At 65.5% G+C, this 55,525-nt stretch carries 51 protein-coding genes and 4 pseudogenes (1 of these 55 cut by a window edge); 19 read left to right on the top strand and 36 right to left on the bottom strand.

Annotated features, from left to right (window positions below; translation table 11 throughout):
* Both ACFQ2S_RS15495 and ACFQ2S_RS15490 read left to right on the top strand, forming a co-directional pair.
* Positions 1-509, top strand: the end of a protein-coding gene (locus ACFQ2S_RS15495; protein ID WP_386075805.1) for an O-antigen ligase family protein. The gene continues 931 nt to the left of window position 1, outside the view; 509 of the gene's 1,440 nt are visible here — the last part of the coding sequence; its start codon lies beyond the left edge, outside the window; its stop codon occupies positions 507-509.
* A gap of 334 nt (positions 510-843) precedes the next feature.
* Complete coding sequence (locus ACFQ2S_RS15490) at positions 844-1,551, top strand: VPLPA-CTERM sorting domain-containing protein (protein ID WP_386075804.1); 708 nt, start codon at positions 844-846, stop codon at positions 1,549-1,551.
* A 63-nt stretch (positions 1,552-1,614) separates the two neighbouring features.
* Here the strand turns inward: ACFQ2S_RS15490 and ACFQ2S_RS15485 are convergent, their stop codons facing one another.
* The 6 genes from ACFQ2S_RS15485 to ACFQ2S_RS15460 all read right to left on the bottom strand — a co-directional run bounded on the left by ACFQ2S_RS15485 (position 1,615) and on the right by ACFQ2S_RS15460 (position 7,755).
* Complete coding sequence (locus tag ACFQ2S_RS15485; protein ID WP_386075802.1) at positions 1,615-2,037, bottom strand: hypothetical protein; 423 nt, start codon at positions 2,035-2,037, stop codon at positions 1,615-1,617.
* Positions 2,030-2,797 (bottom strand): metallophosphoesterase family protein, encoded by a 768-nt coding sequence (locus tag ACFQ2S_RS15480; RefSeq protein WP_386075800.1) that lies wholly within the window; start codon positions 2,795-2,797, stop codon positions 2,030-2,032. The genes ACFQ2S_RS15485 and ACFQ2S_RS15480 overlap by 8 nt, the downstream gene beginning before the upstream one ends.
* Positions 2,798-2,826: 29 nt before the next feature.
* Positions 2,827-5,097 carry a GumC family protein gene (locus ACFQ2S_RS15475; RefSeq protein WP_386075798.1) on the bottom strand — a complete coding sequence of 757 codons (2,271 nt, stop codon included), beginning with the start codon at positions 5,095-5,097 and terminating at the stop codon, positions 2,827-2,829.
* Between the two features lie 162 nt (positions 5,098-5,259).
* Positions 5,260-6,423, bottom strand: a complete 1,164-nt coding sequence (locus tag ACFQ2S_RS15470; protein ID WP_386075797.1) for a PqqD family peptide modification chaperone — start codon at positions 6,421-6,423, stop codon at positions 5,260-5,262.
* 2 nt (positions 6,424-6,425) lie between these two features.
* Positions 6,426-7,499, bottom strand: a complete 1,074-nt coding sequence (locus ACFQ2S_RS15465) for a nucleotidyltransferase family protein (RefSeq protein WP_386075795.1) — start codon at positions 7,497-7,499, stop codon at positions 6,426-6,428.
* A gap of 16 nt (positions 7,500-7,515) precedes the next feature.
* On the bottom strand, positions 7,516-7,755 hold the full coding sequence (locus ACFQ2S_RS15460) for a hypothetical protein (protein ID WP_386075793.1): 240 nt from the start codon (positions 7,753-7,755) through the stop codon (positions 7,516-7,518).
* A 425-nt stretch (positions 7,756-8,180) separates the two neighbouring features.
* Between ACFQ2S_RS15460 and ACFQ2S_RS15455 the strand changes: the two genes are divergently transcribed.
* Positions 8,181-9,095: a YegS/Rv2252/BmrU family lipid kinase gene (locus ACFQ2S_RS15455; protein ID WP_386075791.1), complete on the top strand. Its 915-nt coding sequence runs from the start codon at positions 8,181-8,183 to the stop codon at positions 9,093-9,095.
* 9 nt (positions 9,096-9,104) lie between these two features.
* Here ACFQ2S_RS15455 and ACFQ2S_RS15450 read toward each other — a convergent pair whose 3' ends face one another.
* The 6 genes from ACFQ2S_RS15450 to ACFQ2S_RS15425 all read right to left on the bottom strand — a co-directional run bounded on the left by ACFQ2S_RS15450 (position 9,105) and on the right by ACFQ2S_RS15425 (position 15,048).
* A complete protein-coding gene (locus tag ACFQ2S_RS15450; RefSeq protein WP_386075789.1) occupies positions 9,105-9,668 on the bottom strand; it encodes a L,D-transpeptidase in 564 nt (187 codons plus the stop codon).
* 283 nt (positions 9,669-9,951) lie between these two features.
* Positions 9,952-10,158, bottom strand: coding sequence for a cold-shock protein (locus ACFQ2S_RS15445; protein ID WP_089233175.1), 207 nt, complete (start codon positions 10,156-10,158; stop codon positions 9,952-9,954).
* A gap of 454 nt (positions 10,159-10,612) precedes the next feature.
* Positions 10,613-10,939: a divalent-cation tolerance protein CutA gene (gene cutA / locus ACFQ2S_RS15440; RefSeq protein WP_386075787.1), complete on the bottom strand. Its 327-nt coding sequence runs from the start codon at positions 10,937-10,939 to the stop codon at positions 10,613-10,615.
* Between the two features lie 315 nt (positions 10,940-11,254).
* Positions 11,255-12,064 carry a hypothetical protein gene (locus ACFQ2S_RS15435; RefSeq protein WP_386075785.1) on the bottom strand — a complete coding sequence of 270 codons (810 nt, stop codon included), beginning with the start codon at positions 12,062-12,064 and terminating at the stop codon, positions 11,255-11,257.
* A gap of 326 nt (positions 12,065-12,390) precedes the next feature.
* Complete coding sequence (gene ettA / locus ACFQ2S_RS15430; protein ID WP_386075784.1) at positions 12,391-14,046, bottom strand: energy-dependent translational throttle protein EttA; 1,656 nt, start codon at positions 14,044-14,046, stop codon at positions 12,391-12,393.
* 84 nt (positions 14,047-14,130) lie between these two features.
* On the bottom strand, positions 14,131-15,048 hold the full coding sequence (locus ACFQ2S_RS15425; RefSeq protein WP_386075782.1) for a trypsin-like serine protease: 918 nt from the start codon (positions 15,046-15,048) through the stop codon (positions 14,131-14,133).
* Between the two features lie 121 nt (positions 15,049-15,169).
* Between ACFQ2S_RS15425 and ACFQ2S_RS15420 the strand changes: the two genes are divergently transcribed.
* Both ACFQ2S_RS15420 and dacB read left to right on the top strand, forming a co-directional pair.
* Positions 15,170-15,766, top strand: coding sequence for a nicotinate-nucleotide adenylyltransferase (locus tag ACFQ2S_RS15420; RefSeq protein WP_386075781.1), 597 nt, complete (start codon positions 15,170-15,172; stop codon positions 15,764-15,766).
* Between the two features lie 96 nt (positions 15,767-15,862).
* Positions 15,863-17,371: a D-alanyl-D-alanine carboxypeptidase/D-alanyl-D-alanine endopeptidase gene (dacB, locus tag ACFQ2S_RS15415; protein ID WP_386075779.1), complete on the top strand. Its 1,509-nt coding sequence runs from the start codon at positions 15,863-15,865 to the stop codon at positions 17,369-17,371.
* Positions 17,372-17,381: 10 nt separating this feature from the next.
* Here the strand turns inward: dacB and ACFQ2S_RS15410 are convergent, their stop codons facing one another.
* Complete coding sequence (locus tag ACFQ2S_RS15410; RefSeq protein ID WP_089233571.1) at positions 17,382-17,804, bottom strand: tellurite resistance TerB family protein; 423 nt, start codon at positions 17,802-17,804, stop codon at positions 17,382-17,384.
* 141 nt (positions 17,805-17,945) lie between these two features.
* On the opposite strand from ACFQ2S_RS15410, the gene ACFQ2S_RS15405 reads away from it, so the two are divergent.
* Positions 17,946-19,529, top strand: coding sequence for a lysine--tRNA ligase (locus ACFQ2S_RS15405; protein ID WP_386075777.1), 1,584 nt, complete (start codon positions 17,946-17,948; stop codon positions 19,527-19,529).
* 45 nt (positions 19,530-19,574) lie between these two features.
* Here the strand turns inward: ACFQ2S_RS15405 and ACFQ2S_RS15400 are convergent, their stop codons facing one another.
* Positions 19,575-20,249: a hypothetical protein gene (locus ACFQ2S_RS15400; protein WP_386075775.1), complete on the bottom strand. Its 675-nt coding sequence runs from the start codon at positions 20,247-20,249 to the stop codon at positions 19,575-19,577.
* Between the two features lie 159 nt (positions 20,250-20,408).
* Between ACFQ2S_RS15400 and ACFQ2S_RS15395 the strand changes: the two genes are divergently transcribed.
* Complete coding sequence (locus tag ACFQ2S_RS15395) at positions 20,409-20,825, top strand: DUF4864 domain-containing protein (protein ID WP_386075773.1); 417 nt, start codon at positions 20,409-20,411, stop codon at positions 20,823-20,825.
* 6 nt (positions 20,826-20,831) lie between these two features.
* Here the strand turns inward: ACFQ2S_RS15395 and ACFQ2S_RS15390 are convergent, their stop codons facing one another.
* Complete coding sequence (locus ACFQ2S_RS15390) at positions 20,832-21,026, bottom strand: SlyX family protein (protein WP_386075950.1); 195 nt, start codon at positions 21,024-21,026, stop codon at positions 20,832-20,834.
* Positions 21,027-21,132: 106 nt separating this feature from the next.
* Here ACFQ2S_RS15390 and hisS point away from each other — a divergent pair, with 106 nt between their 5' ends.
* From hisS to hisG, 3 genes are read left to right on the top strand one after another with little or no spacing between them, the layout of a single operon-like run.
* Complete coding sequence (gene hisS, locus ACFQ2S_RS15385) at positions 21,133-22,611, top strand: histidine--tRNA ligase (RefSeq protein ID WP_386075771.1); 1,479 nt, start codon at positions 21,133-21,135, stop codon at positions 22,609-22,611.
* Positions 22,612-22,614: 3 nt separating this feature from the next.
* Positions 22,615-23,730 (top strand): ATP phosphoribosyltransferase regulatory subunit, encoded by a 1,116-nt coding sequence (locus ACFQ2S_RS15380; RefSeq protein ID WP_386075769.1) that lies wholly within the window; start codon positions 22,615-22,617, stop codon positions 23,728-23,730.
* Positions 23,727-24,425: an ATP phosphoribosyltransferase gene (gene hisG, locus ACFQ2S_RS15375; protein WP_386075767.1), complete on the top strand. Its 699-nt coding sequence runs from the start codon at positions 23,727-23,729 to the stop codon at positions 24,423-24,425. The genes ACFQ2S_RS15380 and hisG overlap by 4 nt, the downstream gene beginning before the upstream one ends.
* 7 nt (positions 24,426-24,432) lie before the next feature.
* Here the strand turns inward: hisG and ACFQ2S_RS15370 are convergent, their stop codons facing one another.
* Positions 24,433-24,864 carry a DUF1489 family protein gene (locus ACFQ2S_RS15370; protein WP_386075765.1) on the bottom strand — a complete coding sequence of 144 codons (432 nt, stop codon included), beginning with the start codon at positions 24,862-24,864 and terminating at the stop codon, positions 24,433-24,435.
* Positions 24,865-25,069: 205 nt separating this feature from the next.
* Between ACFQ2S_RS15370 and ACFQ2S_RS15365 the strand changes: the two genes are divergently transcribed.
* The 4 genes from ACFQ2S_RS15365 (at position 25,070) to ACFQ2S_RS15350 (ending at position 28,581) form a co-directional block, all read left to right on the top strand.
* Positions 25,070-26,038, top strand: coding sequence for an NAD(P)-dependent oxidoreductase (locus ACFQ2S_RS15365; RefSeq protein WP_386075763.1), 969 nt, complete (start codon positions 25,070-25,072; stop codon positions 26,036-26,038).
* Positions 26,039-26,058: 20 nt separating this feature from the next.
* The gene (locus ACFQ2S_RS15360) at positions 26,059-26,814 is read left to right on the top strand and encodes a class II aldolase and adducin N-terminal domain-containing protein (RefSeq protein ID WP_386075762.1); all 756 of its coding nucleotides are present in this window, start codon (positions 26,059-26,061) and stop codon (positions 26,812-26,814) included.
* A gap of 25 nt (positions 26,815-26,839) precedes the next feature.
* Positions 26,840-27,991 carry a TauD/TfdA family dioxygenase gene (locus ACFQ2S_RS15355; protein ID WP_386075760.1) on the top strand — a complete coding sequence of 384 codons (1,152 nt, stop codon included), beginning with the start codon at positions 26,840-26,842 and terminating at the stop codon, positions 27,989-27,991.
* A 95-nt stretch (positions 27,992-28,086) separates the two neighbouring features.
* Complete coding sequence (locus ACFQ2S_RS15350) at positions 28,087-28,581, top strand: SixA phosphatase family protein (RefSeq protein WP_386075758.1); 495 nt, start codon at positions 28,087-28,089, stop codon at positions 28,579-28,581.
* Positions 28,582-28,591: 10 nt separating this feature from the next.
* Here the strand turns inward: ACFQ2S_RS15350 and ACFQ2S_RS15345 are convergent, their stop codons facing one another.
* Genes ACFQ2S_RS15345 through ACFQ2S_RS15335 form a run of 3 tightly spaced genes read right to left on the bottom strand, consistent with a single transcriptional unit; the run spans position 28,592 to position 32,896 of the window.
* Entirely contained in the window at positions 28,592-30,022 is a 1,431-nt protein-coding gene (locus ACFQ2S_RS15345) for an aldehyde dehydrogenase family protein (protein WP_386075756.1), read from the bottom strand.
* Positions 30,023-30,039: 17 nt separating this feature from the next.
* Positions 30,040-31,248: a mandelate racemase/muconate lactonizing enzyme family protein gene (locus tag ACFQ2S_RS15340; RefSeq protein WP_386075755.1), complete on the bottom strand. Its 1,209-nt coding sequence runs from the start codon at positions 31,246-31,248 to the stop codon at positions 30,040-30,042.
* Entirely contained in the window at positions 31,238-32,896 is a 1,659-nt protein-coding gene (locus ACFQ2S_RS15335; RefSeq protein ID WP_386075753.1) for a GMC family oxidoreductase, read from the bottom strand. The genes ACFQ2S_RS15340 and ACFQ2S_RS15335 overlap by 11 nt, the downstream gene beginning before the upstream one ends.
* A 211-nt stretch (positions 32,897-33,107) precedes the next feature.
* Here ACFQ2S_RS15335 and ACFQ2S_RS15330 point away from each other — a divergent pair, with 211 nt between their 5' ends.
* Positions 33,108-33,995: a LysR substrate-binding domain-containing protein gene (locus ACFQ2S_RS15330; RefSeq protein WP_386075752.1), complete on the top strand. Its 888-nt coding sequence runs from the start codon at positions 33,108-33,110 to the stop codon at positions 33,993-33,995.
* Between the two features lie 13 nt (positions 33,996-34,008).
* On the opposite strand, the gene ACFQ2S_RS15325 is transcribed toward ACFQ2S_RS15330, so the two are convergent.
* The 5 genes from ACFQ2S_RS15325 to ACFQ2S_RS15305 all read right to left on the bottom strand — a co-directional run bounded on the left by ACFQ2S_RS15325 (position 34,009) and on the right by ACFQ2S_RS15305 (position 39,600).
* Positions 34,009-34,896, bottom strand: coding sequence for an SMP-30/gluconolactonase/LRE family protein (locus tag ACFQ2S_RS15325; protein ID WP_386075750.1), 888 nt, complete (start codon positions 34,894-34,896; stop codon positions 34,009-34,011).
* 6 nt (positions 34,897-34,902) lie between these two features.
* Positions 34,903-36,402, bottom strand: a complete 1,500-nt coding sequence (locus ACFQ2S_RS15320; RefSeq protein WP_386075748.1) for a tripartite tricarboxylate transporter permease — start codon at positions 36,400-36,402, stop codon at positions 34,903-34,905.
* A gap of 1 nt (position 36,403) precedes the next feature.
* Positions 36,404-36,940: a tripartite tricarboxylate transporter TctB family protein gene (locus ACFQ2S_RS15315; RefSeq protein WP_386075746.1), complete on the bottom strand. Its 537-nt coding sequence runs from the start codon at positions 36,938-36,940 to the stop codon at positions 36,404-36,406.
* A gap of 29 nt (positions 36,941-36,969) precedes the next feature.
* A complete protein-coding gene (locus ACFQ2S_RS15310; RefSeq protein ID WP_386075745.1) occupies positions 36,970-37,938 on the bottom strand; it encodes a Bug family tripartite tricarboxylate transporter substrate binding protein in 969 nt (322 codons plus the stop codon).
* An 81-nt stretch (positions 37,939-38,019) separates the two neighbouring features.
* On the bottom strand, positions 38,020-39,600 hold the full coding sequence (locus tag ACFQ2S_RS15305) for a sulfatase (protein WP_386075744.1): 1,581 nt from the start codon (positions 39,598-39,600) through the stop codon (positions 38,020-38,022).
* 137 nt (positions 39,601-39,737) lie between these two features.
* Between ACFQ2S_RS15305 and ACFQ2S_RS15300 the strand changes: the two genes are divergently transcribed.
* Entirely contained in the window at positions 39,738-40,661 is a 924-nt protein-coding gene (locus tag ACFQ2S_RS15300) for a LysR family transcriptional regulator (RefSeq protein WP_386075743.1), read from the top strand.
* A gap of 25 nt (positions 40,662-40,686) precedes the next feature.
* Here ACFQ2S_RS15300 and proC read toward each other — a convergent pair whose 3' ends face one another.
* The 6 genes from proC to ACFQ2S_RS15270 form a co-directional block, all read right to left on the bottom strand.
* A complete protein-coding gene (gene proC / locus ACFQ2S_RS15295; protein ID WP_386075742.1) occupies positions 40,687-41,499 on the bottom strand; it encodes a pyrroline-5-carboxylate reductase in 813 nt (270 codons plus the stop codon).
* Positions 41,500-41,501: 2 nt separating this feature from the next.
* Entirely contained in the window at positions 41,502-42,431 is a 930-nt protein-coding gene (locus ACFQ2S_RS15290) for an aminotransferase class IV (protein WP_386075740.1), read from the bottom strand.
* Positions 42,432-42,433: 2 nt separating this feature from the next.
* Positions 42,434-43,180 (bottom strand): amino acid ABC transporter ATP-binding protein, encoded by a 747-nt coding sequence (locus tag ACFQ2S_RS15285; protein ID WP_089233147.1) that lies wholly within the window; start codon positions 43,178-43,180, stop codon positions 42,434-42,436.
* Between the two features lie 10 nt (positions 43,181-43,190).
* A complete protein-coding gene (locus ACFQ2S_RS15280; RefSeq protein ID WP_386075739.1) occupies positions 43,191-44,261 on the bottom strand; it encodes an amino acid ABC transporter permease in 1,071 nt (356 codons plus the stop codon).
* A gap of 9 nt (positions 44,262-44,270) precedes the next feature.
* Positions 44,271-45,440 (bottom strand): amino acid ABC transporter permease, encoded by a 1,170-nt coding sequence (locus ACFQ2S_RS15275; protein ID WP_386075738.1) that lies wholly within the window; start codon positions 45,438-45,440, stop codon positions 44,271-44,273.
* A gap of 76 nt (positions 45,441-45,516) precedes the next feature.
* The gene (locus ACFQ2S_RS15270) at positions 45,517-46,530 is read right to left on the bottom strand and encodes a transporter substrate-binding domain-containing protein (RefSeq protein ID WP_386075736.1); all 1,014 of its coding nucleotides are present in this window, start codon (positions 46,528-46,530) and stop codon (positions 45,517-45,519) included.
* Between the two features lie 158 nt (positions 46,531-46,688).
* Here ACFQ2S_RS15270 and ACFQ2S_RS15265 point away from each other — a divergent pair, with 158 nt between their 5' ends.
* Positions 46,689-47,423 carry a GntR family transcriptional regulator gene (locus tag ACFQ2S_RS15265; RefSeq protein WP_386075734.1) on the top strand — a complete coding sequence of 245 codons (735 nt, stop codon included), beginning with the start codon at positions 46,689-46,691 and terminating at the stop codon, positions 47,421-47,423.
* A 22-nt stretch (positions 47,424-47,445) separates the two neighbouring features.
* Here the strand turns inward: ACFQ2S_RS15265 and ACFQ2S_RS15260 are convergent, their stop codons facing one another.
* Complete coding sequence (locus ACFQ2S_RS15260; protein ID WP_386075733.1) at positions 47,446-48,483, bottom strand: Ldh family oxidoreductase; 1,038 nt, start codon at positions 48,481-48,483, stop codon at positions 47,446-47,448.
* Between the two features lie 7 nt (positions 48,484-48,490).
* Positions 48,491-49,126 carry a helix-turn-helix domain-containing protein gene (locus ACFQ2S_RS15255; protein ID WP_386075731.1) on the bottom strand — a complete coding sequence of 212 codons (636 nt, stop codon included), beginning with the start codon at positions 49,124-49,126 and terminating at the stop codon, positions 48,491-48,493.
* A gap of 123 nt (positions 49,127-49,249) precedes the next feature.
* Here ACFQ2S_RS15255 and lhpI point away from each other — a divergent pair, with 123 nt between their 5' ends.
* Complete coding sequence (lhpI, locus tag ACFQ2S_RS15250; RefSeq protein ID WP_386075729.1) at positions 49,250-50,944, top strand: cis-3-hydroxy-L-proline dehydratase; 1,695 nt, start codon at positions 49,250-49,252, stop codon at positions 50,942-50,944.
* A 178-nt stretch (positions 50,945-51,122) separates the two neighbouring features.
* Here lhpI and ACFQ2S_RS15245 read toward each other — a convergent pair.
* The 3 pseudogenes from ACFQ2S_RS15245 to ACFQ2S_RS15235 all read right to left on the bottom strand — a co-directional run.
* Positions 51,123-52,034 (bottom strand): annotated as a pseudogene (locus ACFQ2S_RS15245) (IS5 family transposase).
* Between the two features lie 410 nt (positions 52,035-52,444).
* Positions 52,445-52,896: pseudogene (locus ACFQ2S_RS15240) on the bottom strand (IS110 family transposase); the annotation flags it as partial.
* Positions 52,897-53,424: 528 nt separating this feature from the next.
* Positions 53,425-53,565, bottom strand: a pseudogene (locus ACFQ2S_RS15235) (IS110 family transposase); the annotation flags it as partial.
* A 1-nt stretch (position 53,566) separates the two neighbouring features.
* Between ACFQ2S_RS15235 and ACFQ2S_RS15230 the strand changes: the two are divergent.
* Positions 53,567-54,850: pseudogene (locus ACFQ2S_RS15230) on the top strand (IS110 family transposase).
* A gap of 180 nt (positions 54,851-55,030) precedes the next feature.
* On the opposite strand, the gene ACFQ2S_RS15225 reads toward ACFQ2S_RS15230, so the two are convergent.
* The coding region (locus tag ACFQ2S_RS15225; protein ID WP_386075728.1) for an IS3 family transposase at positions 55,031-55,525 on the bottom strand (495 nt) is incomplete at its 5' end.

Genomic DNA, 55,525 nt, shown 5'->3' with positions numbered 1-55,525 from the left:
TGACGAGTTCCGGGTTCCTTCTGGAGCGACTGGAAACCACGGGTCCGGATCTGCGCTTCGAGGTTTATCCCTATGTCGTCGAAGGCGCGCTCGATCGGCCTTTGCTCGGGCATGGCGCCGGGGCATTCCACGACACCTTCCGAGCCTACGTGCCGCTCGTCGCGGCGGGCGCCGGCGAATGGGCGATGGCGCACAGCAGCTATCTCGAGAACGCCTACGAGTTCGGCCTGCCGGCTGTGGCGGCCTTCTATCTCGCGCTCGGGATGATCGGCTGGCGGCTGCTGCTCGGTGTGTTCCGTCGGCGGCGGAACCGTGTCGTGCCCGCCTTTGCGCTGGCCTGTTTCGTCGTCGCGGCGCTCCATTCGCTGGTCGATTTCAGCCTGCAGATCCCGGCGGTCCCCGCTGCTTTCGCGGCCATCCTCGGCCTGGGCTGGGCGCAGAGCATCTCCTCCACCGAACTCGCCCGCGGCTCCGGCGGACGCAAGCGTGCCGGATCCCGGAGATCGTAGGACCCGGCAAGAATCGCTCGCCGTCGATTCGCTGTTGCGAGCGGACCGGCCTAAAAATGCCGGGCTTTCATGTGCTCATCCAGACGGCGTTTGCGTGCTGACTGTGCTGAATTTGCGCCAATTCGTGGAAACCACAGGAGTCCGGTGAAACTGGGGCGGAATCGTTAATCAAGATTTGACCTCACCGGGATGTCCCAATATGAATTGGGCAGTGTGCGAGCGCCGCGCTTTGGTATTTTGGGGCAATATGATGTTTGCAAGATTTCTGACGACTTTGACGGTCTCCGGTGGATTGGCTTTGGCTGCGTCGGCCGTTTCTGCGAGCAGCTTCAACATGTCGTGGACCCCGGGTCCGCTCGGATATCCGGGCGACTACAAGTGGGATACATTCAAGACACGTTCCAACCTCAGCGGTGGCCAGGCCACGGCGGGTGCCTTCGAGCTGACCGCCACGCTTCCGGACACGTCGAGCTTCGATTTCACGGCTTTCTCGCTGGATCTCGAAAGGCCGCTGATCCAGAACCAGCAGTATACCGTCACGAACTGGCCGTTCAGCAACGGTGGCGTGGACCTGACCGATCAGCAGGAAACTGCGATCCAGGCGCTGTTCGACATCGCCGATCCGATGTCGCTCGATTTCACGACCAACGAGATCTATTCCTCGGGTTTCCAGCTGGCGCTTTACGAAGTTGTCTACGAGACTTCGGGCAACCCCTACACGCTGGCTTTCGAGAGCAGCGCCACCAAGACCTTCTACGCCGAGCCGACGGATTATGCCGATACCGGTGAGGTCGGGGCGGTTGCCTTTGCCAACTCGATCCTGTCGACGCTGAACTCCGGCACTGGCTGGGTTAGCGGTGCCTACGAGCTGTTCTGGCTTCAGAACACCAACAACGTGGGCGAGAACCTCGTGAGCGGATATACCGTGGGCTCGAACCCGGGCTTCCCGGCCGCGCCCATCCCGCTCCCGGCCTCCGGCCTGCTGCTGATAGGCGGCCTCGGCGCCCTTGCCGTGGCTCGGCGCCGGCGCAAGGTCGCCTGATCCGGACCGTTATCATATCGTAATGCGGATTAACGGGGCCTCCAGCGGGGCCCCTTTTGGGTTCTAGCGGCCGGGGCGGCTGCCGTGACCCTGCAGCACGAAGCCGCGCATGGCGAAGATGAGACCGCAGCCGAGGACGGCGCCCGACAGGTTGGCCGTCAGATCCCCGGCCGTGACCTGACGCGTCACCGTGGTTGTCTGCGCCAGCTCGACTGCAACGGCAAATACCAGAATTCCGAAGACGACGCGAAGCCGGTGTTGCGGAAACGCAAGGGCGGCAAGCGCGGAGAGGAAGGTGTGCATTCCGAAATGCGCCAGCTCCTGCCGTCCTTGAATGGTCCGAACCACCAGGTCCGGCAGGTGATCCGACAGGCTCAGCCAGAGCGATGCCGCCAGCGCCAGCATGAACATCGTGAGGCAGATCAGCCGCGTCAGCACGCCCACATCCGCCGCCGATGCGGCTACGGCGATCGGCCGTTCAGTCATCCAGGACGTCCACGGTGATGATCTTGACGTCCTCGTCGATGCGCGCGGCAGTGAGACGCCCGGAATAATAGGCGCCGGTGTCGAGGCAGATCCGCCGCGACGTCACAACGGGGTCGGGGGCGTCGTAATGCCCATGAACCACGAGCATGCCATTGACGCCGCCGGTCTCGACGAAGTTAGATCGCCCCCAGAGCACCGCTTCCTCGTCGGTCATGGACGGGGCCTGCGGGTCGAGCCCGGCATGAACGCAGACTACATCGCCGGATCTGTAGGAGAGGGGCATTTTCTCAAGGAACTCGACATGCGCCCCCATCTTTTGCCGTAGCTGGATCGCCGTATCGCGCAGTTCATGGCGCGGTCCGTCCATCGACGGGAAACGGATCTGGTAGCTCGCGAGGGTCTGGAGCCCGCCGAAGCGCAGCCATGACTTGTTGCGCTCCGGATCCTCGAGAAAGGCGAGCAGGGCGGCTTCGTGGTTTCCCTTGAGAAAGATCGGCTCGTTGCCGAACCGCATCATCGCCTCCAACACATCGCTGGAGCGGTCGCCTCGGTCGATGTAGTCCCCGAGGAACACCAGCTTCGGCTTCCGCCCGTCGCGCGGGGCTGCCGCGTGGTCGGCCGCCAGCCGCGCCATCATCGACCGCAGAAGGTCGAAACGTCCGTGGATGTCGCCGACAACATAGAGCCGATCTCCCGCCGCCGGATAGACAGGCGCGGTTTCGGTCTTTTTCTGTTTTCGGCTCAGCAGGCTCCGGATCATCGGTAGTTCCGTGTTCTCCCTTGTGCGGGTCAGGTCTCGTAGTAGTCGCGGTAGCGGCCCTTGTAATAGCCGTAGCCATCATAGGAATACCGCGCCGCCTTGGTTTCGTTGACCATCGTCATCACGACGCCGGTCAGCTTGATGTCGAGCGACGTCAGTTCCCGGACGCCTTCCATCACCGCCGCACGGGGCGTGCTGTCCCAACGGACGGCAAAGACGATCGCATCCGCCATCGAGGCGACGATCCGGGAGTCGGTGACGACCAGGGTCGGCGGCGTGTCGAGAACCACGAGGTCGTAGCTCTGCGACAGGTGTTTCACCAGATGCTCGAACCGGTGCGAGGACAACACGTCGGCGGCGTTGATGTTGGCGTTGCGCTCCGATGACTTCGTCATCAGAACGTGCAGCCCGGTGTTCGGCTCCTTGTAGACCGCCTCTTCGAGCGTGGCGGTGCCGTCGATCACCGAGAGCAGACCGTGCTCGTCGTCCTTTATGTTGAGCACCTTGCTGAGGGCGGGCATCCGCAGGTCGCAATCGACGATGATCGCGGACTTGCCCATCTGGCGGCTGGTCAGGGCCATCAGCATCGAGGTGGTCGACTTGCCTTCGCGCGGCACGGAGGAGGTGAACATGATCACCTTGGGCGGCTTGTCGACATTCGAGAACAGGATAGAGGTGCGCAGGTTGCGGATCGACTCGGCGAGCGAGGAGTTGGGCTTCTCCCGCAGCAGGCTGATCACGTCGTGGCGCTTCATCCGGTTGCCGGCGAGCGGAATCGTCGCCAGCACGTTCTGTCCGACCATCTGCTCGAGCTGCTGCGGTGAGCGGAAGGTGTTGTTGAGCCGGTCGAGCAGGAAAACGATGCCGACGCCGGCCATCAGGCCCACGATGAGCGAAAGCATCTGCGTGCGCTTGGCGGCGGTCGTCAGCGGCCCTAGCGGCACCTCGGCGGGAGACAGCACCCGGGCGTCGACCGTCTGCAGGCTCTCTTCGGCGGCGGTCTCCTGCAGGCGCGACAGCAGGTTCTCGTAGAGCACGCGGCTGGCCTCGGCTTCGCGTTCGAGCTGGCGGATCTGGACCTCGCTGCGGGCCTGTTCGGCGGCCTTGTCCTCGAGTTCCCGGACCTCCATCGACAGCGTCTGCGCGGTCGCCCGCATCGCCTCGATATCGACTTCGATGGACTGAATGATACGGTCCGCCTCGGCGCGGATGTTCCGCTGAACCTCTTCGATCTGGGCCTGGACCCGCGCGATTGCCGGGTGGCCTTCCGGCACGGTAGACCGCAGCGTCGTCAGGTTCGCCATCAGGTCGCTTTCCTCGGCACGGAAGCCGGCGACGATGGGAGAGGAGCGGAACTCTGTAAGCGCGCCGAGGTCGCGCCCTTCCGCGACGGCCTGGGACAGGCGTTGGAACTGGGCCTCCTTGGCGGAAAGCTCATTGCGGGTCACCGCCAGCGAAGCGTTCAAGGCCTGAAGCTGCTGCTGCGTGACCTCGACGCTCTGGCCCGTGTCCGTAGACAGTCGGGCACGCGCATCCTCGACCGCGCTTTCGGCTTCCTGAACGCGGTTCTTGAGCTGTTCCACGCGGTCAGTGAGCCAGGTCGCGGCGGAACGCGTGGTCTCCAGTTTCCCTTCCAGCTGGTCGACGAGGTATTGCTCTGTGATCTCGTTGGCCACCATCGCCGAAAGGCGCGGGTTGCCCGAAGTGAAGGAAACGGAGATCACCCGGCTTTCCGGCACCGGTGCGAGCGAGATGCCGGATTCGACGCGGCTGATGAGCGCCAGGTGCCGGCGGCGTTCGATCTCGTCCGCGGGCAGCGGCGGGCCCGGAGGCGCCTTCAGGCCCACGTCCATCATCCATTCGGTCACCGCCAGAGGCATTGAGGGGCGCCATTGCCACCAATGCGTCTCGATCTCTTCCTTCGCGCGCGGGCGGTATTCCGGATGGTTTGACAGGTCGAGGTTGTCGATCACCCGCTCGATCAGCTTGGTGGAGCGCAGGATCTCCGAATGGGTCGGCAGCGTGGTGTCGCCGAAATTCGCCTGCACCATGACCCCCTGGTTCTGGAGGACGTCGGCTGTCGGGATGCCGATCAGCAGCTTGGCCGTGGCGCGGTAGCGCGGCTCGATCTGCGAGGCAGACAGGTAGCCCATCACGGCGCCGATCAGCGCGCAGACGAAGATGATCCACTTTCCGCGCCAGAGCGTCCCGAAAATCGCGCGCAGATCGATGACGTCATCATCATCTTCCACGACCTGGGACGAATAATGCTGTTCCGGACGCGAATTGGATTTTGTCATGTCAAGCATATCGGCTCGCAAGGGCTTCGGTTGTCAGTAACATCGGTTCCCCGTGGTTGCGAGGGGGCACCGACACGACGCAGGGGCGGCGGCGCCTTGCGGTCGCGCGCAGGGGTAAGGAGAAAAGGAAGACGACCACGTAAGTAACTATTCCACATTAGACTATTCGGCCGGCAGATGCCGCAAGCAATCCGTCACAGCGGCGTGAGCGGCCCCGCTGCTGCCATAGTGCAACGCAAACGCCGGCGTCGTCGTTGCGAAGGACAGGAAGCTGTCGCCGGTATCCGCCGCGAAGTCGATATAGCTCTCGTCGTTGAAAAAGAGTTGCATCGTCTCGATCGGAGACAGGCGTCGCGTGGCGTGATCCTGAGGCGGCAGGTCGGGGCGAAACCGGATGTCGAGGATCACGTCCGGGCGCACCGGCGCCGTGGCGCGCGCCTGGGCGGGCAGGGAGTGATAGCGCACGTCCCGCAGGCCGATCCGGTGTGTCCTTGCGCTCGCGAGGCCGGGAAAGGCCGGCTGAAGCAGAGACCAGGCGCCGGATTTGAAGCTGAAGGCGAAAGGCATCGGGGTGGCCTTCATGTCGTTGTCGAAGGCGCCGCAATCCTCGGCCACGAGTTGCCAGCCGCGGGAGACCAGTTCCGCCGATAGGGTCGACTTGCCGGAACCGCTCCGGCCGGTCAGCAGCAATGTCAGTCCATTCCGGGTGAGGACGGAGGCGTGCAGCACGGCCGTCCATGCGGTATCGGACATCAACCGGATGATCTCGGCCACGATGATCCCGCGCGCCTCCACCATGTCCTGTGCCGGGCGGTGAAACGCGCCGTCGAGGCAGATCCGCCAGCCGCCCTCGGGGCCGACCGCCTGAAGGCGAACGTCTGGCGTGGCGTTCGTGACCGGGAAATCGACCGTCAGGTCCGCGATCGCCGCTGCGAGTTGGCGGTCCTCCACGCAGATCCCGACGGGTCGGCCCGCGAGGCGGACGGTCCGCGACAGGGCCCAGGTCTCGCGGCCGGTGACGCCGTTTGGGGCCGTGTCCGCGCGGTCGGAGCGGCTGGGCTGAGCGGTCAGCCCCTGACGCTGCCAAAGGTCGATGCAGAGCGCCACGTCATCCGCGGCCTGTTCCCGCCGCGCAGGCACGGCGTCGGCATAGGCCCGCGCGGCGCGCTCCCGGTCGGCGGTGTCGATCAGGGCGTCCCAGATCGCGGCGGCTGCGGGATTGAGGCCGACCACTGCATTCAACGCCGGGTAGAGCCCGATGATGCCGTCCGCGAGAGGCAGGCTCTTGCGCCAGTGCCGGCAGGCCGACAGATCCTCTCCCGGCATGGCTAGCGCGCCTCTCCGAGGATGTAGCGCCGATAGGCGCGCCGGTAGGTTTCCGGCTGGGCGAGGTAACGCAAGGCCCGACGGCGCGGTTCGCCGCCGGCGGCCAGGCTGCTCACCGCTTCGTGCGACAGGTTCGCGAAGGCGCCGAGCCGCTGCGTCCAGCGCCGGTCGAGCTGCCAGCGCCAGCGGGCGGCGTCGAGCCGGGCCAGCCGCCCCATGGGTGAGAAGGGCGTGGGCATCCCGGTGAATTCCTCGAGGCACGAACCGGTGATCTCGACCAGCTCCCCACGGCCATGTTTCACCAGATGCGCCTCGATCGAGTGCCAGTCGATGGACAGGCCATGACGCTTTGCGAGGAAGTTGATGTCGAGCAGGTCCCGCATCTGTACCAGCGGCGCGAGGTAGCCGCCGCCGCCAAGCGGCCCGTGCAGCATCGCGATCAACACCTGGTCTGTCGGGCAAGGCACCAGGGCACGGCCCTTTCCGACCGCCACCGGGGCGGCACGGGCAATGATCTCCTCCGCCGGCGCGAATTTGCGCAGCGCTTCGCGGAACAGGGAATGATGCAGTTCCACCGGCGCCGCGCCGCCCGCGCCCTGCACTGGCAGCGCATGTTTGTGCCGGTCGGTCAGCTCGCTGTCGCCACTGTCCTGCGGGCCGAGCCCGGCGAGGCCTTCGAGCGCCTTGAAGGCGGGCTCCAGCTTCTCCGTCTCAACAAGTATGTCGATATCGCCCAGCAGCCGCGCGCCCCGGTCCGGCCAGAGCTCGCCGATCAGTTGAGCCGCTCCCTTGAGCAGCACCGGCACCGCGCCTGCCGTGTTGAGCGCCCGCGTCACGGCTTCGATCTGAGAGAGAATGGCGGCGTTCCGCTCGCAGTTGAGCGCGTACGCGAGTTCCAGCCCTTCCGCGGTGTCGGATCGATGCGCACGCTCGGTCTCGGTCAGGCTAGGCCAGATCGACGGCAGCAAAACCCCCGCCAGTCCTATCAGGCGAGGATCGTCCATTTCGATCGGGGGGCCGGTGCGGCCTGCAAGACGGTGGCCGAGTGCAGCTTGGGTTCGAAGGTAATCCTTCATCAAGCTCCGGAAGATATCACAGCTGGGGGCCGCTCTGCTGGACCGAGTCCGGATCGCCGACATCGGGGCAAGTCCAATCCACGCAGGAACCGCCACGCCATTCGGCGCGGGATTCAGACGGCGTCAGAAGCATCATGACCGCGGGAGCCGCCCCAGCCAGCAAGCCGATCTTCGACAGCGCGGCTCGACGCCCGAGATCCGCCTTGTCTCCGGCTTCAACCGAAGCGTTTTTCCGTTCCTCGAAATCGCCAGACATGTCCTATCGACCTATTCACAAAATCCAAGAGTGTTGGCGTAAAGCTAACGTCCAAAGAGGTTCGAAACAAGGCCCTCTGCATTGCAGCGCCAATTCCGTGGGATCGGTTTTCCCATGAATGCAACACGCCGACAAGACTTGACCTGTTTGAGTGCGAGCGAAGACGAAACCTGCCGGGATTTCTCGCGAAGTCGCATCCAGATCGCTGAATTGTGCACTGTTCGTGCATGACAGCTGAAATCCCCCTGTGGCCCGGATGCACCAATGGATTCGCGATCCAGGCAGATCCGCAGGCCCACTTCCGAATATGACTGAAAGTGTTGCGAATCGCGTCTCTCCGGATGGCGGGCGGGGATTGGCCGCGACGTGTTGCGCCTTGAAAGGCCCCGCCAAAAGGTGACACTGCCGCCGAACGGTGGCGGGACATGCGGATCGCCGAAGCCAGCGCGGGGCCTGGGATGGCGGCGAAAAACCTTTTGATCCTGACGCGAAACGCCGCGGCGAACGAAGATCTGAGGGCGGCCATCAAGGCGCTCAAGACCGAGCACGATCTCGACGTCCGGATCCCCTGGTCCCGGAAGCAGTTGCGCAAGGATCTCGGCCGCGAGATCGACCGCGGCTGTCGGCGCGTTGTCGCCTTGGGAGGGGACGGCACGCTGAACTCCGTGGTCAACGCGCTACAGAAGCTCAATGCGGGCGAGGATGTGGACCTTGGGCTTGTCCCTCTGGGCACCGCGAACGACTTCGCCCGCGGCTGTGGCCTTCCGCAGCGCGACCGCGATGCCGCGTTGCTGCTAGCACTCACGGGCAAGGCGCGACCAACCGATCTTGGGTGCGTGAACGGGTGCCACTTCATCAACGTCGCATCGGGCGGGTTTGGCGCCATGGTCACGGCGACCACGCCGAGGGACATGAAGAGCGTGCTTGGCGGTCTGGCCTATACGCTGCACGGGCTGTCGCGGCTTGGAGACCTGCACTCGCAAACCTGCCGGATCGCGCTCGACGGGGGCGGCACGCGGGCGCTGTCGCTGACCTTCGCGGCCATCGGCAATGGCCGCTTTGCCGGTGGCGGGTTCGACGTCGCTCCAGAAGCCGAGATGGACGACGGCGTCCTCGACCTGTCGGTCGTCAGCCACGACTGGCAGGGGGCTCCGGGCTTTCTGGTCCGGGAGTTGATGGATCCGACCAACCCCGAGAACGAGGCGGTGGTCTATCGCACGTTCGAACACCTGCTTCTCGAGACGGACCAGGATTTCCACCTCAACCTCGACGGCGAACCTATGGTCGGGCGCCGTTTCGACATCTCCGTCGTCCCGGCCGCGCTCCGCGTGGTGCGCTGACCGCTCCGGTCAGAGGACGGTCACGATGGTGCCGATCGGGACCCGCTCGTAGAGGTCGATGACGTGCTCGTTGAGCATTCGGATGCAGCCGTTGGAAACCGAGTGGCCGATGGATTGTGGTTCGGTGGTGCCGTGGATCCTGAAGAACGTGTCCCGCCCGTTCTGGAACAGGTAGAGCGCGCGCGCGCCGAGCGGATTGCCCGGGCCGCCGGGCATCACGTAGTCGTTGTCGACGAACTTGGAATAGGACAACGGATCGCGCTCGATCATCTCCTGGGTCGGCCGCCAGGTGGGCCATTCCTTCTTGACGTCGATGGTCGCCGTGCCGGTGAACTCCAGCCCCGCGCGCCCGACGCCGACGCCATAGCGGATCGCCTTGCCGGGTTCGGTGACGAAGTACAGGAAGTGGCTGCGCGGCAGGATCAGCAGCTGGCCGGGCAGGAACTCCTTCTTGATGCTCACGTACTGCGGCTGGAACTGCGGCGGGATGAGGAAGGGTTGGGCTTCCTGCGCAATGGCCGGCGCGGCGAGGGCCGCGAGGCTGGTTGCGAGGAAGGAGCGACGATTGAACATGTGATCTGACCGGGATGTGACTGTTTTCCGAAACAGATTGCACTCCAAGCGGGCGGAGAATCAACAATCGGGCCGGAGGGCCGCGCGTAACGGTCGATCACGACACCGCCAGAACACAATCGCGCAAGGCATGTCGGCCGGATTTCCACGGTAATCGAAACGATCGGGGCTGTCTGGGGAGTTTGTTGGCCTGTGGTGAACGGGCAGGGCCGGTTCGGCGGGCTGCGCCCGGAAACGATTCGGCCCGCGAAGTCGCGGGCCGTCGTGGCGCTGAGGGCTGGCCTCAGAGAGCTTCGAGGTTGATCGCAGCTTCGCGGCCGTCGCGGCCGGCTTCGATGTCGAACGACACCTTCTGACCATCGGCCAGGCCGGTGAGGCCCGAACGCTCGACGGCGCTGATGTGCACGAACACGTCACGCTTGCCGCCTTCGGGCGCGATGAAGCCGTAGCCTTTGGTGGTGTTGAACCATTTCACGGTGCCAGTGGCCATCCGTCTATCTCCTTTGAGGTTCGCTGCCCGCGTCAGTGCGGCAACGTCGGCGTCAGTCGTAGCAGTCGAGACTGAAGCCTTAGAGGAGACAGTTGGTCGAAATGCGGTAACGGTCGCATTTCGGGATATGGAGACTCCCGGCCGATCTAGCAAGAAAAATCTTCGAGTCAGCTGCGTCGGCCGGGAGCTTTTCCGGGCGGTTAATTCCGTCTCAGATCGATGCCCAGTCCGTGAAGACCGGACGCGGCGCGGGTTTCTCCGGGCGCTTCGCCTCGGTCCGCCGGGGCGGTTGTTTCGCCGAAACCGGCGCGTTCTTCTCAAGCTTTGGGGATTTGGGTTTATCAGGCATTACAGAACCTCCTACACACTAACAACACCATCAGTATGGCACAAAATGAGGGCTTTGTCTCGCCTTTGACGCGGCGGCAATCGGGCGGGCTGCGGGGCGGCCTGCCTAGCCCGAGTTGTCGCCCGAAGTCTCGGCCGCGATCCAGGACAGGTAGGCCACGCTGGCCTCCATCGAGACCCGGGTGATCGGGGGGACCTCGTAGGGATGCAGGCGGTTGATCTCGGCCTCGACGAGGTCGCGCAATTCCTGCCGGGTCTTGAGCATCAGCGGATGCTGCTCGGCGGTCTTGATCTCGTCGCGCCAGTGGAAACGGGCGATGGTCGGCGGATGCCGGTTGGCCGAGGCGACGAGCCTCTGGGAGAGCAGGGCGTCGGCGATCTTGTCGGCGGTCGCGGCGTCGGGGCAGTTCACGATGAAGGCGAGGAAGGGCATGGTCGGCTCCTTTCGGTTCGAGCCTACGCCGCCCGCAGGAGAGCGCAATGCGACGCGGCGGCGCTGCGGGCCCGGGAAACTTTCGTGAAACATTCCCGGCGCCGCTCGCGTTGTCCCCGCAATGCCAATCCCAGGAGAGGGTCGATGACCGACAAGCGCAACCGCCAGCAATCCCCCGACCGCCGCGCCCACCCCCGCGACGACCGCACCCCGCCGAGCAAGTGGCAGTTCACGGATTGGGCTGCGATTTGAGGGGGAAAGGTTCTGTAGCTTCAATGATCGTTCTTGATTGCGATGCGCGAAGATAGTTTCTTGCTATGCCTTGTTGGGAATCTCACGCAGCATTATCGTCGTAGCTGCCCGAATTCCGCCCTGAAGATCAATGGCTTCTTCGGTGCTTTCTAGTGTTTGATCGGCGTGGATCGTGGGGTTCCTATGGAGGTTCTTGATGTCTCTAAGAGATGCAATTAATGCTTCATTTTTGTCAATCCTCTGTTCGAGGTGGTGAATATATGATCCAAGTGTCTGATTTTTTGGCCGATCCTTTCCGTCGGATACATGATCCCAATAGTTTCCGATAATTATTTCTAGTGCTCGATGAAGGTGGAAGGCAGCCGCTGTCGGTAAATCAAAAGCAATGCATTTCATCGCAAAGTCTAGGTCGGGGATCACTTCAGGTATCTTGGTGGAAATATCCGGCGAAAACGCTCTGTGCCCGGCTTCCGTGAGAGCGTATGTGTCAAAGGCAGCCTTTGGCAGAGCGAGGAAAATGTTGGCGTTGGACAGTTCTGCTTTGAGTACGGCCTCAAATTCTCTGTGGCTTTCTTGGAGTTTAAATATCAAGTCAGTGGTTGGAAGATCGCTCCCAGCTCCATCTCTACGGCAGTGCTCTATCGCAATCTGAAGGTCGTCTTGAAACGCGCGAGCCGGGTTAAACAGCGTCCGGATCTGGAAGACGCTAGCTGTCATAAAGTCGCGTAGTGCGAAGTGTGCTGGATAGAGGTAACCGAGTGCCTCAGAGCAAGTATGAAGATGCTCATTCGGCCCGGGAAAAATATTGATCTCGGTTACACCGTGAATGCGGTGCCCTAGTTCATACAAATAGTGTGCGTTGATTCGTAACATCGTTAACCTCGTGGTCCTTGTGCTGCCGCCTCGACTAAGATCTGTGCGAAAAACTCAGGGGAAATTTGAATGGCATTTGTCCTAACGGTGGCATCGCTCCTGCAAAGCAACGAACCTTTCTTGCGGAAATAGACGCCCCAACTAGGAAGGAATCAAGGATTAAGAGCATAGTGCGTCAATCGCCCACTCTCCTTGGTGAGGAGAGTTCGCGATGTTGAAAGTAGCGCGGAGCTTGTTCATCGATTTGGGGTAAGCGCGCTTACAAAAAAAGCCGCGCCCACCCGGGGGAGAACAACGCGGCCTTATGTATCGCTACGGAAGCCAGCTTAACGGGTGAACTTCTTGTACTTCACCCGTTTCGGTTCCACCGAGTCCGGTCCCAACCGGCGGATCTTGTCTTCCTCGTAGGCTTCGAAGTTGCCCTCGAACCATTCCACGTGGGCGTCGCCCTCGAAGGCGAGGATGTGGGTGCAGAGGCGGTCGAGGAAGAAGCGGTCGTGGGAGATGATCACGGCGCAGCCGGCGAAATCGTCGAGCGCGTCCTCGAGGGCGCGGAGGGTTTCCACGTCGAGGTCGTTGGTCGGTTCGTCGAGCAGCAGCACGTTGCCGCCTTCCTTGAGCAGCTTGGCCATGTGGACGCGGTTGCGTTCGCCGCCCGACAGCAGGCCGACCTTTTTCTGCTGGTCGCCGCCCTTGAAGTTGAAGGCGCCGCAATAGGCGCGGGAGTTGATCTGGGCGTCGCCCAGCTCGATCACCTCGCCGCCGCCGGAGATTTCCTCCCAGACGGTGTGGTTCGGGTCGAGCGAATCGCGGGACTGGTCGACATAGGCCAGCTGCACCGTGTCGCCCATCGTGATGGAGCCGGTGTCGGGCTGTTCCTGCCCGGTGAGCATGCGGAACAGCGTGGATTTGCCGGCGCCGTTGGGGCCGATCACGCCGACGATGCCGCCGGGGGGCAGGGAGAAGGACAGGTCCTCGATCAGCTGCTTGTCGCCGAAGTGCTTGGACAGGCCCTCGACCTCGATCACCTTGCCGCCGAGGCGCGGCCCGTGCGGAATGATGATCTGCGCCTTGCCGACCTTCTCGCGCTCGGACTGGTTCGCCATTTCCTCGTAGGAGGCGATCCGGGCCTTGGACTTGGCCTGGCGCGCCTTGGCGCCCTGCCGGATCCAGGCGAGTTCGCGCTCCAGCGTCTTCTGCTTGGCCTTGTCCTCGCGGGCCTCCTGCTCGAGCCGCTTGGCCTTTTGCTCCAGCCAGGCGGAGTAGTTGCCCTCGTAGGGGATGCCGCGGCCGCGGTCGAGCTCGAGGATCCAGCCGGTGATGCTGTCGAGGAAGTAGCGGTCGTGGGTGACGATCAGGATCGTGCCCTTGTAGTCGATCAGGTGCTGCTGCAGCCAGGCAATGGTCTCGGCGTCCAGGTGGTTGGTCGGTTCGTCGAGCAGCAGCATGTCGGGGGCTTCGAGCAGCAGCTTGCAGAGCGCCACGCGGCGGCGCTCACCGCCCGAGAGGTTCGCGGGCATCGCGTCGTCGGGCGGGCAGCGCAGCGCCTCCATCGAGACATCGACCTGGGCGTCGAGGTCCCACAGGTTCTGGCTGTCGATCAGGTCCTGCAGCTTCGCCATCTCGTCGGCGGTCTCGTCCGAGTAGTTCATCGCCAGCTCGTTGTAGCGGTCGAGGATGTCCTTCTTGGCCTGCACACCCTGCATGACGTTCTCGCGGACAGTCAGGCTCTCGTCGAGATGCGGCTCCTGCGGCAGGTAGCCCACCTTTGCACCCTCGGCGGCCCAGGCCTCGCCGGTGAAATCCTTGTCGATCCCTGCCATGATCTTCATCAGCGTGGACTTACCGGCGCCGTTGACGCCGACGACGCCGATCTTCACGCCCGGCAGGAAGCTCAGGCGGATGTTCTCGAAGCATTTCTTGCCGCCGGGATAGGTCTTGGAGACACCATCCATGTGGTAGACGTATTGATAGGAAGCCATTGGGGCCCTCGTGCATGCGCTGTTTCGCCCCTGATAGCCAAGGGGCGCAGGGGGAGCAATGGGGGCGGGCCGGGCTGCGGGCGGTCAGTCCGGTGGCGGCAGGTGCTCAGCTTCGGGGACCATCCGCCGGAGCCAGGCGCCGATGTCGGTAGCCTCGGTGCCGGGGATCGGGCCGCGGAAGGTCGGCGTGTAGCTGCCGTGGCGCTGTGGCAGTTGCGGCAGGAACGGGCCGCAGGCCTCCGGATCCGGAATGCCCGCGCCCCAGAGCACGCCGACGAGCACCTCGCGCCCGTCGAGCTCGATCAGCAGCGGCGCGCCGCTGTCGCCGGGGAGAATGCGGCGGCTGTCTTCGCGGGTCGGCGGCAGGGCGGCGAGGTGGCAGGTGTTGTGCCCCCAGTAGCCGGCCGGCCCGGACTGGCGGTGCGGGCTCGGAGCATCGGCGAAACGAGGCATGCCCCAGCCGACATGGCGCAGCCGCGGCAGGGCAAAGGTGCGCTCGATATCCTCAGGCGCGCCGGTCATGACGGGCACCGGGCGTGCGGCCTCGGCGGGCGGCGGGGCCTCGAGCCGGAGCAGGGCGAGGTCGGCGCAGCGCGGCAGGGCATAGGCCACCACCCGGCGGCTCGCCAGCGGGTCAGCGGCGGTGCTGCCGAAGGAGACCCGCTTCACCCGGAGCAGGCCGCCCGAAGGATACCAGGTGCCGGGATCCTCCCAGCTTCGGCGCTGCAGCTCCGCCTGTTCCTCCAGCCCCTGGCATTCCGCATCCGGGGCGCCGGCGGGCCGGGCGGCGCGGAACTCGTGGGTGAAGCAATGGCCCGCGGTGAGGACCTCGCGCGGACCGATCAGGGTGCCGGTGCACTTGTCCACCCGCACCACGGCATTGCGGGCGGGGCTGTCCGTGTCGTCGCTGGTCGACGCTTCGGCGCCCGTTGCCGCAAACGCGAGGCACAGGCCGGCTAGAAGGGTCTGAAGGATCCAGGAGCGGGAGGGGCGGGCGCACATGGGCGGGAGCCTAGGCAGCGCCCGGGCCGGTGTCGAGCCGGCGCGGAAGAGCTTGCGATTGACATGCCTTGCGTTCTTTCCGATCAGGGGCAGCAGTCAATGCGCTGTCGGAGGTCCGGGTGTGAGATACGAACTTCCCCATGCCGGGCCGGGGCAGGCAGTGGGTCTGCTGGGAGGCTCCTTCAACCCGCCCCACGCAGGCCATGCCCACATCACCCGAGAGGCGCTCAAACGGTTCGGGCTCGACCGGGTCTGGTGGCTGGTCAGCCCCGGCAACCCGCTCAAGGCCGACGGGCCCGCCCCGATGGAGCGCCGCCTCGAGGCCGCGCGCGCGGTGATGCAGCACCCGGCGGTCGAGGTCACCGACATCGAGGCCCGGATCGGAACCCGCTTCACCGCAGAGACGCTGGAGCGACTGCTGAGGCTCTATCCGCGCACCCGGTTCGTCTGGTTGATGGGGGCGGACAACCTGGCTCAGTTCCATCGCTGGGACCGCTGGCAGCAGATCATGGAGATGGTCCCTGTGGGAGTGCTCGCCCGCCCCGGAGACAGGCTGCCCGCACGGACCTCGCCCGCCGCGGCGCTTTACGAACGCTGGCGCATTCCCGCCGCGCAGAGCCAGAGACTGGCGCAGGCGCGGCCCCCGGCCTGGTGTTTCGTCAACGTGCCGATGCGCACCATCTCCTCCACCCAGCTCCGCGCCAGCGGCCATTGGTGACGCCGCGCCGCGGCGCGGATGTGGCTTCGTGACAATGCGGTGAGACAGTCTTTCGATGGCTTGCCCGGATGGGGTGACAGCGGTTACCAAAGTCGCATGTCGAAGCCAAAGACGCATATTTCACGCCGATGGGTGCTGGCCGGATTGCTCTCCAGCGGCGCCAGCGTCGCGCTTGCCGAGCCGCCGCTGCGTTCCCTGCGCCCCGCGCCCCGTCCCGGTGGCAAGGGCGGGCGGATGGTGCCTTCGGCGGAGTACCTCGTCGAGCGCGCCAATCTTGGAACGGCGAGTGTCGGCTTCGTCGTGGCCGATGCCGAAACCGGTGAGGTGCTCGAGACCCGCAAACCCCTTCTGCCGCTGCCCCCGGCCAGTGTCGCCAAGGCCCTGACCACGCTCTACGCGCTCGATGCGCTGGGACCGGAGCACCGCTTCGCGACCCGGCTCGTGGCGACCGGCCCGGTGGAGGGCGGAGTGCTCAAGGGCGATCTGGTGCTGATGGGATCGGGCGATCCGACACTCGACACCGACCGGCTCGCGGAACTCGCGATGAAGCTGAAGGCCGCTGGCGTCACCTCTGTCGAGGGCGCGTTCCTGACCTGGAGCCGGGCCTTGCCTACCCTGACGGAGATCGACCCGGAACAGCCCGTCCAGGTCGGCTACAACCCGGCGGTTTCCGGGCTGAACCTGAACTTCAACCGGGTGCATTTCGAATGGCGCCGCGCCGGGGCAGGATGGAACACGGCGATGGACGCCCGTTCCGCGACCCACCGGCCCGATGTGCGGGTGGCGCGGATGGCGATCGTCAAGCGCCGCTACCCGATCTACACCTACGAGGACGATGGCACGGCGGATCTCTGGACGGTTGCCAGTGGCGCGCTCGGGCAGAACGGTAGCCGCTGGCTGCCGGTGCGCAAGCCGGAGTCCTATACGGCCGAGGTCTTTCAGAGCTTTGCCAAGGGGCAGGGGATCAACCTCGGCGCGGCGAAACCGGTCGACGAGCCGCCCGAGGGAACAGAGCTTGCCCGTGTGGAGAGCGAGGATCTGCGGGCGCTGCTGCGGGACATGCTGAAGTACTCGACCAACGTCACGGCAGAGGCCGTCGGTCTGGCCGCTTCGGTTGCGCGCGGGCCGGTGCCGGCCACGCTGGTGGAGTCGGGGGCGCGGATGTCGGACTGGCTGGGTGGCGAGATCGGGAGCCCAAGGCCCGCGCTCGTCGACCATTCGGGCCTCGGCGGGGCGAGCCGGATCACCACGCGGGACATGGTCCGCGCGCTGGTGAACCTCGGCCCCGCTGTGGATCTGGAACCGCTCCTGAAGGAGATTCGGATGAAGGATGCCAAGGGCCGGCCGATGGAGAGCTACCCGGCCAGCATCATGGCCAAGACCGGCACGCTGAATTTCGTGAGCACGCTCGCGGGCTACGTCACCCTGCCCGGCGGCCGCAAGCTGGCCTTTGCCAGCTTCATGGCCGACCCCGAGCGGCGGGACGCGATCCCGGTGGAGCAGCGCGAGCGCCCCGAGGGCGTGGCAAGCTGGACGGCCCGGGCCCGGACCCTGCAGCTGCGCCTGATCGACCGCTGGGTGACCACCTACGACATGACGACCTGAGGTGCCGGCCTCAGACGGTCATGTGCCGCGCGCGGGCGCCACGCTCGATCGCCGCCGCGTTGAGCCGCGGGATCTGGAAGTAGTGACGCATCTCCTGGAGCATCCGCAATTCCTGGTCGGTGAGCCGGCCATCGGCGGCCGCCACGTCGCAGCACAGCGCATAGAGCGTCTCGTGCAGGCGTTCCGGAAGCGCGTCGTCGGCCAGCCCGAACAGCGCGTCGAGCCCATCCTCCTCCTCGAACAGGTCGAAGACGAGGTTGGCCATGGCCCGAATGTGGTCGGGGTCGTACTCGGCGAAGACCGGGAGATGGTTGACGATCCGTTCGATCGTCACGAGCTCCGAGGTGCGGATGTTCTCGTCGCTGACCGACGTGGCGATCATCAGCGCGACCAGGGCGTCCTGGGGCGAGATCGGGTTCGGGTCGTTCGACATCTTCGGTCCTCCGCAATATTGACTGATCGCAGATTTATTGACGCAAGCCCCGGCTCGCAATAGGGAGTGGCCCGGTCGGGCCTTCGGGGCCTTCACCAATGCGTGGCATGGGGCCGCGCCTCACCAGGAAAGACCGTTTCAATGTCCGAGATGCGCGAAGCTGCAATGACTTCCAAGGCCTGGCCCTTCGAAGAGGCGCGCCGGGTGCTGAAACGCTACGAGAAGGCGCCGCCCGAAAAGGGATACGTGCTGTTCGAGACCGGCTATGGCCCTTCCGGCCTGCCCCACATCGGCACCTTCGGCGAGGTGCTGCGGACCACGATGATCCGCCGCGCCTTCGAGGTGATCTCGGATATACCGACCCGCCTTATCTGCTTCTCCGACGACATGGACGGGATGCGAAAGGTACCGGGCAACGTGCCCAACCAGGAGATGCTGCGCGAGCACCTGCAGATGCCGCTGACCTCGGTGCCGGACCCGTTCGAGGAGTTCGAGAGCTTCGGGCATCACAACAACGCGATGCTGCGCCGGTTCCTCGATACCTTCGGGTTCGACTACGAATTCTATTCGGCGACCGAGTATTACAAGTCGGGCCGGTTCGACGAGGTGCTGCTGCGCGCCGCCGAACGCTATGACGACATCATGAAGGTCATGCTGAAGTCGCTGCGCGAGGAGCGTCAGCAGTCCTATTCGATTTTCCTGCCGATCCACCCTGAAACCGGGCGCGTGCTCTATGTTCCGCTGAAGAACGTGGACGCGAAGGAAGGCACCATAACCTTCGACGACGAGTCCGGGCGCGAGTGGACGCTGCCGGTGACAGGCGGCCAGGTGAAGCTGCAGTGGAAGCCGGACTTCGGCGCCCGCTGGGCGGCCCTCGGCGTCGACTTCGAGATGTATGGCAAGGACCATTCGACCAACACGCCAATCTACGATTCGATCTGCGAGATTCTGGGCCAGAAGGCGCCGGAGCATTTCACCTACGAGCTGTTCCTCGACGACAAGGGTCAGAAGATCTCCAAGTCGTCCGGCAATGGCATCTCGATCGACGAATGGCTGACCTATGCTTCGACCGAGTCGCTGAGCTACTTCATGTATCTCAAGCCCAAAACCGCCAAGCGGCTGTTCTTTGACGTGATCCCGAAAGCGGTGGACGAGTATCACCAGCAACTGCGCGCCTACCCGGATCAGGACGCCAAGGCGCAGCTCAACAACCCGGTCTACCACATCCACAACGGGGATGTGCCGGCCTCGGACATGGTGGTGAACTTCGCCATGCTGCTGAACCTCGCCTCGGTCGCGGGTGCGGAGGACAAGGAGGCGCTCTGGGGCTTCATCCGCCGCTACGCGCCCGATGCCAGCCCGGAGCACAACCCGCAGCTCGACGAGGCGGCCGGCTTCGCCGTGCGCTACTACAACGACTTCGTGAAGCCCGAGAAGGTCTTCCGTGCCGCCGACGAGAAGGAGCGCGCCGCGCTCGAGGATCTCGCCGCCCGCCTGCGGGCCTGGGATGGCGGGCTCGATGCGGAAGAGTTGCAGAGCGTCGTCTTTGCCGTCGGCAAGGAGCACGGGTTCGAGCCGCTTCGCGACTGGTTCAAAGCGATCTACGAAGTGCTGATGGGTGCGAGCCAGGGCCCGCGCTTCGGCGGCTTCATCGCGCTCTACGGTGTCGAGGAGACCATCGCCCTGATCGAGAAAGGCCTGGCCGGCGAACTCGCGGCCGCCTGACCTCTCCGGCAACCGCGTGCCGGCCCTCGGGCCGGCCGCTGCCCTTCAGTGCCGGTGCGCGGGCTGGCTTCCGCCGGATGCGACGGGGCTCAACCTGTGCGCCGTGAGCGCGAGCCAGAAACCGAACCAAGCCGCAAAGCTCGAAACCTTCAGCAGATCCTCGATGACGTAGGAGGCGCCCACCTGGTCGACGATCGCCGCAAGCGCCATGACCCCGATTGCCACGCCAAGCCCCTGGATCCATGGCCGCAGAGGCCCGCGCCACAAAGCGCGCAGGATCAGCAGCCCGATGACGCCGTAGACCGCCATGAGCATCTCCTCGCTGATGCCGAACTTCGGATAGAAGCGCTCGTGCATCATGAAATGGTCATCCAGCGCCAGCATCATCGAGTACACGCTCACCAGCAGAAAGAGCCTGCGGTGTGGTCGGTCCACCGCTGCTGCCAACGCGAGGCAACCGCTTGTCAGGATCAGCAGCGCGATTCCGATGAACGAGATGCCTCCGGCATAATGCGGCACATCGAATTCCGCCGATGGATCCCTGAGAATCGATGAGACATCGATGCCGAGGCTGTCGGCCCACCCCACCAGCGCCGCTGAAAGAACGAGGCACAGGGCCGCTGATAGCAGCGGGAACCTGTATGCGCCCGGCGCTTTTTCTGTCGTCAGGCGTTCAGGGATTTGCGCGGTCTTGGGTAAAACGGTCATCTCGGCTTTCAAGTGTTTGGTGAACGCACAGGCTACAGGAGCAGGGATATGGTCTCAAGTATCGCGACCCCGCTGATTCAGGGGCGGCGGCCTTGCGCCGTGCTGCCGAGGACCTGGCCGGTTGACCGGAGCCGACGCCGGTCTATCGTTTTTCTCAAGGAGGATCGGCGCATGACCCGATTGAAGGCCCTTGTCCTGTCCCTCGTATTCGCAGGAATGGTTGCGCAGCCGCAAGCGCAAGGCAGTGGCGCCTCGGATATCGAGGCGGTCATCCGCGATCAGATCGCGGCCTTCGAGACCGGAGATCTGTCGGCGGCGTTCGAGCACGCCTCTCCCATGATCCGGCAGATGTTCCGCACCCCCGACATCTTTGGCCAGATGGTGCGCGAGGGGTACCCGATGGTCTGGCGGCCCGAGGCGCTCAGCTTTGGCGCGCTGGAATCACAGGGGCCGCGGACGCTGCAGCGCGTGGTGATCCGTGACGCGCAGGGGCGGGTGCATCTCCTAGAATACGAGATGATCCGGCTCGGCGACGGCTGGAAAATCAACGGCGTGCGATTCCTGGAGCCGCCTCAGGTCGGGGCCTGAGCGCATTCAGTAATGCGGCGGCCGTTCGTCACCGATCACGACACCGCCGCTCCCCTCCGCCTCCTGCTCTGCCGCGCGTTGCAAAAGAAGCGTGACCTGTCGGGTCAGCTTGTCGATGTCGCCCGCCTGTCGGGCGACGACTTCGGACAGGTCCTCGGTCGTGCGGCGCAGGTGCGCCAGCTCTTCCTCGATACGATCCATGCTCACCGTGTCATCCTTCCGATTGCGACCTTTTCCCGGCGCTCCTTGCGGCACGGACCCCCTTGGGCTAGACGCTGCCGCGACGACAGACCCGAGGAACCCCGTCATGGCCAAGGACAAGAAGCCCCGCCGCCCCAGGGCCGAAACGCCCAAGGGCTTCCGCGACTATTTTGGTGCGGAAGTGGCCGAGCGCAACCATATGCTCGGTCAGATCGCCGAGGTCTATCATCTTTACGGTTTCGACCCTCTGGAAACCTCTGCCGTGGAAACGGTGGAGGCGCTCGGGAAGTACCTGCCGGACGTCGACCGCCCGAACGCCGGGGTTTTTGCCTGGGAAGAGGAGGGCGACTGGCTGGCGCTGCGCTATGACCTGACGGCGCCGCTCGCCCGTGTGGCCGCGCAGTTCCGCAACGACCTGCCGAGCCCCTACCGCCGCTATGCGATGGGTCCGGTCTGGCGCAACGAGAAGCCGGGGCCGGGACGCTTCCGGCAGTTCTATCAATGCGATGCCGACACCGTCGGCGCGCCCTCCGTCGCCGCCGATGCCGAGGTTTGCGCGATGCTCAGCGACGCGCTGGAGCGCGTGGGCATTCCGCGCGGCGACTACCTCGTGCGGATCAACAACCGCAAGGTCCTGAACGGCGTGCTTGAAGCGGTGGGCGTCAACCCCGCCGAAGACCGCGAGACCGCCGACGCCGTGCTGCGCACCATCGACAAGTTCGACAAGGTCGGCGCGGATGGCGTGCGCGAGCTGCTGACCACCGGCCGCAAGGACCAGAGCGGCGCCTTCATCGACGGCGTCGGGCTGAGCAACGACGTGGCCGACACAGTGCTGGCCTTCATGCAGGCCAAAGGCGCCGATGCCGGAGCCACCATCCGGTCGCTGCGAGAGGTCGTCACCGGCTCCAGCATTGGCACTGCCGGCGTGGACGAGCTTGAACAGATCGGCGAGCTGCTGGCGGCGCAGGGCTATGGCCCGGACCGCACCGAGATCGACCCGTCGGTCGTCCGTGGCCTCGGCTACTACACCGGCCCGGTCTTCGAGGCGGAGCTGACCTTCGAGATCACCGACGAGAAGGGCCGTCCGCGCCAGTTCGGCTCGGTCGCAGGCGGCGGACGCTACGACGACCTGGTTAAGCGCTTCACCGGGCAGGCGGTGCCGGCGACCGGTGTCTCCATCGGCGTCGACCGGCTGCTGGCCGCGCTCCGCGCCAAGGGGCGGCTCGACGGCTTGACCAGGGGGCCGGTCATAGTGACGGTGATGGATCGCGCCCGCATGGCCGACTATCAGGCGATGGTGGGTGAACTGCGGGCCGAGGGAATCCGGGCCGAGGTTTACCTCGGCAACCCCAAGAACTTCGGCAACCAGCTCAAGTATGCCGACAAGCGGCTCTCGCCGGTGGCGGTGATCCAGGGCGAGGACGAGGCGGCGCGCGGCGTGGTGCAGGTCAAGGACCTGGTGCTGGGCGCGAAGATCGCCGAGAATGCCAGCCTCGAGGAGTGGAAGAGCCAGCCCGCGCAGCGCGAGGTGCCGCGCAACGAGATGGTGGCCGAGATCCGGCGCATCCTCCAGGCGGGGGGCTGACCCATGCAGCCGACCAAGGACCAGGTCCGCGCCGAAGCCGGGCGGCTCCGCTCGGTGTTTCTCGAGGCCGGAGCACGGATCGTCGATCCCGACATCCTGCAACCGGCCGACACGCTACTCGACCTTTACGGCGAGGATATCCGCGCCCGTGCCTATGTGACGGGCGACCCGCTGAAGGGCGAGCAGATGCTGCGCCCCGACTTCACCGTGCCGGTGGTCGAGATGCACATGGCCTCGGGCGAGGGTGCTGCGCGCTATACCTATGCCGGCGAGGTGTTCCGGCGGCAGGAGGTGGCGGAGCCAGGCCGGGCCAACGAGTATTTCCAGGTCGGGCTCGAAATCTTCGACGCCGCAGACCCTGAAGAGGCCGAGGCCGAGGTCTTCGCGCGCTTTGCCAGTGTGCTGGCGCCACTGTCCCTGCGGGCGGCGATGGGCGATATCGGGCTGCTGACCTCGGCGGTCTCCGGGCTGAACGCGAGCGCCCCGCGCAAGTCGGCGCTGATGCGGCACATCTGGCGCCCGCGCCGGTTCCGCGCGCTGCTCGAACGGTATTCCGGCCGCTCCCGCGTGCCGGCGAGCCGGGCGGAGCTCCTGCGCCGATTGAAGGCAGAAAGCGCTGAAGCGCTGCTTGCCGCCAACGGACCGCAGATCGGCCTGCGTTCGCCGAAGGAGATCGAGGCGCGCCTTCGCACGCTGCAGGACGACGCTGCCGAGCCGCCGATTTCCGCGGCCGAGGTTGCGCTGATCGACGACCTTCTGGATATCCGCGAGACTCCCGGCAATGCGCTGGCGCGTCTGCGCGACATCGCGGTCGACATGCCCGCGCTCGACCCGGCGCTCGACAGGCTGGAGCGGCGCTTCGACGTGATGCAGTCGCATGGGGTGGATCTCGATGCGGTGGAGTTCGAGGCGAACTATGGCCGCACCACGATGGAATACTACGACGGCTTCGTCTTCGGCTTCTACGCCGGCCGCCAGCCGCACCTGCCGCCGGTGGCCTCCGGCGGGCGCTACGACGCGTTGACGCGGGTGCTGGGGCAGGGGCGCGAGATGCCGGCGGTGGGCGGGATGATCCGCCCCGGGCTGGTCCTGGAACTTGGGCGCGGAGGCGCGGCATGAGCCTGAAACTCGGAGTGCCCTCCAAGGGCCGGCTGATGGAAAAGACCTTTGACTGGTTCGGTGCGCGCGGTCTCGATATCCGGCGCACCGGCTCGGAGCGGGAATACGCGGGCGCCGTGGGCGGGATCGACGGTGTCGACCTGGTGCTGCTCTCCGCGGGCGAGATCCCGCGCGAGCTGAACGCCGGTCGGATCCACCTCGGCGTCACCGGCACCGACCTCGTGCGCGAGCGTATCCCCGCCTGGCAGGACCGGGTCGAGGAGCTGAGCGGGATGGGCTTCGGACAGGCCGATCTCATTATCGCGGTGCCGAAATGCTGGGTCGATGTCGACACGCTGGAGGATCTGGACGCGGTCGCCTCGGCCTTCCGGCAGCGGCACGGGCACCGGCTGCGGATCGCCACCAAGTATCACCGGATGGTGCGGGAGTTCCTGCGCGAGGCCGGGGTAGCCGATTACCAGCTGGTCGACAGCCAGGGCGCGACCGAGGGCACCGTCAAGAACCTGACCGCCGAGGCCGTGGCCGACATCACCTCCACCGGCGACACGCTGCGCGCCAATCACCTCAAGATCCTGTCCGACGGGCTGATCCACCGCAGCCAGGCGACGCTGTTCCGCTCGAAATCCGCCGCGTGGAACGATCGCACTCGGGCGGCGCTCGATATCCTGTCGGAACGGCTCGAGGAAAACGTCTGAGGGGCGCTCAGCGCACCCCGATCTCGGCCAGCGCCAGTTCGAGGTCCATCGGCAGCTCGTCGTCGGCCGCCCGGCTTTCGGGCAGGTCGCGGGGGCTGTCCTCTGCGGGCAGGTAGCGCCAGCCCTGGAACGGGCGGCGCGGCACCGCTTCGGTGCGGTGGACCTCCGGGTCCAGCACCAGCGCGCAGCGCGAAACCCCGTCCGCACCCGTTACCTCGTCCAGCCGCAAGATCTTCTGGCGGGCCAGGATCGTGCCCTTGAACACCCAGTAGATCGAGCCGCCCGCCAGCAACTCCGCCTCTCGGCGCGGCCACATGCGGGTGATGTGCCGGGGCAAGCCGTCCGGACCCTTGGCCCGGGCGCTCTGCTGCCAGGCGATGAGGTCGTCGACCGCTTCGGCCCCGACGCACAGCTTGATGAGGTTGACGTAGTTTTCCACAGATTCCCTTTCGCACGCGGCACATAATGTAGGGAGGATTGGCGGCATGGCCAATCCTTGTGGGCGCGGTTTCGCCTGTCGTCGCCCTGTCCCGCGCCGCTGCTTCAACCGCAGTTTGGCCTGAGCGCGCAATCAGATCGTTTCTCAGCGCTCGGTCTTTTTGCCACCATCGCCGAAATGGAAACGGCGAAGTGGATCTTGGGACATGAAAGTCGGGTTTATCGGCCTGGGGAACGTGGGCGGCAAGTTGAGCGGCAGCCTGCTGCGGAACGGCTTCGATCTGACGGTGCTCGACCGCAAGCCCGAGCTGGTCGCAGGTTTCGTGGGCCGCGGTGCGGCCGCGGCCGGCGATGCGGCGAACCTGATGCGTGACTGCGACGTGGTCATCACCTGCCTTCCTTCGCCCGCGGCCTCTGCGGCGGTGATGGAGGAGATGCTGCCCGAGGTCGTCCCCGGCAAGATCTGGCTCGAGATGTCCACCACCGACGATGCGGAGATCCGCCGCCTTGCCGCGCTGGTCGAGGCGAAGGGCGGCACCGCCGTCGACTGCCCCGTTTCGGGCGGATGCCACCGGGCCGACACCGGCAATATCTCGATCTTCGCAGGTTGCGAGCGCGAAACCTTCGAGCGCGTCCTCCCGTTGCTGATGACGCTTGGGCGCCGGGTCCTGCATACCGGTCCCGTGGGCTCGGCGTCGGTCCTCAAGGTCGTCACCAACTACCTCGCCACGGCCAACCTCGTCTCGGTCTGCGAGGCGCTGGTCACTGCCAAGGCCGCAGGGATGGACATGAACACCGCCTACGAGGCGATCAAGATCTCCTCCGGCACCTCCTTCGTGCACGAGACCGAGAGCCAGGTGATCCTCAACGGCTCGCGCGACATCTCCTTCACCATGGATCTCGTCGCCAAGGACATCGGCCTGTTCCAGGCGATCGCCGATCGCGCCGGCGTGCCGCTGGAGATCTCTCCGCTGCTCAACGAGATCTTCCGCGACGGGCAGGAACGGTATGGCCCGCGCGAGCTGTCGCCCAACATCATCCGCCGCCTGGAGGACGCCACCGGGCTCGACATCCGCGCGCCCGGCTTTCCGCCCGAGATGGTCGACGACGAGCCCGAGGAGCCGGGCTACGAGGTCGTCCCGACCGGCATCGCCCGCCCCGTCGCCGCCGAATGACCGCTGAAGGGAAGACAGCCGTGAGCCTCGACGACACCCGTCCCAACATCGCGTATTGGCAGGAACGCACCGACCTCGCCGCCGCCTTCCGCTGGACCGCGCGCCTGAACATGCACGAGGCGGTGGCGAACCACTTCAGCCTCGCCGTGAACGACGCGGGCACGCAGTTCCTGATCAACCCGAACCAGGCGCATTTCTCGCGTATCCGGGCTTCGGACCTGCTTCTGCTCGACGCCAACGACCCGTCCGCGCTGGACCGTCCGGATGCCCCCGATCCCACGGCCTGGGGGCTGCACGGCTCGATTCACCGGCGCTGTCCCCACGCCCGTTGCGTGATGCACGCCCATTCGATCTTTTCCACCGTGCTGGCCTCCCTGGCCGACAGCACCCTGCCACCGATCGACCAGAACACCGCGACCTTCTACGGCCGCACCGTGATCGACGAGCAGTTCGGCGGGCTGGCCTTCGAGGAAGAGGGCGAGCGCTGCGCGTCCATGCTCACGGACCCGAAGAAGAAGGTCATGATCATGGGCAACCACGGCGTGCTCGTTCTGGGTGACAGTGTCGCGGATGCCTTCAACCGGCTCTACTATTTCGAGCGCGCGGCCGAGACCTATATCCGCGCGCTGCAGACGGGGCAGCCGCTGCGCGTGCTCTCCCACGAGATCGCCGAGAAGACGGCCTGCGAGCTCGAGGATTACCCCGGACAGGCGGAGGCGCACCTCTCCGCGATCCGCGAGATCCTCGACACCGAGAATTCCGACTACGCAACCTGAACCAGCGACGGGAAGGCACCGAGACATGACTGACAGCCCGATCGAACTGACCGAGACCGGCATGATCGTTCCGCTGGCCACCGGGCCGGCCTATTTCAACTTCTGCTGGTTGCGCGATGCCTGCCCGTCCTGCATCGACCCGCAGACGCGCGAACGGATCTTCGACGTCTCTGCGCTGCACGACCTTCCCCGTGCCGCCGCGGCGCGGATCGACGCCGGCGAGCTGGTCGTCGACTGGCTGGGCGAGGATCACGTGAGCCGCATCCCGCTCTCCTTGCTCGACACATTCGCCACCCGGGGCAAGCCCGAGGACCCGGCGGATCTGCCGCGTCGCCTGTGGTACGCCGACCATGCGTCGGCGATGACGCGTCTGCCGCAGGAGGCCGTGCTGAACGACCCCGACACCCGCGCGCGCCTGCTCCGGGCGCTGATCGAGGACGGCATCGCGATCGTCACCGACATGGCGGACGACGAGGGCAGCCTGCCGCGTCTGGTCAATGCCATCGGCCCGATCACGCCCTCCGCCGAAGGGCTCTTCTTCGACATCCGCGTCGAGATCGCGCCGACGAACCTCGCCTTCACCGCCGGGCCTCTGGAGATGCACACCGACCTGCCCGGTGAGGAGGCCGCGCCGGGGGTGCAGTTCCTGCATTGCCTCGAGAACACCGTGGAAGGCGGCCGGTCGCTCTTTCTCGACGGGGCTGCGGTGGCCAATGCCCTTTGCGACGAGGACCCGGAGGCCTATCGCCTGCTGGCCAGCCACGACATTCCCTTCTTCTACCGCCACGAGAGCTGGGACTACCGCGCCCACCAGCGGGTGATAGAAACCGACCCGGAGGGCCGCGTGACCGGCGTCACGATCTCCCAGCACCTGCAGGACATATTGGATCTGCCGCAGGAACTGCTCGACACCTACTACCCGGCGTTCATCAAGTTCATCCGCATGATGCAGGAGGAACGCTTCCTGATGCGCTTCCGGTCGACTGCGGGCCAATGCGTGATCTTCGACAACCACCGGATCGTGCACGGGCGAGAGGGCTACGTGGCCGACAGCGGCATGCGCCACCTGCGCGGCTGCTACACCGACCGCGGCGCATTGCGCAGCACCTACCGGGTGCTGGCCAAGCAGGGGCACACGGGCGCAACGGCCCTGGAACCGACGCTGCAGAGCGCCTGAGGTTCGGGCGGTCGTCCTGGCGGGCCGCACTTTGCCGTTGCGTAAACCTTTTGCGTTGCGTTTGATTGAAGGATGGCAACACGAGGCGTTCCGCTGTGAAGACGATCCTCCTGCTGACGTCGATCCTTGCCTCCCTCGGCTGGGGATCGGCTGCGACGGCGCAGGAGATGGTGTTTGTCATCCGGCACGGCGAAAAGGAGGCGGAGGGCGATGATCCGCCCCTGACCGCCGCAGGGCGCCGTAGGGCAGAGGCCTGGGCCGACCTCCTGAAGACATCCGGTATCGACATCGTCCTCCACACCGACGCGGCGCGGTCCCGGGAGACCGGGGAGATCATCGCGGCCTCGCTCGATATGGAACGGACCGAAGTGCCAATGACCGATACCGCGGGGCTTATGGACCTGTTGGTGTTCGATCATGCCGAGGACACCGTCCTCGTCATCGCGCATACCGAAACGATCCCGGGCATCCTGTTTCAGTTGGGCGTCGAGACGCCGCCCGACGTGAAAGACGACGACTTCGCCAACCTGTTCCTCGTCGCGCCCGTTGGTGACGGCGCTCCCGTCTTCGTTGTGCTGCGGATGCCCTGAGGCGCGTCCCTCAGGTGGTGAAGGGCGCGCGGACCTTAATCTCCTGGTAATCCTCCAGCCCGAAGATGCCACCCTCGCGGCCGATGCCGGATTTCTTGTAACCGCCGAACGGGGAGCCGTAGCCCGAGGGGCGGCCGTTGACCTGGATCACCCCGGCGCGGAGCCTGTCGCCGACCCTTCGGGCGCGCTCCGGGTCGCAGGTCTGCACATAGGCGGCGAGGCCGTAGTCGGTGTCGTTGGCGATCCGGATGGCCTCCTCCTCGGTGTCGAAGGGGATCATCACCAGGACCGGGCCGAAGATCTCCTCGCGCGCGATCCGCATGTCGTTGGTGACATCGGCAAAGATCGTCGGGCGGACGAACCAGCCCTGTTCCAGCCCCTCCGGCTTGCCCGGCCCCCCGGCGAGCAGGGTTGCGCCCTCGGCGATGCCGACCGCGATCAGCGCTTGCACGCGGTCGTACTGGATGCGGTCGAAGAGCGGCCCGATGTGGTCGCCTTCCTCGGCGGGGTCGCCCACCGCCTGGGCCTCCGCGGCCTGACGGGCGAGCTCCAGCGCGCGCGGGTAACAGCTCCGCTCCACCAGCATCCGGGTCGGCGCGTCGCAGGATTGCCCGGTGTTGTAGAAACAGGTCGCGACGCCCTCTGCAATACGCGTCTCCAGATCGCAATCGGCGAAGACGAGGTTCGGGGACTTGCCGCCCAGTTCCAGCGTCACCCGCTTGATGCCCTCGGCGGCATTGCGCGACACCTCGACCCCGGCACGGGTGGAGCCGGTGAAGGAGACCATCGCCACGTCCGGATGGCGCGCGATGGCGGCGCCCACGGTCGGCCCGTCGCCGTGCACGAGATTGAAGACCCCCGCCGGGTAGCCCGCCTCGTGCACGATCTCGGTATAGATATTGGCCGAGAGCGGAGTGTGCTCGGAGGGTTTCAGCACGCAGGTGCAACCGGTGGCGAGGGCCGGGATCACCTTGAGCGCGATCTGGTTGATTGGCCAGTTCCAGGGCGTGATCATACCCACCACGCCAATCGGCTCGCGGGTCAGGATGTCGCCATTGTCGAGCGTCTGCTCTTCCTCCTGCGCCTTCAATGCGGCGATGAAGGCTTCGAGATGCCCGATGCCGGATTCCGCCTGCACCTCGCGCGACATCGTCGCCGGTGCGCCCATCTCGGCTGTCATCGCGCGGGCGAGGTCGTCCTGGCGGCGCCGGGTGATCTCGAGCAGCCGCTCCAGCAGGTCCAGACGCTCGCCCCTCGTGGTGCGGGAGAACGTCTCGAAGGCAGCCTGAGCGGCCGCCAAGGCGCGGTCGACATCCACGGCATTGCCGAGGGTGAGCGTGCCGATCCGGCTGTCGCAGGCGGGGTTCATCACCGGCATCGTTTCCGTGCCGTTCGGGGCGACCCAGTCGCCGCCGATGTAGAACCTGTCGAGGCTGTGCATGTCTGTCCTTTCGGGTCTCAGGGAACGACCGGGTCGCGGGCCATGTCGAGGTGCAGTTCCCGGCCGGTGTAGGGTGACGCCGCGATCGCGGCATCGTCGAGCTCGACGCCAAGTCCCGGCGCGGTGGGGGGCAGGACGTAGCCGTCCTCCCAGGCGATTTCCGTCCTGAGGGGCGTCATGTAGGGGCCGTCGAAGGTCCCGATGCTTTCGAGGATCAGGAAGTTCGGGCTGCAGGTGGCAAGCTGGATGTTCGCGGCGGCCACCACCGGGCCACAGTAGAGATGCGGCGCGATCTGGGCCTGACGGGTCTCGGCTATTGCGGCGATCTTCTTGGCCTCGAGGATGCCGCCTACGCGGCCGAGGTTCATCTGCAGGATCGAGGCGGCACCGGCCTCCAGCAGGCGGGCGAATTCGTGCTTGGTACAGAGCCGCTCGCCGGCGGCCACCGGGATCGAGGTGAAGCGCGCGATCTCGGCCATGTCGCCGGCGTTCTCGGGGGTGGTCGGCTCCTCGAACCACAGCGGATCGTAGGCTTCCAGCCGCCGCGCCATACGCTTGGCGCCGGAAACGGTGAACTGCCCATGGGTGCCGAAGAGCAGGTCGGCCCGGTCACCCACCGCCTCGCGGATCCGCTTGCAGAACATCTCCGAGCGGGTCAGGTCCTCCAGCCGGGGCTGGTGGCCGTCGTAGATCGTGTAGGGGCCGGCCGGATCGAACTTGATCGCGGTAAAGCCCTTGTCGACCATCTGCACGGCCACCTCGGCGGCGAGGTCCGGATCGTCGTAGACGCTGGGCGAGCCCGGGTCCGGATAGACGTCGCCTTCGGTCGGATAGAGATAGGTGTAGCTGCGAAGGCGCTCGTTCACCTTGCCGCCCAGAAGCTGGTAGACCGGCTGGTCCGCCGCCTTGCCGACGATGTCCCAGCAGGCCATTTCCAGCCCGCTCAGCACGCCCATCACCGTCACGTCCGGCCGCTGGGTGAAGCCCGCACTGTGGCATTGCCGCCAGAGCCGCTCGATATGGTGCGGGTCCGCCCCCTCGAACTGGCGTTCGAACATCTCCACGGCCATCGCGGCGCAAAGCTCCGGGCCGAAGGTAGCATTGTAGATCTCGCCGACCCCGGAGATCCCGCAGGACGTGGTGAGCCGCACGAAGATGAAGTAGCGTCCGCCGTGGCGCGGTGGCGGGTTGCCGAAGATGAAGGTTTCGATCTTTTCAAGTCGCATGGGCAAGCTCCCGTTCCTGGCGACCCGTCGCGGCATCCTCGAGGATCATCTCCGCCGCCCGTGTCGCAAGCATCATCGTCGGTGCATTGGTATTCCCCGATGTGACGGACGGAAAGGCGGAGCTGTCGACGACCCGCAGCCCGCCGATGCCGTGGACCCGCAGCCGCGGGTCGAGCACCGAGGTGCGGGGCCCGCTCCCCATCCGGCAGGTCGACGTCGGGTGAAATACGGTGGAGGCCCGTGCGCGGTAATCGTTCATCAGCTCCTCCGGGTCGGTCATGGCCGGTTCCGGCACCAGCCGCTCGCGAACCACCCCGGCCAGCGAGGGCGCGGCGGCGAGCCGGTCGATGATCCGCAGGCACCGGCGGGCGCCGTCGCGGTCGTGCTCCGTGGCGAGCGAGTTGGCGCGGATCACCGGGGCATCCTCGGGGTTCGCGGAGCGGAGGACGATCTCACCCCGGCTGTCCGGCCGGCAGAGCTGTGCGCTGAGCAGGAAGCCCGGCTCGCGGTCGAGCACCGGCCTGCCGGCGGGCGAGGACCAGTAGGACAGCGGGTTGCAATAGATCTGCAGGTCGGGCACCGGCTGCCCGGGATCGGAGCGCAGGAAGCCGCCGACCTGGTTGACCGGCACGCCGAGCGGCCCACGCCGCGTGGAGAGATAGCGCATCCCGGCCCAAAGCCGCGGCGCCACGCGTCCGAGCACGTTGTTCAGCGTGGGTGCGGTGGCCCGGAAGAGATGCGAGATTGCCAGATGGTCCTGCAATCCGCGCCCGACCTCGCTCAGGTCCTGGCGCGGTGCGATCCCGTGCGATTTCAGCAGTTCGGCCGGCCCGATCCCGGAAAGCTGCAGCAACTTCGGCGAATTTACCGACCCGGCGCTCAGGATCACCTCGCGCCCGGCCCGGACGCTGAGGCGCGCGTCTTGGAGGCGCAGGGCCACGCCGGTGGCGCGGCGTCCTTCGAAGGTGATGCGCTCGACCACTGCCTGCGAGACGACCTTCAGGTTCGCCCGGCGGCGCGCCGGGGCAAGGAAGGCGTCGGCCGACGAACAGCGCAGGCCGTTCCGCACGGTGCTGCGGTAATAGCCGACGCCTTCCGCGGTCGCGGCGCTCAAATCCTCGCATTGCGCCCAGCCGCATTCTCCTGCGGCGGCGAGGAACCGCCGCGAGAACGGGTTCATCTGGTCGCTGAGGTCGCTGACCCAGAGCGGCCCGTCCCAGCGTTGACGCGGCCGGCCCTCCGCGTCGCGTTCGAGATGGCGCTCCATTTGTTCGAAGGCCGGGCGCACGGCCTCCCAGGACCATCCTTCGGCGCCTTGCGACACCCAGTCGTCGAAATCCTGCGGCAGGCCCCGGACATAGGCCATGGCGTTGATCGAGCTCGACCCGCCGATGACACGGCCGCGCGGCCAGTAGACCACGCGGCCGTTCAGCGCCGGGTCCGGCTCGGCATGGTAGCCCCAGTTGAGCCGCGGGTTGGCGAAGTTGACGCCATAGCCGATCGGCACCTTGATCCAGAACTTCCTGTCCGATCCCCCGGCCTCGATCAGCAGCACGCTGTTCCGGCCGTCGCGGGTCAGGCCTTCGGCGAGGGCGCAGCCCGCAGAGCCCGCCCCAACGATGATGTAGTCGAAGATCGATCCGTCCATGCCGGTGCTGGCCCCGTTCTAGCCGGTGGATGACACCGCAACGGCCGCGCAGCTTCAAACAACCGCTGTTGCGGCTATGGGGCGGTTCATTTTAACGCTGCCGGGGCTTGATGCGGCGGGGTTTACTGCACATCCTTCCGCAACGCGCGACACCGCCCCGGCCCGGGCGACTATTCACAGGTGCCCCATCCGGATTCCACATGTCATATGGTTGAGGGCCTTCGAGGCCGCTGCGCGTCACAGCAGTTTTTCCGACGCTGCGGCCGAACTGAACCTGACGCCCGCGGCGGTGAGCCAGCAGATCCGCCTGCTGGAACAGCACCTCGGGATCCAGCTGTTCCGGCGCCTTCCGCGCGGCGTTGAGCTGACCGACATGGGGCAGGCCTACGCGCTGCCGATCCGCAAGTCCTTCAGCGAGATCCAGGAGGCGACCGAGGGGCTCTTCACCGTGCGCCGCAAGCGCAAGCTGCGGGTGCGCGCCTCGATCAGCTATGCGACGCTGATCCTCGCGCCCCGGCTCAAGGCGTTCCACGACCTGCATCCGGAGATCGAGATCCAGCTGTCGACAGCGGTCTGGTCGGACCGGATGGACAACGAGTCGATCGATCTCGATATCCGTTACGGCACCGGGCATTGGGACGAGCGCGACATCTGGCAACTCGGGCACGAGTTCGCCACCGTGGTCTGCCACCCAGACCATGCGCGCGCCTTTGGCGAGCCGCCGCGGATCCACGACCTGCTGGGCGCGGGCGTCGTGCCGGTTTTGGGGTCAGAGGTCGAATGGGGCCGGCTGTCGGATCATTTCGGGCTGGAGTTGCCGGCGCCGCCAGTCTGGATCACGGCCGACTCCTCCCTGATCGCGCTGCAGACAATCTCGGCGGGGTTCGGGGCGGCGCTGATCCATGAGAGCTTTTCACAGTCGTTCCTGGATCGTGGCCTCCTCGTCTCGCCCTTCGAATACCGCCTGCCGATCCGCGAGGCCTATTTTCTGGTGGCGCGCGAAGGGCTGAGGGAGCGTAAGGAGGTGGAAGCGTTCCGAAACTGGATGGTCGGGCCCGATCCGGTCGAACCCGACATGGAGCAGGCCCCAGTCGGCTGAGCCCCGGGATGCCCTACAATCCACCGACGCGGTGCACCGGGCTCGCCCGGACGTCGAGCGGCATGGCGTGCAGCGCGCCGGCTCCGGGATGCATGGCAAGCTCCGACGGCCGCAGGAACCGGCGCTGATCCGTGACGAACAGGGTCCGGTCGTCCGACCCGCCGATGACGACCGACGTCGGCCGCATGACCGGCGTCCGGAGCCGTTGCAGGCAGCGGCCGGAGGGGCTGATGCGGAGGACCTCGCCGGGGCCGACGATGGCCACCCAGAAATTGCCGTCGGCATCCATGCAGGCGCCGTCGGGGTTGCTCCCGTCCGGGAGGCGCAGGATCTCCCGCGTGCCGGTGATGTCGCCGCTGCGCGGATCGGTGTCGATCAGCTCGATGCGCCGGCGCGCCGTGTCGGTGAAGAGCAGCGAGCGGCCGTTGCCGCAAGGCACGATCGCGTTGGGGATCGCGACCCCCTCGCGCATCGCCGTGACCTCGCCGCCAGGATCGCGCCGGTAGAGGCGGCCGATGGCCTTGCCGGTGTGGGTCATGTCCATCGAGCCGAACCAGAGGCGCCCGCGCGAATCCGGCTTGCCGTCGTTGAGGCGCACCGTGGGCCGGTCGGCCTCCGTTTCGCTGACCTGCTCCCAGGCGGCGCTTTCGGGCGCGTAGGTCCAGAGCCCGTTCTCCAGCCCGAGCACCAGCCGGCCACTGTCGGCCAGTGCCACGAAACCCGGCTGGGAGGGCACCGCGATGGCGGTCGTCTCGCCGGTCTCGAGCGTTCTCAGAAGGCGCTGCGCCTGTATGTCGATCCACCAGAGGCAGCCGCGCGTCTCGTCCCAGAGCGGCGACTTGCCGGTGATCGCCATCGGCTGGGCAAGGCGCCTGAACCCAGTGTCTGCCTTCTGAAGCATGGCGGATCACCCGGCGCGGGAAGGCACCAGGCGGCCCTTCACGCGGCGCGGCAGGAGCACCCAAAGGATGACCAGCAGGTCGATGGCGAGGATGGTCAGCGCGATGGGCCTTTCGGCAAAGATCGACAGCCCGTCCTGGCTCAGAAGCAGCGAGCGGCGCAGGTTTCCCTCGGCGATCGGTCCGAGGATGATCCCGATCACGATCGGCGACAGCGGATAGTCGAACTTGCGCAGCACGTAGCCGACGATCCCGAAGATGAAGGCGAACCAGAGGTCGTAGACCGAGGACTGGATCGCATAGACGCCGATCATCGACAGCAGCAGGACGCTCGGCACGAGGTACTGCTTGCGCAGCTTCAGCACCGAGACGAAGACCGGCGTTAGCAGGATGCCGAGCACGAAGAGGAATACGTTCGCCAGCAGGTAGGCGAGGAAGACGCCGCCCACGATGTCGCCGGAGAACGTGAAAAGCTGCGGTCCGGGCTGCAGGCCGAGCAGCAGGAGCGCCCCCATGAGCACCGCGCAGGCGGCGTCTCCGGGAATGGCGAGCGCGAGCGTCGGGATCAGCGCACCGCCGCAGCAGGCGTTATTGGCCGATTCCGTGGCCACCACCCCGCCGACGGCGCCCTTGCCGTAGTTCTCTTCCGGCCGGGCCTGCGCCTTGGCGATGGCATAGGCGGTGAAGGAGGCGATGATGCCGGAGGCCCCCGGCAGGGCGCCGAAGAAGGTGCCGATGGTCGAGGAGCGCAGCAGGTTCCAGCGGTGGCGCAGGGTCAGGAACAGAGAGCGGAAGGAGACCTTCACGTTCAGCACGTCCGGGCGGGCGTCGAGCTTGCCTTCCTCGATCTGGAACGCGGCCTCGGAAAGGGCGAAGAGCCCGACCACCACCGCCACGATGTGAATGCCACCGAACAGGTTGTGGTTGTCGAAGGTGAAGCGCATCGCGTTCGACATCGAATCCGTGCCGACCGCAGCGATCAGGATGCCGAGGCAGCCGGTCATCAGACCCTTCACCGTGCTCTCGGAGGAGACGACGGCGATGGACATGAGGCCCGTGACGGCAAGTGCGAAGTATTCCGGCGGGCCGAAGTTGACCGCGACCTGGGCCAGCACCGGGGCGAAGAGGATCAGGATGATGCCGCCGAACATGCCGCCGATGGCCGAGGCTGCGATGGCCACGCCGATCGCATCCCCGGCACGTCCGGCCTTTGCCATCGGGTAGCCGTCGAGCAGGGTGGCGGCGGCAAGCGGCGTTCCGGGAATGCGCAGCAGTATCGCGGAGATCGCGCCGCCGCAGGAGCCGCCGACATAGATGGCGATCAGCATGCCCATCCCGGCGACGGGCGGCAGGTAAAAGGCGGCGGGCAGCAGCAGGATGATCCCCATGAGCGGCCCGAGCCCGGGCAGGGCACCCACGAGCAGCCCGCCGGTGCAGCCGAGCGCCACGAGAATGATCACGAGGGGCGAGGCGATCAGGCCGGCGCCGGAGATCAGCAGGTCGAACATGTCAGAGCCCCAGCAGGTGGTAGGGAGGGGTGAAACCGAGGAAGCCCACCGGCAGGATCACCTTGAGCAGCCCCTCGAAGACGAAGGAGGCGGCGAGCGTCAGCGCGGCGCTCGCGGCTACTGCCCGCCAGACCGGGCGGGCATCGAGCACAAGGAACATGGCGCCGATGACAAGGAACGTGGTGAGGTGGAAGCCCACCGGCTCCAGCATCAGGAGGTAGAGCAGGGTCAGCCCGGCGATGGCGATCTCCTGCAGGCGCAGGCGGGATCGCGGCTCGCGAGGGGCGTCCTCGGCTTCCGCGGCGCTCTCGCCCTTCGGATACCGGCCCATCAGCATCTGCCCGGCCACGATCAGCCCGAGCCCCGCGATGGTGATTGCGACCCAGCGGGGAAACAGGGCCGCGTTGGACAGCGCGTCACCGGAGGCGGCGCGCTGATCGGTGAGCGAGGTTGCGATCTGCTGGAAGACGAGGGCGACGATGCCGAACATGGCGCCGAGTACGAGCCAGTGGCCCAGGGCATTCGGTTTCCTGTCCATCGTCGTCGCCTCCCGCTTTCCCAATCAGATCACTTGCCGGCGATCTTGTCGGCTTCCCAGGCAATCGCCTCCTTGGCGGAGATCAGCTGCTCGCCGACCGTGCCCACGATCTCGTCGTACTGGTCGGGCGAATACATCGTCGGCACGAAGCCCGTCGCCTTCAGCTTCTCCTGGATGTCGTCGCGGTCAAGCGCGGCCTTCATGGCGGTGCGGAGCGTCTCGACCACGTCGTCCGGCGTGCCGGGTTTCACGACGTACCAGTGCCAGCCGGTCGGCGAAAGGCCGGTGAGGCCCATGTCGGTGCCGAAGTCACCCACCAGCGGAGCGCCGTCGAACATTTCCCTGTCTGCCTCGTTCTCGGTCATGATCGCGAGTACCTGGAAAGCGTCGGAATTCGAACGGTAGGTGGTCGGGTTGTTGAAGGTGAAGTCCAGCAGCCCGCCGCGCAGATCCTTGAAGGCATCGCCGTCCTGCGGATAGGGGATGTTGCGGGCGTAGACGTCGTTGGCCTGCATGACCTTGGCCATCACCATGTGGGGGATGTTGCCGATGGAGCCGGAGGAATAGCGCAGCTCGCCCGGATGCTCCTTCATGTAGGCGATGAGGGAGGGGAAATCGCTCCAGCGCGTCTCGTCCTTGCGGGACACGATGGCGAAGGGAACGGCCGTGGCCGACCAGAGGGGGACGAAGTCCTCGTGCGTCCATTCGGCATTGCCGACCAGCGGCTGCAGCACCAGGGGCGCCACCCAGCCATCGATGAAGGTGTAGCCGTCGGCGGGTTTGTCGAGCGCCGTCTCGAAGCTTTTCACGCCGGCGGCGCCGGGGGTCGAGACGACGGTGATGTTCACGCCAAGCTCCTGCGCCATCGCTTCGGAGATGATCTGGGTCACCGCCATGGCCGAGCCAGGTCCCCAGGGAAAGATGTTCTGGATGTTCCGTTCCGGATATTCCGCGCTGGCGGGCATCGACAGGGCGGCCAGCGCCGCGCCGGCGATCACGGCCGATTTCAGGTGGGCGAATGGTTTTATGGATTCCTCCGTTGGAAATGGCCGCCTCCTCGCGGCCATATGGCTTCGGTTTCAGGCGACCGCTTCCGCGGCGCGTCGCTCCAGCCCGTAGAGATCGAAGATCTCCGAAGGCGCGTCGTGACGTTTCATGTGTACGGCGATCTCGGCGCGCAGACGGGCGAGCACCTCCGCATCCTCGATCGGCTCCGACTGTCCGGGGTCAGCGGCAAGATCGAACAGCTGGATCCGGTCCGGCCGGTTGCGGACCGCCTCGAGCCCCGCCTCACCGTTGTCCGGCGCCATCGGCACGCGCAGAACCGGCGCGCCATGGGTGAAGTCGAACCCTTCGACCAACTCGGCCTGGGCCAGTTCCTCGGCGTTGAACATCCGCACCATGTGCGATGGCGCCAGCGTATAAAGGTTGAACCCCTCGCCGTCGGTCTTGACTGGGTAGTGGTAATAAACGTGGCTGCCGTCCGCGATGCCGATCGGTCCGGCGAACATGCCGAAGATGACCGAACGATAGTCATCCTCGCGCTCGCCGCGCAGCGCCGGCAGCAGCGATTGCCCGGTGGCCTCGTCCGGGGTGGGCAGCCCGAAGAGGTCGAGGAAGGTCGCGGCAAGATCGGGGGTCTGGGTCACCGCGCGACGGCGCTCGCCGCCCATGTCGGCGCACTCCGGATGCCAGACCAGCAGGGGGATATGCGAGATCTCCTCGTAATAGGGCATCTTGTTCTTGCCCCACCACTCATGCTCGCCCAGCAGGAAACCGTGGTCGGTCGTGACGATCAGGCAGGTGTCGCCCCAGGCGTCGTTGTCGTCCATCCAGTCGAGCAGTCGGCCGAGGTAGTAATCGCATTCCGCGACCGAGGCGGCGTAGTTCGCGCGTATCTCGGCCATGTCCTCCGGGCTGTCGGTCGCCTTTTCGTAGGAGGGCCAGTCCAGAACGCCGCCATTGCGGCCGGTGGCGTATTCCTTGTGGAACCGCTCAGGCGCGCAGAAGGGCTCGTGCGGGTCGAAGCTCTCGATCTGCAGGAAGAAATCCGTGGACGCCTTGTTCATCTCCAGGAACTCGAGGGCGCTGGCAAAGACCCTGGGTGTCGGGAAATCTTCTTCTTCCTTGACGAAAAGCGTGTTCGCCGCGTGCCGCATTCGCCGCCAGGCGATGATGTCCGAGGTCTGCAGCGTCGCCGGCCGATCGCTCGGCAGCTTGTCGAGCGGATAGTGCCGCGGGTCGAACTGCGCCGCCAACGCGTCCAGCGGCGGCTGGACGAGCGCCTTGGCCGTGTCGTGCTCCTGCCCGCGCACGACCTCCCAGCTTTCGAACTGGGTGCAGTATCCGGTGCCCCCGTTCTCGATGTAATGCATGTGGTCGGTGACGAGGTGCGAGTAGATGCCCGCCTCGCCCATGCTCCGGGCGAAGGAATTGTCGAAGGGTTCCAGCGGGCCCCAGGGGCGGTGCATGAAGTTCAGCCGCCCGGTGTGCATATCGCGCCGCGCCGGCATGCAGGGCATTGAGCCGCAGTAATGGTTGTCGAAAGTCACCGCGCGGTCTGCCAGTCGCTGGAAGTTCGGAGTGCGGATCGCGGTGCCGCCATAGGCCTCGAGGGCCTCGCGATTGAGCGAATCGAACATCACGAAAATGGTGCGCATGGCGGCTCTTCCTCCTTGAAGCGGTGCAGCGGCGCTCATCTCCTCCCGAGACCCGGTGCTGCCAAGCTCCTTGACCCAATCGCTACCAACCGCCAGAAATAAAGAAAAATAGAAAATAAGCGCATTGGGTATTCCAAATGGCTATGGATAAGAACCTCGTCGCCTTTCTCGTCGTTGCCGAAACCGGCAATCTGACAGAGGCCGCCAAGCGCCTCGGGCTCGCCCAGCCCTCGCTCACCAAGCGATTGAAACTGCTGGAAGATGAATATGGAACGCGACTGTTCGACCGGCAGCCGAGGGGTATGTTCCTGACACCGATCGGACGGGAGTTGCTCGACCACGCCAAGCGGATCGAGCAGCGCTACGTGCAGGCCCGCGAGGCCATCGAAGCCGAGAAATCGAACCGGCTCGACGTGCTTCGCGTCGGTGCGGGGCCGCTGTTCCGGCGCGCCTACCTGGTGCCGGCCTTCGAGCAGTTGCGGCAGGAGCACCCGGAAACCCGCTTGGAGATTCGCGCCGACGTTCACCTGCAGAACCTGCCGCATCTCCGGCACGGCGAGCTCGACATCGTCTTCGGGGCGCTCGCCTCCGATATCGACGAGGAGGACATCGACACGGTGGAGATTGTCTCGGCGCATCTGGGCGCGCTGGCGAGCGTCGATCATCCACTCCACCGAAAGGACCGGGTGAGCGCCAAGGATCTGGCCGGGATTCCCTGGGTCCTCTACTCGAACGACGCGGAGACGACGGCCATGGTGCGGGGCTTCTTCGTGCGCAATGCACTGAACCCGCCGGAATTCGCGGTGACGACCAGCTCCTACGAGTTCGGGCTCGATCTCGTCGCCACCGGGAAGTTCATCATGCCGGCGCCGATGGAGCTCGACCCCAACCTGAGCGCCCTGGGCATGCGTTCCCTGCCGCTTGCCGACCCTATCGACAGCTTCCTCGCCGGGGCCTACGTCCGCCGTTCGTCGCTGTCCTACCCGGTCGTGCGCCGCCTGCTCGATCTGGTGTGCCAGATGGCGAGCCGGCATGCCTCGCCGCCGGACAGGCAAGGCTGAGGCCTGCCCGGCGAACGCTGCTCCGCTAGCTGCGGCTGAGCTCGGCGCTGCGGTTGCGCGAGGCGTCGACGGCGGCGCGGGCCAGGTCCGCGATACCGTCTGGCGTGCGCATCAATTGCTCGAGCGCCTTCGCCGTGGTGCCGCCCTTGGAGGTGACCGCCTGTCTCAGGGCGGTCGGATCGGCGCCCGGTGTGGCGAGCATATGACCGGCCCCGGCCACGGTCTGGATGGCGAGGGCGCGGGCCAGCTCCTCGGGCAGGCCGAGTTCCGTGCCCGCTTGGGCCATCGCCTCCGCCAATGCGAAGACATAGGCCGGGCCCGAGCCGGAAACGCCGGTCACGAGGTGCATCATGCCCTCGTCCTCCAGCGTCACCGAGGTGCCGACCGCGCCGAAGAGCGTTCCCACCAGCGCCATCGCCTCCCCGGAAGCGGCGGCATTTGCGCAGAGCGCGGTTACACCGCAGCCGACCGAGGCCGGCAGGTTCGGCATGGTGCGGATGATTGGCGTCTCGGGGCCGAAGTGGCGCTCGTAGTAGCTGACCGGCGCGCCCGTCGCGATCGTCACGACGATCGTCCGGCCACCGCCGAAGCCCGCCAGGTCCGGGATCACCTCGTCCAGTACCTGCGGCTTGACCGCGATGACCAGCACGGCCGGGGCTTCCGGCAGCGGCGCGTTCAGGCGGAAGCCCGGCTGCGCGGCCAGCCATTCGGACGGCGTCGGGTCCTGCACGGTCACCGCCTCGGGCGACAGGCCGGCGGCGATCCAGCCTTCCAGCAGGGCCTTTCCCATGAACCCGCAGCCGATCATCACCAGGCCGCGTGCGTTGATGTCGTCCATCCTCAGGCTCCGGTGTTCTCGGCAACGAGCTGCTTGTAGAGTTCCCGGATGCGCATGGTGATCGGCCGTTCGCCATTGCCGATGGGCTTGCCGTCGATCTCCGCCACCGGGGTCTGCGCGCCGAAGGTGCCGGTGAGGAAGGCCTCATCCGCGCCGTAGGTCTCGAAGAGCGAGTAGTTCTTCTCGAAGACGGGAATGCCGTCGGCGCGGCAGAGGTCGATCACCTTCTGGCGGGTGACGCCCTTCATGCAATAATCGCCGGTCGAGGTCCAAACCTCGCCGCGGCGCACGATGAAGAAGTTGCAGGCGTTGGTGGTGTTCACGAAGCCATGCGGATCCAGCATCAGCCCCTCGTCGGCGCCGGCCTGCTCGGCCTGGATGCAGGCGATGATGCAGTTGAGCTTGGAATGCGAGTTGAACTTTGCGTCCTGGCTCATCGGCAGGCCGCGCACCTGCGGCACGGTGGCCAGGCGGATGCCCTTGCTCTGCAGGGTCTCGACGGGCTTGGAGTGCTCGATGATCGCGACGATGGTCGCGCCCCAGCGGCTGAGCCCGGGATGCTGGAACGGCTTGGCCTTCCGGCCTCGGGTGATCATCAGGCGGCAATGCGCGTCGGTGGTCATCCCGTTAGCCTCGGCCGTCTTGTTGAGGATCTCGAGGATGTCGTCCGGGCCTATGTCGAGCTCGATGGAGACCGATTTCAGCGAGTTGAAGAGCCGGTCCATGTGCTCGTCGAAGAAGGCCCATTTGCCGTTGTAGAGGCGCATGCCCTCCCACATGCCGTCGCCCAGCATGAAGCCCGCATCATAGACGGAGACCACGGCCTCGGCCTTGGGCTTCAACTCGCCGTTGACGTAGATCAGGATCTCGTCGTTGCGGGGATCGTGTTCGGAATCGTGGGTGGTTTTCTTGTTGAGATTGATCGTCGTCATTTTCAGTGTCCTAGGATTTGGCCAAGGAAGGCCTGGGTACGTGCGTGTTTGGGGGTTTCGAAGAATTCGGTTGGCGGCGCCTGTTCGACGATTTCGCCGTCGGACATGAAGATCACCCGGTCGGCCACCTGGCGGGCGAAGCCCATCTCGTGGGTGACGCAGATCATGGTCATCCCGTCGTTGGCGAGCCCCACCATCACGTCCAGCACCTCCGAGATCATTTCGGGGTCGAGCGCCGAGGTGGGCTCGTCGAACAGCATGATCTCCGGCTTCATGCAGAGCGCGCGGGCGATGGCGACGCGCTGCTGCTGGCCGCCGGAGAGCTGGCCGGGATACTTGTCCGCCTGTTCGGGAATCTTGACCCGGGTCAGGTATTGCATCGCGACCTCTTCCGCCTCCGCCCGAGATTGCTTGCGCACCAGCATCGGCGCCAGCGTGCAATTGTCGAGGATCGTCATGTGCGGGAAGAGGTTGAAGTGCTGGAACACCATGCCGGTTTCACGCCGGATCGCATCGATGTTGTCGATGTTGTCGTCGAGCTCGGTGCCGAGGACGTTGATCGAGCCGCCCTCGTATTCTTCCAGCCGGTTGATGCAGCGGATGAGGGTGGACTTGCCGGAGCCGGAGGGACCGCAGATGACGATCCGTTCGCCACGGGCGACCTCGAGGTTAATCTTCCTCAGCACGTGAAAGGTGCCGAAATACTTGTCCATGTCGCTGATGCGGATGGCGGGGGTCTGGGTGGTCATTGGCTGTTCCTCAGCGCGCGGCAACCGCAAGGCGGCGCTCCAGGTAGGCGCCGTAGCGGGACAGCGCGAAGACGAAGGTGAAATAGATCAGGGCGACGAAGCAGTAGACCTCGATGTGGGCAAAGTTCCATTCTGCGGTCCCGTAAGCGGCGTTGCCGGAGGCGAGCACCTCGAAGAACCCGATGATGACGACGAGCGAGGTCTCCTTGAAGGTGATGACCAGCTGGTTGATCGTCGGGGGCAGGGCGTTGCGGAACGCCTGAGGCAGGACGATGTAGCCGATCCGGTGCCAGTAGCCCATGCCGAGCGCCTGGGCTGCCTCTTCCTGGCCGGCGGGAAGCGCCTGCATGCCGCCGCGGATGATCTCGGCCTGGTAGCAGGCAAAGAACAGCGCGTAGCCCACGATGACCCGGTAGAGCTTGTCGCCCACCGCCCAGCCGGGCAGCACGAAGGGCAGTACGATGGCGAAGGTGAACATGATCGACAACAGCGGCAGCGAGCGGATCATGTCGATGATCACGCCCATCGTTCCGGCGATCATCGGCAGGTGGGAGCGGCGGAGCAGCGCGAAGACGATCGCCATCGGCATGCCGATCAGCGTGACGCTGGCGAAGATGAACAACGTCAGCGACAGCCCGCCCCAGTTCTGCTCGGAGACCGGCGTCAGCCCGAACAGGCCGCCGCGCATCAGCACGTAAAAGATCGCGAAGCCTGCAAGCCACAGCACGGGCAGGCGGCGTGCGCTCCAGAACCAGGGCACGCAGGACAGGGCGACAGTGATAACCATCGCGATGCAGGCAATTGCGGAGCGCCATTGTTCCTCGAACGGGTAGAGGCCGAAGAGGATCAGCCGCCAGCGCGCGTCGATCACCGCCCAGCAGGCGCCGCCCGAGCCGTGGCCGCATTGCTCGCGCTCGGCCTCGGACCAGACGGCATTGAGAAAGGCCCAGTCGAAGAGCCCCAGCAGGACCCAGAGAACCAGCGCGCCGAAGCCCAGCGTCAGCGTGGTGTCGAGCCAGGTTGAAAAGTAGTTCGCCCGGGTGCGCTCGATGAAGGTCGGCTTGTGATAGGTCTTTGCCATAATCCCGCCTCAGCCCCGCAGTTGCGTGCCCTTGAGCCGGATCGCGTCGTTCACGCGGTTCAGCACCCAGGCCATGGAATAGTTGATGGCGAGAAAGCCCCCCATCAGGATCGCGATCAGTTCGAGCGTCTGGCCGCTCTGGTTGATCGAGGTGGAGATCACGAAGAAGAAGTCGACGAAGCCGATTGCGATGCCGATGGTCGTGGCCTTGAAGAGCCAGACATACTGGTTGATCAGCGTCGGCATGACCGCGCGGATCGCCAGCGGCAGGCGGATGCGCGAGAAGATCTGCCAGGGTCGCAGCCCGAGTGCCTGCCCGGCCTCGCTCTGGCCCTTGCCGACGGCGTTGAAACCCGCCCGCACGATCTCTCCGATATAGGCGCCGCCGTAGATCGAGATGGCGATGATACAGGCGAGCAGTTCCGGCGAGATGCGGATCCCGTCGCGGAAGTTCAGCCCCTTCAGGTAGGGAACGTTCAGAAGCGGCGTCTCGGGGATACGGCCGGCCAGCATCAGCACGACGATCAGCAGGACCAGCCCGCCCCAGAGCGCCTGCCGCGAGGCGCGCTTTCGGCCGGTCGACATGTGGGCAAAGCGGCGGGCCGTGTTCAGCCAGATCGCCAGCGCAATGGCGGCGCAGGTGGCGACGGCGCAGAGAAAGGCGGATGTGCCGGTGACGTTCAGCCCGGGCAGGTAGGTGCCGCGGCCCGAGATGAAGGCGACGCCGGCGATGTCGATGGCCTGCCTCGGCTGGGGCAGGGAGGTCAGGATCGCGTACCAGAAGAACAGTTGCAGCAGCAGCGGCAGGTTGCGGAATATCTCGACATAGACCGTGCCGATCAATCCGGCCATCCGGTTGCCCGAGACCCGCATGATGGCGATGCCGACGCCGATAAACGTCGCCAGCGTCAGGGAGATCGCCCCGAGAAACATGGAATTCAGCAGCCCGACCCAGATCACCCGAAGGTAGGTGTCCGACGTGTCGAACGGGATCAGGGAAAAACTGACGCCCCAGCCGGTGGACCGCTGCAGGAAGCCGAAGCCCGAGGTCATCCCCTGAGCGTCGAGATTGACGGCGGCCGTGACGGCGAAGGTCACGACCATCGCGATCAGCGTGCCGACAAATCCCGCCTGGTAGGCGAGATCCCGAAAGGATCTCTGCTTGAGAAGTGTCATCATGATGGGGGTATCCGGGGGGGCAGTCTGGGGGGATTGCGGAGGAACGGCGCCCGGGCAGGCCGGGCGCCAAGCCGCGTCAGTCGACCATCAGCGGGTAGAACAGGCCGCCATTGGTGTAGAGGTTGTTCAACGCGCGCGGCAGCGCGTAGGGCTCGCCGATGTTGCGGTCATAGATCTCGGCGTAGTTGCCGACTTCCTTGATCAGGTTGTAAGCCCAGTCGTTCGACAGGCCGAGGCGGTCGCCGTAGCCGGGCGTGACGCCGAGAAACTTGCCGATCTGGTCGGACGGCGGGTTGTCGCGGAACTCGTCGACGTTCTCGCTGGTGATGCCGTGGAGTTCGGCGAACCAGAGCGAGGTCAGCATCCAGTTCATCACGTCGAGCCACTTCGGGTCGCCTTCGGGGACGATGATGCCCGAGGGTTCCAGCGCGATCACGTCCGGCAAGATCACGTGTTCTTCGGGGTTCTCGGAGGTGGCGCGCGCGGCGGCCAGCGGCGGGGCCAGCAGGGTGAGGCCGTCGCAGCGGCGGTTGAAATAGGCGGTGCGCACCTCGTCGCCGGATTCGAAGACGATGATCTCGGCCTCGATGCCGAGGTTCTCGATATAGGCCGCGAGGAAGCGCTCGGTCGTGGTCCCGGCGGAAACGCAGATCGAGCCGCCGTCGAGGTCCGCGACCTTCTCCACGCCGAGGTCGGCATGGGCCATCACGTGGAAGCCGGCGACGAAATATGGCTGGGTGTAGGCGAGGTTCAGCTCGGCGTCGCGGCTCTGAGACCAGCCCGCGAGCTTGATGATCACGTCGACGTCGCCGGACTGCAGCGCCGGCCAGCGTTGGGCCCAGGAGATCGGCACGATGTCCATGGTGCCTTCGGACGAGCCGAAGAGCGAGGCAGCGAGGCCACGGCAGAGATCGATGTCGAGCCCCTTCCAGTTCCCCTCGTCATCGACCTCCGCGAAGCCGAGGAAGCTGCCGTTATGCCCGGTGCACAGGAGCTTTCCCCGTTCGAGAACCGTATCGAGGCGGCCCTCGGCCGCGGCGGCGCCAGCCATCATCCCGAGGGCGGCGGTCGCTGAGAGGAGGTATTTCATCTGTCAATCTCCGAGTTGGTGTGGTGTTCTGCCGACACGTTGTCGACAAGAATGTGATACGGTGTCTGACGGCAGGTCAATATGGTTTGTGAAGACAGCCGGATTGCGCGGGGCGGCGCTGAAAATTTCAGCAGAATGCATAGAAAAGGACAGATGCGATGCAGAGTGCAGGAAAGAGCAAGCCGGCCGGGACGGATCGGAAGCGTGGCGACGGGGCACGACACGTCTTCGACACGCTCCGGGACGAGATTCTCGAGCTCATTCTCGCGCCGGGCGAGCCGCTGGACGAAACCGCGTTGGCGGCACGATTCGCGATGTCACGGTCTCCGATCCGCGAAGCGCTGATCCGGCTGTCGGCCGGTGGGCTGGTGCGGACCCTGCCGAACCGCTCGACCATCGTGGCCCCGCTCGACATTGCCACGCTGCCCCGGTTCGTGGAGGCGGTCGACTATCTCCAGCGTGCGGTGACGCGACTGGCCGCGCGCCATCGCACGGAGGCCGACATCGCGGTCATGGCGCAGGCGGCGGTGGATTACGACGCCGTCTGCCCGACGGGCGAAGCGCTGGCGCTGTCCGAGGCGAACAAGGTCTTCCACATGTCCATCGCCCATGCCGGGGCGAACCCCTACCTGGCGCAGAGCTACGAGCGCCTGCTCGACGAGGGCCGGCGCATCCTGCATTTCCACTTCACGCATATCCGCAAGCACGGCTCCGTCTTTCCGCTCAGCCCGGAGCATCACCAGATGGTCGAGGCGATCACCGCGCGTGACGAGGCGGAGGCGGATCGCCTCGCGCATCTTCACACACGGGTCTTCGACGACCGGATCAAGGACTTCATGAAGGTGACCTACCTCGAACAGCCAGATCCGCTGTTGAAACGCGAAGCGGGCTGAGGGCCGGGCGGCCGGGGGCTGTTCAGTCGGCCAAGGCGTCGAGCCCGAGCGCCTCGAACCGTTCAAGCCGTGCGAACTCGTCCGGGGTCAGCGCGATGCCATCTGCCATCGCCTTGGCCCGGGCCGCGAAGCGACGCTGCGAGGGCAGGCGCGCGCTCTGGTCGGCAATGGCCTCGATCAACCGCTCTCCCTCTGCGATCGGGTCGCGGCCGGAGCGCCGTGCGAAGACGCTCGGGTCCATCGCCAGGATCAGGGCGCCGTGGCGCGGCAGGAGTGCGGTGGTACCGGTGAAGTCCAGCGCTTCCTGGCTCATGAACTCGCCCAGCATCGCCCCCGATAGCAATTCGATCATCGTCGAGATCGCCGACCCCTTGTGCCCGCCGAAGGGCAGCATCGCCCCGTCGAGTGCGGCTTGCGGGTCCGTCGTCGGCTGGCCCTGCTTGTCCACGGCCCAGCCCTCGGGGATCGGAGTCCCGGCCCGCCGGTGCAGTTCGATCTCGCCCCGCGCGGCAACCGAGGTCGCGAAGTCGAACACGTACGGAAACGCGCCCGCACGCGGCCACCCAAAGGCGAATGGGTTGGTGCCCAGAAGCGGCGTCTGCCCGCCGGAGGGCGCGACCGTCGCGTAGCTGGGACACATCGAGAGTGACGCGAGGCCGTGGCCGGCCAGAATTTCGACCTCGTACCAGAGCGCCGAGAAATGCAGGCAGTCGCGGATCACCAGCGCCGCCAGCCCCGTTTCGCGGGTCCGTGCCACCAGCGCATCGCAGGCATCCTCGAACGCCACGTTGGCAAATCCGCCGCCGGCATCGACCTCGATCACAGAGGCGCCCGCGTCATGCACCTGCGGCACCGCGTCGGGGACGACCTTGCCCGCCGCCAGAACGCGCAGGCAGCCCTCGATGCGGTAGACACCATGTGACTTGCACGCGTCGCGCTCGCCAGAGGCGATCACGCGCGCAACGGCGGCGGCCGTTTCGCGGCGCACACCGGCCATTTCGAAGATGCGCTGAATGCGCCCCTTCAGGTCGTCGAAAGTAAGCGTCACCGTTTCGGTCATTCTGTCCTCAGCCGTCCACGTCGATATAGGTGCAGGCCCAGAATACCCTGGCCTCCGCGTCGCCCAGTGCCCGCAGTCCGTGCTTGAGCGTGCTGTCGAAATAGGCGCAGTCGCCGGGCTCCAGCGTCACCGGCGCGTAATGCTGGACCACCAGCTCGACCTGCCCGGACAGGACAAAGATCGTCTCCTCGCCGGGATGCGCTTCGAGATCCTCCGGCTCAAGCGGTGCTCGGCGGGTCACGACCGTGACGAGCGGCATGATCCGCTTCTCCGACAGGCTGTTGCACAGCACCTCGTATTCGAACTTGTCGGTGCGCACCTTGCGGCCCTGTCCCGCCTTGGTCACTGCCATGCGGGTCGTCGGCTGCGCGGTCGCCTCCGCCGAGAACAGTCGTTCCATCCCGATCCCGTAGGCGCGCGCGATGCGAACGATGTTCTCGTAGCTGGGCGACACTCGGCCATTCTCGATTTTGTGGATTGTCGACAGCGCGAGGCCGGAACGCTCCGCGGCCGCGGCCAGGGTGAGGCTACAGGCCAGCCGCTCGGATTTCATCCGATTACCAAGCTCTTCACGGAGATGCAGGCGCTCGGCTTCCCAGTTGCCCTCATCCAGCGCGGCTTCGGTTTTCTCGTTCGCGGCCATATTTTTCTTTTCTTACCAATGTTGCTGGTATAGGCAAAACCACATCGCCGAGGCAAGCCTGAATGCACGGCCCTTCCCGATACCGCGATCACTGCCCGCACAACGACACCAGAAGGACACCTCATGGCGACAGTATTGGTAGCCGCATCCGTCTCCGGGCCGATCCTGGTCTGCGACGAGGGGCTCAGCTTCTGGGGCGGGGTGCACCCGGAGACGGGCGTGATCATCGACCAGATGCACCCGCAGTGCGGGCAGAGCCTCGCCGGGAAGACGGTTCTGATGCCGACCAGCCGGGGATCCTGCACCGGAAGCGGTGTCCTGCTCGGGCTGGCATTCGCCGGGAATGCGCCCAAGGCGCTGGTCTTTCGAGAGGCGGAAGACATCCTGACGCTCGGGGCGGTTATCGCCGGCAAGCTCTTCGATCACGGCATCGCCGTGCTGCGGCTGTCGGCCGAGGAATACGACGCGCTGGCGCAGCAAGAAGCGGCGACGATCACCGCGCGGGATCTGGTGGCCGGCCCGCTGAGCCTTCCCCTCTCGCAGGCTGCGCGGGCGCCGCTGGAGTTGGCCGAAAACGACCGCGCCTTCCTTGAAGGCGCCCACGGCAAATCGGCCCAGACCGCGATGGAAATCATCACCACCATGGCGATCGCTATCGGCGCCACGCGGCTGATCGACGTGACGCGGGTGCATATAGACGGCTGTATCTACGCCAGCCCCGCCTTCCTGACCTTTGCCCGCGCCATGGCCGATCTCGGCGGGCGGGTGCGTGTCCCGACGACGATGAACGCCATCTCCGTGGACCATGCCAACTGGCGCACGCAAGGCGTGGCCGAGGCGTTCGGCCTGCCGGCCTCGCAACTGGCCGATGCCTATGTGGAGATGGGCGCCCGGCCGTCCTTCACCTGCGCGCCCTACCTGCTCGAAGACCGCCCGGGCGAGGACGAGGCGATTGCTTGGGCGGAGAGCAACGCGGTGATCTATGCCAACAGCGTGCTCGGCGCGCGCACGGTCAAGCATGCGGATTTCATGGACCTCTGCGCCGCGCTGACCGGGAGGGCCGCGATGTCCGGCGTCTATCTGGACGAGAACCGCGCGCCGCGCCGGATCCTGAATGTCGAGGCGCCGGCCCAGCCGGACGATGCCTTCTGGCCGATGCTCGGCTGGCTGGCGGGGCAGGCCGCGCCGGACCGTATCCCGCTGATCACCGGGCTTGAAGGCACGCATCCGAGCGAGGACGACCTCAAGGCGCTCTGCGCCGCCTTCGGCACCACGTCGGCCGCACCTATGCTGCATGTCGCCGGCATCACCCCCGAGGCCTCCCGTCTGCCAAGCACGGACGCAGACCAGGTCCGGATCTCTGCTGCGGATTTCGCCCGGCTCTGGGACCGCTTCAACAAGGGCGCAGAGGCGGTGGATCTCGTTGCCCTCGGCAGCCCGCACTTCTCCGCCGCGGAATGTGCCGTTTTCGCCGGGCTGATGGAGGGCGCCAGGGTGCATGACGCTGTCACCGCGATCATCACCCTGGGGCGGGACACATTGGCGGCGATCACGGCAAATGGCGTGAAGGCGAGACTGGAAGCTGCGGGCGTCAGGATCATCCCGGACCTCTGCTGGTGCTCGATCTCCGAACCCGTCTTCCCGCCCGACGCCCGTGTCCTGATGACCAACTCGGGAAAATACGCCCATTACGCGCCGGCCCTGTCCGAACGCGCCGTGCGCTTCGGCTCGCTCGCCCAGTGCGCGGCGACCGCCCGCACAGGCCGCGCCAGCACGACGCCGCCGGCGTGGCTTGAGGCGGTCCGGATCGGCTCGTGACGCGACTGAAGGCGCTCTTGAATCCGAGAGAACGCCGGGCTGGCGTGACCAGGTGTTGGCGAAAACGCCGCTTTGGCGAGTTTGCCTGTCCCCTGGATGCAGACAAGGAAGTGACCCAGAGACCGACTCTGGTGCACAAATCAGCTGAAGTCCGGATGGCCCCTTTTCCCGGACAGACTCATCCCACGGCTTCCGCGACGGGTATGCCGAGCGCGGTGAAGCCGTTCAGCACGGCGACACGGATCTGGAACTCGGCGACATGACGGTCGAAGTCCCGGGCGGCCAGGCGCTGGCCCAGCAGCTTCACACAATGCATTTTGGTCTCGACACGGCTTCGGCGGTGGTATCCGTTCCATCGTTTCCAGATCGTCCGGCCGAAGCGTTTCGACGCGGGCAGCGCCTCGTTCCGTGCGATTGCTCCGGCAGTGTCGGGCTTCCAAGGCCTTTCGTTTTTCCGGGGCGGTATGACCGCAGCCGCGCCGCGCGCAGCGATGGCGTCATGGCACTTTCGGGCGTCGAATGCGCCGTCGGCGGTGACATTGGCAATCTCCTGGCAGGGCGGGATCTGGTCAAGTGACTCGCGCAGCATGGGCGCATCGCCGATGTCGTTGGCGGTGAACTCAGCCGCCCTGATTTCCAGCGTATTCTCATCAATTCCGATGTGGACCTTGCGCCAGACCCGGCGCTTTGAACCGCCGTGCTTGCGCGCGTTCCATTCGCCTTCACCCTCCACCTTGATACCAGTGCTGTCGATCAGCAGGTGCAGCGGGCCCCTTGATCCGCGGTAGGGAATGTTGACCTGCAGCGTCGTCTGCCGCCGGCTCAGCGTGCTGAAGTTCGGTACGGCCCAGTCCAGCCCACTCAGCCGCAGCAAGCTCTCAACGAACCCGCCTCGCCATGGTCAATCGGACCAGTGGCGTTCCCATGGCTCGATCTGCCTGAGCGCCATGCCGAACAGCACCTTCATCGTCAGGCAGGTTTGGATCGCTGAATTGCTGTAGTCGGGCTGGCGACCGCGCTTGCCGGTCGGCGCGGCCTGCCAGATCATGGCGGGATCAAACCAACCTCTCATGGTTTGCAAGCAAACCACTGCCGGTCAGCGGATCGTCAGCGAACCACGGCGCTTGAGCGCCTCCCTCGCCATTGTCGCTCGGACCATGTATGGATGGCCCCTTGGCAAGAGCTTTGTTCGGGTCTGGCATCCTGGTTGGTCGCGGCCATGTATTCGGCGTCTGATGTGCAGCGGTTTTTCAGCTGCGCGCCCTGATGAAGTCAGCCGGCGGGCGGGTCCCGATCAATGGCACGCACTTCGAAGTGCTCTGGTCCGAACTGGGTGTCCCGCTCCGCGTTGTACCGTCCCTGTGCCATCACCTCACGCTGCGCCTCACCATCTCGGGACCTGCCGGTTCGCGACCGGCTTGGCCGTTGTCTATCGTCTCAAGCCAAGGTGGCCCGGTAGCTGTCTGGCACGTCGCGGGCGGCGTCGAAAAGGCGATCGATGTTATGTACCCCCTTCGCCACGACGGTTCCGAATTCGCTGAGGTGCGCACGGATCGCGTTTAAGATCTGCGTCCACTGCCGGACCAAGAAATCCCGTGCCCTGTGATCGAGCAAGGCCGCCTGCCGGGCTGCCGACTTCACCGGCACGAAGCGCTTCGTTGGGCGTGTCACCGCTTCGCAAATGGCCTCGGCATCCACGGCATCGGTTTTACCTCGTTTTACGTAGGGCTTCACATCAGCGGGCGGCATAAGGCGGACTTCATGGCCGAGGGCTGCCAGTTCCCGCGCCCAATTATGGGCCCCCGCACAGGCTTCGTTCCCACAAGGCTCGGGCTCAGTCGGGTGAAGAACACCAGGATCTGCGACCGCCGCATCTGACGACGGCAGATGATCGTGCCTTCCTTGTCCACTCCGTGAACTTGGAAGACGTTCTTGGTCAACCTCTCGGCGATTGCTGCGCAATCACCTGCCAGTCAACGGATCGAGACCGATGGTAACAGGTTGATCCATGGATGGTTCCCCTCAGGTGCGTGCTTTCACAGACCCGCCTTGGCACAACGTGATGCCGTTGGTGGGGCCATCCACACCATCAATGGCGCCTCAATGGCTCGACAGGACGGCCAGTTCCTGATCTTGTCGGTGGGCGGTACGGGTTTGCTCATGCCATTCAGCTACCATGCTGGATTCACAAGATGAATCCCTCACAGGATTTCTGCAACATGTGTAACCGCCCCATGCGCAAGAGGTAATCTGAGGAACTGGTTCTGGCGCATCGTTGGGTGCTGACATGTGTCCGGCCTCGTTAGCGGCGTCACATATGCCGCGGGCCCGTATGGTGTTCGAAGATCGAGTCCAGATCAAAGCCGCGTGCTCGATGGCACTCTGTTGCACACTGGTTCTCCCGATCCTGTCTCACGACCGTTGCGCCAAACCTCTCCTTGCCCTCTTCCGCTCCGACGTCCTCGCGACCGACGACGGGCTTACGCCGCCGCAGCCGGAGATTGGTAAACGCCACCGCGAGCCATCAGCGCCCAGACGATCCGCGCCATCTTGTTCACCAGCGCCACCCGCACCAGCATCGGCGGCTTGCGCGTCAGCATCCCGCCGAGCCAGGTGCCCGGGCTGACCGTCATCAATTCTATCGCCAGATCCACCGTGCTTGTAGCCATTGATATTTCCAAGCATCGGCACGAGCTCCTGATTGCCGTTCCCGGAAAGAAGCGGCGGCGGCGGTTGACCATCCTGAACACCCTGAATGACTTCGAGCGTCTGGCCGGATTGCTGGTAGAATTTGACCTACCAGTTCGCATCGGCTTCGAGGCCACCGGAAACTACCATCGAGCGCTCATACATCATCTCGGCCAGTCAGGTTTCGAATTGAAGCTCGTCTCTTCGGTGGCTCTGGCCCGGACGCGAGAGGCCCTGCACAACAGCTGGGACAAGAACGACCCCAAGGACGCCCAGGTCATCCTGCACATGCTGGAGATCGGTGCGGTCCAATTCTTTCATGATCCGCTCAGCGCCGGTACCAACGACATCCAGGAACTGTCAAAGACGCACGAGATCGTCTCGCGCTCGAAGACCGAACTGTGGCACCGCATCCTGACGCATTACCTGCCGCTCTATTACCCGTAGGCCGAACGTTTCCACCGCAGTTCGCGAACCGACTGGTTTCTGGCCTTTCTGGAGCAGTTTCCGTCGCCACACATGATCACAGCAATGTCACAGGAGGAATTCATCGAGGCTGCGTGGGATGTGGTCGGGCGTAAGGTCTCCAAAACACGCCTTCTCTCAGACATTTACCTGACAGCCAAAGGCTCGGTGGGTTTGCCCGTCGCCCTGGATTCAGATGCTCTCCGCATGTTCCGGCTGGTTCTTGCGGAGGGCCGCAGCCTTGTCCGGCAACGCAACGAGATCGAGGCACGGGCTGTCGAGCTTCTCTCCGACCTGCCCGACTACCAGTTGTTGACGACCATTCCTGGCATCGGTCCGATCAACGCAATGACCATCCTGTTCGAGGCTGGCGACCTCCGCCGGTTTGGCCATCACCGGCAATTCCTGAAGTTCTGCGGCATGGATCTGGCGACGGTCCAGTCCGGCCTGTTCAGAGGTCAGACCAAGATCTCGAAGTATGGAAACGCACGGCTCAGGCGAACCCTCTGGATGGCTGGCCAGACCGCCGTTCTAAAGAGAACCAACAGTTTCCGGGACAAGTTCGAACGTTACATCTCGCAAGATCGACACAATCCCCATCTCCGGCGAAAGGCATATACAGCCATCGCCGCCAAGATGGCGCGCACCGTACACGCCGTGGTTAAACACGGTGAACCGTATCGCCCCTTCTTCGAGGGGGTGAGCCCAGGCGGAAGGACCCCTCTCTCTCGGGCCGTGGAGGCAGTTCGCTGACCTCGTAGATAATGTTCGGGCTTTCTGCTTGGGAACCTGGATCTCGTCTTGAGGACGGTGAGGGCCGCCACTGCGCGTACCCTGTGTTTGCTATGGGAGAGACCATTCCTTGACGGCAGAACCCGTCTGGGCAACCATATCAGGGCATCCGGGGCCCCGGATGCCCCATGACCTGATGCCTCAAGCCGCCAAAAATTCCCGACATAGGACGTTGTCGCTTCGGACGAACTCGGGCTTTCCGTGCCGCAGGAACAGTCCGTAGAGGACCTCAAGCACGTCCTCTGATCTCATCCGTGTCCTGACCTCCACCGCGAGCGCCTGGCGGGTGTATTCATCCAGCACGGTCAGCATCTTGTAGCTGCGCCCGTTGCTGAGCTTGTCGTGAACGAAATCGACGCTCCAGACGTGGTTCGGATGCGTCGGTCGCAGCCGGATGATCGAACTGTCCTTGTGGTAGAGCCGTCGTTTCTTCTTTTGGCGCTGAGGGAGTTGCAACCCTTCCTCGCACCACAGGCGCTCGATCTTCTTGTGGTTCACGCGCCAGCCCTCGATCCGCAGCAACTCGGTCACCTTGCGGTAGCCGTAGCGACCATAGCTCTTTGCCAGGCGGATCATGGCCAGCCGCAGGGCGTCATCGTTCTTCTCGACGGCGTGGTACTGCATCGAGCTGCGGGC

It is taken from the genome of Tropicimonas aquimaris, assembly GCF_042676185.1.
Lineage (GTDB): Bacteria > Pseudomonadota > Alphaproteobacteria > Rhodobacterales > Rhodobacteraceae > Tropicimonas > Tropicimonas aquimaris.
Note: the sequence above shows the minus strand (reverse complement) of the source record. Positions and strands in the feature narration are given on the sequence as shown.

Bases quoted from the DNA above. Each gene is read 5' to 3' on its own strand.
- ACFQ2S_RS15390 (WP_386075950.1), bottom strand. From the start codon at position 21,026: ATGGATCGTATCGAGGAAGAGCTGGCGCACCTGCGCCGCACGACCGAG.
- ACFQ2S_RS15265 (WP_386075734.1), top strand. From the start codon at position 46,689: ATGCAGAGTGCAGGAAAGAGCAAGCCGGCCGGGACGGATCGGAAGCGT.
- ACFQ2S_RS15425 (WP_386075782.1), bottom strand. From the start codon at position 15,048: ATGTGCGCCCGCCCCTCCCGCTCCTGGATCCTTCAGACCCTTCTAGCC.
- ACFQ2S_RS15345 (WP_386075756.1), bottom strand. From the start codon at position 30,022: ATGCACAGCCTCGACAGGTTCTACATCGGCGGCGACTGGGTCGCCCCG.
- dacB (WP_386075779.1), top strand. From the start codon at position 15,863: ATGTCGAAGCCAAAGACGCATATTTCACGCCGATGGGTGCTGGCCGGA.
- ACFQ2S_RS15305 (WP_386075744.1), bottom strand. From the start codon at position 39,600: ATGCGCACCATTTTCGTGATGTTCGATTCGCTCAATCGCGAGGCCCTC.
- ACFQ2S_RS15435 (WP_386075785.1), bottom strand. From the start codon at position 12,064: ATGTTACGAATCAACGCACACTATTTGTATGAACTAGGGCACCGCATT.
- ACFQ2S_RS15460 (WP_386075793.1), bottom strand. From the start codon at position 7,755: ATGTCTGGCGATTTCGAGGAACGGAAAAACGCTTCGGTTGAAGCCGGA.
- ACFQ2S_RS15380 (WP_386075769.1), top strand. From the start codon at position 22,615: ATGCAGCCGACCAAGGACCAGGTCCGCGCCGAAGCCGGGCGGCTCCGC.
- ACFQ2S_RS15285 (WP_089233147.1), bottom strand. From the start codon at position 43,180: ATGACCACCCAGACCCCCGCCATCCGCATCAGCGACATGGACAAGTAT.
- ACFQ2S_RS15455 (WP_386075791.1), top strand. From the start codon at position 8,181: ATGCGGATCGCCGAAGCCAGCGCGGGGCCTGGGATGGCGGCGAAAAAC.
- ACFQ2S_RS15290 (WP_386075740.1), bottom strand. From the start codon at position 42,431: ATGACGACGATCAATCTCAACAAGAAAACCACCCACGATTCCGAACAC.
- ACFQ2S_RS15470 (WP_386075797.1), bottom strand. From the start codon at position 6,423: ATGCCGGGAGAGGATCTGTCGGCCTGCCGGCACTGGCGCAAGAGCCTG.
- proC (WP_386075742.1), bottom strand. From the start codon at position 41,499: ATGGACGACATCAACGCACGCGGCCTGGTGATGATCGGCTGCGGGTTC.
- ACFQ2S_RS15445 (WP_089233175.1), bottom strand. From the start codon at position 10,158: ATGGCCACTGGCACCGTGAAATGGTTCAACACCACCAAAGGCTACGGC.
- ACFQ2S_RS15335 (WP_386075753.1), bottom strand. From the start codon at position 32,896: ATGGACGGATCGATCTTCGACTACATCATCGTTGGGGCGGGCTCTGCG.
- ACFQ2S_RS15475 (WP_386075798.1), bottom strand. From the start codon at position 5,097: ATGACAAAATCCAATTCGCGTCCGGAACAGCATTATTCGTCCCAGGTC.
- ACFQ2S_RS15485 (WP_386075802.1), bottom strand. From the start codon at position 2,037: ATGACTGAACGGCCGATCGCCGTAGCCGCATCGGCGGCGGATGTGGGC.
- ACFQ2S_RS15300 (WP_386075743.1), top strand. From the start codon at position 39,738: ATGGCTATGGATAAGAACCTCGTCGCCTTTCTCGTCGTTGCCGAAACC.
- ACFQ2S_RS15280 (WP_386075739.1), bottom strand. From the start codon at position 44,261: ATGGCAAAGACCTATCACAAGCCGACCTTCATCGAGCGCACCCGGGCG.
- ACFQ2S_RS15480 (WP_386075800.1), bottom strand. From the start codon at position 2,797: ATGATCCGGAGCCTGCTGAGCCGAAAACAGAAAAAGACCGAAACCGCG.
- ACFQ2S_RS15465 (WP_386075795.1), bottom strand. From the start codon at position 7,499: ATGAAGGATTACCTTCGAACCCAAGCTGCACTCGGCCACCGTCTTGCA.
- ACFQ2S_RS15320 (WP_386075748.1), bottom strand. From the start codon at position 36,402: ATGTTCGACCTGCTGATCTCCGGCGCCGGCCTGATCGCCTCGCCCCTC.
- ACFQ2S_RS15315 (WP_386075746.1), bottom strand. From the start codon at position 36,940: ATGGACAGGAAACCGAATGCCCTGGGCCACTGGCTCGTACTCGGCGCC.
- ACFQ2S_RS15365 (WP_386075763.1), top strand. From the start codon at position 25,070: ATGAAAGTCGGGTTTATCGGCCTGGGGAACGTGGGCGGCAAGTTGAGC.
- ACFQ2S_RS15275 (WP_386075738.1), bottom strand. From the start codon at position 45,440: ATGATGACACTTCTCAAGCAGAGATCCTTTCGGGATCTCGCCTACCAG.
- ACFQ2S_RS15450 (WP_386075789.1), bottom strand. From the start codon at position 9,668: ATGTTCAATCGTCGCTCCTTCCTCGCAACCAGCCTCGCGGCCCTCGCC.
- ACFQ2S_RS15260 (WP_386075733.1), bottom strand. From the start codon at position 48,483: ATGACCGAAACGGTGACGCTTACTTTCGACGACCTGAAGGGGCGCATT.
- ACFQ2S_RS15405 (WP_386075777.1), top strand. From the start codon at position 17,946: ATGTCCGAGATGCGCGAAGCTGCAATGACTTCCAAGGCCTGGCCCTTC.
- hisS (WP_386075771.1), top strand. From the start codon at position 21,133: ATGGCCAAGGACAAGAAGCCCCGCCGCCCCAGGGCCGAAACGCCCAAG.
- ACFQ2S_RS15325 (WP_386075750.1), bottom strand. From the start codon at position 34,896: ATGCTTCAGAAGGCAGACACTGGGTTCAGGCGCCTTGCCCAGCCGATG.
- hisG (WP_386075767.1), top strand. From the start codon at position 23,727: ATGAGCCTGAAACTCGGAGTGCCCTCCAAGGGCCGGCTGATGGAAAAG.
- ACFQ2S_RS15395 (WP_386075773.1), top strand. From the start codon at position 20,409: ATGACCCGATTGAAGGCCCTTGTCCTGTCCCTCGTATTCGCAGGAATG.
- ACFQ2S_RS15255 (WP_386075731.1), bottom strand. From the start codon at position 49,126: ATGGCCGCGAACGAGAAAACCGAAGCCGCGCTGGATGAGGGCAACTGG.
- ACFQ2S_RS15355 (WP_386075760.1), top strand. From the start codon at position 26,840: ATGACTGACAGCCCGATCGAACTGACCGAGACCGGCATGATCGTTCCG.
- ACFQ2S_RS15340 (WP_386075755.1), bottom strand. From the start codon at position 31,248: ATGCGACTTGAAAAGATCGAAACCTTCATCTTCGGCAACCCGCCACCG.
- lhpI (WP_386075729.1), top strand. From the start codon at position 49,250: ATGGCGACAGTATTGGTAGCCGCATCCGTCTCCGGGCCGATCCTGGTC.
- cutA (WP_386075787.1), bottom strand. From the start codon at position 10,939: ATGCCCTTCCTCGCCTTCATCGTGAACTGCCCCGACGCCGCGACCGCC.
- ACFQ2S_RS15270 (WP_386075736.1), bottom strand. From the start codon at position 46,530: ATGAAATACCTCCTCTCAGCGACCGCCGCCCTCGGGATGATGGCTGGC.
- ACFQ2S_RS15490 (WP_386075804.1), top strand. From the start codon at position 844: ATGTCGTGGACCCCGGGTCCGCTCGGATATCCGGGCGACTACAAGTGG.
- ACFQ2S_RS15410 (WP_089233571.1), bottom strand. From the start codon at position 17,804: ATGTCGAACGACCCGAACCCGATCTCGCCCCAGGACGCCCTGGTCGCG.
- ettA (WP_386075784.1), bottom strand. From the start codon at position 14,046: ATGGCTTCCTATCAATACGTCTACCACATGGATGGTGTCTCCAAGACC.